This is a genomic window from Janthinobacterium agaricidamnosum NBRC 102515 = DSM 9628 (assembly GCF_000723165.1).
Classification (GTDB): Bacteria; Pseudomonadota; Gammaproteobacteria; order Burkholderiales; family Burkholderiaceae_D; genus Janthinobacterium; species Janthinobacterium agaricidamnosum.
Genome location: NZ_HG322949.1, coordinates 1,621,061 through 1,678,731 on the forward strand (window position 1 = coordinate 1,621,061; position 57,671 = coordinate 1,678,731).

50 protein-coding genes (1 of these 50 cut by a window edge) are annotated in these 57,671 nt (G+C 60.9%); 34 read left to right on the forward strand and 16 right to left on the reverse strand.

Annotated elements, in window-relative coordinates; translation table 11 throughout:
* Positions 1 to 334 precede the first annotated feature (334 nt).
* From GJA_RS06865 to GJA_RS06900, 8 genes are all read left to right on the forward strand, one after another.
* Positions 335 to 1,645, forward strand: coding sequence for an ABC transporter substrate-binding protein (locus tag GJA_RS06865; RefSeq protein WP_038490276.1), 1,311 nt, complete (start codon positions 335 to 337; stop codon positions 1,643 to 1,645).
* Positions 1,646 to 1,801: 156 nt separating this feature from the next.
* Complete coding sequence (locus tag GJA_RS06870) at positions 1,802 to 2,662, forward strand: carbohydrate ABC transporter permease (protein ID WP_038490280.1); 861 nt, start codon at positions 1,802 to 1,804, stop codon at positions 2,660 to 2,662.
* Between the two features lie 10 nt (positions 2,663 to 2,672).
* Positions 2,673 to 3,491: a carbohydrate ABC transporter permease gene (locus GJA_RS06875; protein WP_038490284.1), complete on the forward strand. Its 819-nt coding sequence runs from the start codon at positions 2,673 to 2,675 to the stop codon at positions 3,489 to 3,491.
* Between the two features lie 27 nt (positions 3,492 to 3,518).
* Entirely contained in the window at positions 3,519 to 4,565 is a 1,047-nt protein-coding gene (locus GJA_RS06880) for an ABC transporter ATP-binding protein (protein WP_038490288.1), read from the forward strand.
* A 3-nt stretch (positions 4,566 to 4,568) separates the two neighbouring features.
* Complete coding sequence (locus GJA_RS06885; protein WP_038490291.1) at positions 4,569 to 6,053, forward strand: mannitol dehydrogenase family protein; 1,485 nt, start codon at positions 4,569 to 4,571, stop codon at positions 6,051 to 6,053.
* Positions 6,054 to 6,079: 26 nt separating this feature from the next.
* Complete coding sequence (xylB, locus tag GJA_RS06890; RefSeq protein ID WP_038490294.1) at positions 6,080 to 7,546, forward strand: xylulokinase; 1,467 nt, start codon at positions 6,080 to 6,082, stop codon at positions 7,544 to 7,546.
* Positions 7,547 to 7,635: 89 nt separating this feature from the next.
* A complete protein-coding gene (locus GJA_RS06895) occupies positions 7,636 to 8,553 on the forward strand; it encodes a helix-turn-helix domain-containing protein (protein ID WP_038490297.1) in 918 nt (305 codons plus the stop codon).
* An 87-nt stretch (positions 8,554 to 8,640) separates the two neighbouring features.
* Positions 8,641 to 9,594, forward strand: coding sequence for a helix-turn-helix domain-containing protein (locus GJA_RS06900; protein ID WP_051781371.1), 954 nt, complete (start codon positions 8,641 to 8,643; stop codon positions 9,592 to 9,594).
* A 94-nt stretch (positions 9,595 to 9,688) separates the two neighbouring features.
* Here the strand turns inward: GJA_RS06900 and GJA_RS06905 are convergent, their stop codons facing one another.
* Together GJA_RS06905 and GJA_RS06910 are read right to left on the reverse strand one after the other, a co-directional pair.
* Entirely contained in the window at positions 9,689 to 11,773 is a 2,085-nt protein-coding gene (locus GJA_RS06905; protein WP_038490300.1) for a S9 family peptidase, read from the reverse strand.
* A gap of 397 nt (positions 11,774 to 12,170) precedes the next feature.
* A complete protein-coding gene (locus tag GJA_RS06910) occupies positions 12,171 to 13,874 on the reverse strand; it encodes a methyl-accepting chemotaxis protein (RefSeq protein WP_038490303.1) in 1,704 nt (567 codons plus the stop codon).
* Positions 13,875 to 14,122: 248 nt separating this feature from the next.
* Between GJA_RS06910 and GJA_RS06915 the strand changes: the two genes are divergently transcribed.
* From GJA_RS06915 to GJA_RS06925, 3 genes are read left to right on the forward strand one after another with little or no spacing between them, the layout of a single operon-like run.
* The gene (locus GJA_RS06915; RefSeq protein WP_038490307.1) at positions 14,123 to 14,845 is read left to right on the forward strand and encodes a gluconate 2-dehydrogenase subunit 3 family protein; all 723 of its coding nucleotides are present in this window, start codon (positions 14,123 to 14,125) and stop codon (positions 14,843 to 14,845) included.
* Between the two features lie 3 nt (positions 14,846 to 14,848).
* Positions 14,849 to 16,624 carry a GMC family oxidoreductase gene (locus GJA_RS06920; protein WP_038490311.1) on the forward strand — a complete coding sequence of 592 codons (1,776 nt, stop codon included), beginning with the start codon at positions 14,849 to 14,851 and terminating at the stop codon, positions 16,622 to 16,624.
* Positions 16,625 to 16,634: 10 nt separating this feature from the next.
* Positions 16,635 to 18,008 carry a cytochrome c gene (locus GJA_RS06925; RefSeq protein ID WP_038490314.1) on the forward strand — a complete coding sequence of 458 codons (1,374 nt, stop codon included), beginning with the start codon at positions 16,635 to 16,637 and terminating at the stop codon, positions 18,006 to 18,008.
* 95 nt (positions 18,009 to 18,103) lie between these two features.
* Here GJA_RS06925 and GJA_RS06930 read toward each other — a convergent pair whose 3' ends face one another.
* Positions 18,104 to 18,886, reverse strand: coding sequence for a 3-hydroxybutyrate dehydrogenase (locus GJA_RS06930; RefSeq protein ID WP_038490317.1), 783 nt, complete (start codon positions 18,884 to 18,886; stop codon positions 18,104 to 18,106).
* A 1-nt stretch (position 18,887) separates the two neighbouring features.
* Positions 18,888 to 19,643 (reverse strand): acetoacetate decarboxylase, encoded by a 756-nt coding sequence (locus GJA_RS06935; RefSeq protein WP_038490320.1) that lies wholly within the window; start codon positions 19,641 to 19,643, stop codon positions 18,888 to 18,890.
* Positions 19,644 to 20,118: 475 nt separating this feature from the next.
* Here GJA_RS06935 and GJA_RS06940 point away from each other — a divergent pair, with 475 nt between their 5' ends.
* Positions 20,119 to 22,380 carry a TonB-dependent receptor domain-containing protein gene (locus tag GJA_RS06940; RefSeq protein ID WP_167541087.1) on the forward strand — a complete coding sequence of 754 codons (2,262 nt, stop codon included), beginning with the start codon at positions 20,119 to 20,121 and terminating at the stop codon, positions 22,378 to 22,380.
* Between the two features lie 5 nt (positions 22,381 to 22,385).
* Here GJA_RS06940 and GJA_RS06945 read toward each other — a convergent pair whose 3' ends face one another.
* A complete protein-coding gene (locus tag GJA_RS06945) occupies positions 22,386 to 23,744 on the reverse strand; it encodes a diguanylate cyclase domain-containing protein (protein WP_038490323.1) in 1,359 nt (452 codons plus the stop codon).
* Positions 23,745 to 24,395: 651 nt separating this feature from the next.
* On the opposite strand from GJA_RS06945, the gene GJA_RS06950 reads away from it, so the two are divergent.
* Positions 24,396 to 24,896 (forward strand): (2Fe-2S)-binding protein, encoded by a 501-nt coding sequence (locus GJA_RS06950; protein ID WP_038490326.1) that lies wholly within the window; start codon positions 24,396 to 24,398, stop codon positions 24,894 to 24,896.
* Complete coding sequence (locus GJA_RS06955) at positions 24,886 to 27,090, forward strand: xanthine dehydrogenase family protein molybdopterin-binding subunit (RefSeq protein WP_051780395.1); 2,205 nt, start codon at positions 24,886 to 24,888, stop codon at positions 27,088 to 27,090. The genes GJA_RS06950 and GJA_RS06955 overlap by 11 nt, the downstream gene beginning before the upstream one ends.
* Before the next feature lie 99 nt (positions 27,091 to 27,189).
* On the opposite strand, the gene GJA_RS06960 is transcribed toward GJA_RS06955, so the two are convergent.
* From GJA_RS06960 to pdxR, 3 genes are all read right to left on the reverse strand, one after another.
* On the reverse strand, positions 27,190 to 27,510 hold the full coding sequence (locus tag GJA_RS06960; RefSeq protein WP_038490329.1) for a DMT family transporter: 321 nt from the start codon (positions 27,508 to 27,510) through the stop codon (positions 27,190 to 27,192).
* Between the two features lie 13 nt (positions 27,511 to 27,523).
* Entirely contained in the window at positions 27,524 to 27,985 is a 462-nt protein-coding gene (locus tag GJA_RS06965; protein WP_038490331.1) for a carboxymuconolactone decarboxylase family protein, read from the reverse strand.
* 126 nt (positions 27,986 to 28,111) lie between these two features.
* A complete protein-coding gene (pdxR, locus tag GJA_RS06970; protein WP_038490334.1) occupies positions 28,112 to 29,530 on the reverse strand; it encodes a MocR-like pyridoxine biosynthesis transcription factor PdxR in 1,419 nt (472 codons plus the stop codon).
* Between the two features lie 215 nt (positions 29,531 to 29,745).
* On the opposite strand from pdxR, the gene GJA_RS06975 reads away from it, so the two are divergent.
* Positions 29,746 to 30,366 carry an FMN-dependent NADH-azoreductase gene (locus GJA_RS06975; protein ID WP_038490337.1) on the forward strand — a complete coding sequence of 207 codons (621 nt, stop codon included), beginning with the start codon at positions 29,746 to 29,748 and terminating at the stop codon, positions 30,364 to 30,366.
* Positions 30,367 to 30,556: 190 nt separating this feature from the next.
* On the opposite strand, the gene GJA_RS27160 is transcribed toward GJA_RS06975, so the two are convergent.
* The 4 genes from GJA_RS27160 to GJA_RS06990 form a co-directional block, all read right to left on the reverse strand.
* A complete protein-coding gene (locus tag GJA_RS27160) occupies positions 30,557 to 30,958 on the reverse strand; it encodes a hypothetical protein (RefSeq protein ID WP_144241440.1) in 402 nt (133 codons plus the stop codon).
* Between the two features lie 321 nt (positions 30,959 to 31,279).
* The gene (locus tag GJA_RS06980) at positions 31,280 to 32,473 is read right to left on the reverse strand and encodes an aminotransferase-like domain-containing protein (protein ID WP_038490340.1); all 1,194 of its coding nucleotides are present in this window, start codon (positions 32,471 to 32,473) and stop codon (positions 31,280 to 31,282) included.
* A 122-nt stretch (positions 32,474 to 32,595) separates the two neighbouring features.
* Positions 32,596 to 33,057, reverse strand: coding sequence for a RidA family protein (locus tag GJA_RS06985; RefSeq protein ID WP_038490343.1), 462 nt, complete (start codon positions 33,055 to 33,057; stop codon positions 32,596 to 32,598).
* 103 nt (positions 33,058 to 33,160) lie between these two features.
* A complete protein-coding gene (locus tag GJA_RS06990) occupies positions 33,161 to 34,081 on the reverse strand; it encodes a DMT family transporter (RefSeq protein WP_038490346.1) in 921 nt (306 codons plus the stop codon).
* Positions 34,082 to 34,184: 103 nt separating this feature from the next.
* Here GJA_RS06990 and GJA_RS06995 point away from each other — a divergent pair, with 103 nt between their 5' ends.
* From GJA_RS06995 to GJA_RS07005, 3 genes are all read left to right on the forward strand, one after another.
* Complete coding sequence (locus tag GJA_RS06995) at positions 34,185 to 35,591, forward strand: aminotransferase-like domain-containing protein (protein WP_051780397.1); 1,407 nt, start codon at positions 34,185 to 34,187, stop codon at positions 35,589 to 35,591.
* Between the two features lie 118 nt (positions 35,592 to 35,709).
* Positions 35,710 to 37,626: a molecular chaperone HtpG gene (gene htpG, locus GJA_RS07000; protein ID WP_038490349.1), complete on the forward strand. Its 1,917-nt coding sequence runs from the start codon at positions 35,710 to 35,712 to the stop codon at positions 37,624 to 37,626.
* Positions 37,627 to 37,881: 255 nt separating this feature from the next.
* Positions 37,882 to 38,901 (forward strand): hypothetical protein, encoded by a 1,020-nt coding sequence (locus GJA_RS07005; protein ID WP_038490352.1) that lies wholly within the window; start codon positions 37,882 to 37,884, stop codon positions 38,899 to 38,901.
* Between the two features lie 46 nt (positions 38,902 to 38,947).
* Here the strand turns inward: GJA_RS07005 and GJA_RS07010 are convergent, their stop codons facing one another.
* The 3 genes from GJA_RS07010 to kynU form a co-directional block, all read right to left on the reverse strand.
* Positions 38,948 to 39,631 (reverse strand): MgtC/SapB family protein, encoded by a 684-nt coding sequence (locus GJA_RS07010; RefSeq protein ID WP_038490355.1) that lies wholly within the window; start codon positions 39,629 to 39,631, stop codon positions 38,948 to 38,950.
* A 71-nt stretch (positions 39,632 to 39,702) separates the two neighbouring features.
* Complete coding sequence (kynA, locus tag GJA_RS07015) at positions 39,703 to 40,542, reverse strand: tryptophan 2,3-dioxygenase (RefSeq protein ID WP_038490358.1); 840 nt, start codon at positions 40,540 to 40,542, stop codon at positions 39,703 to 39,705.
* A 52-nt stretch (positions 40,543 to 40,594) separates the two neighbouring features.
* Positions 40,595 to 41,845: a kynureninase gene (gene kynU, locus GJA_RS07020; protein ID WP_038490361.1), complete on the reverse strand. Its 1,251-nt coding sequence runs from the start codon at positions 41,843 to 41,845 to the stop codon at positions 40,595 to 40,597.
* Positions 41,846 to 42,456: 611 nt separating this feature from the next.
* On the opposite strand from kynU, the gene flhD reads away from it, so the two are divergent.
* The 16 genes from flhD (at position 42,457) to GJA_RS07100 (ending at position 57,097) form a co-directional block, all read left to right on the forward strand.
* The gene (flhD, locus tag GJA_RS07025; protein ID WP_038498967.1) at positions 42,457 to 42,774 is read left to right on the forward strand and encodes a flagellar transcriptional regulator FlhD; all 318 of its coding nucleotides are present in this window, start codon (positions 42,457 to 42,459) and stop codon (positions 42,772 to 42,774) included.
* Positions 42,775 to 42,820: 46 nt separating this feature from the next.
* Entirely contained in the window at positions 42,821 to 43,381 is a 561-nt protein-coding gene (gene flhC, locus GJA_RS07030) for a flagellar transcriptional regulator FlhC (protein ID WP_038490364.1), read from the forward strand.
* Between the two features lie 34 nt (positions 43,382 to 43,415).
* The gene (locus GJA_RS07035) at positions 43,416 to 44,210 is read left to right on the forward strand and encodes a class I SAM-dependent methyltransferase (RefSeq protein ID WP_242404471.1); all 795 of its coding nucleotides are present in this window, start codon (positions 43,416 to 43,418) and stop codon (positions 44,208 to 44,210) included.
* A 184-nt stretch (positions 44,211 to 44,394) separates the two neighbouring features.
* Positions 44,395 to 45,255, forward strand: coding sequence for a flagellar motor stator protein MotA (gene motA, locus GJA_RS07040; RefSeq protein ID WP_038490370.1), 861 nt, complete (start codon positions 44,395 to 44,397; stop codon positions 45,253 to 45,255).
* Positions 45,256 to 45,317: 62 nt separating this feature from the next.
* The gene (motB, locus tag GJA_RS07045) at positions 45,318 to 46,277 is read left to right on the forward strand and encodes a flagellar motor protein MotB (protein WP_038490373.1); all 960 of its coding nucleotides are present in this window, start codon (positions 45,318 to 45,320) and stop codon (positions 46,275 to 46,277) included.
* Positions 46,278 to 46,322: 45 nt separating this feature from the next.
* The gene (locus GJA_RS07050) at positions 46,323 to 46,871 is read left to right on the forward strand and encodes a hypothetical protein (protein ID WP_038490376.1); all 549 of its coding nucleotides are present in this window, start codon (positions 46,323 to 46,325) and stop codon (positions 46,869 to 46,871) included.
* Between the two features lie 70 nt (positions 46,872 to 46,941).
* Positions 46,942 to 47,307 carry a response regulator gene (locus GJA_RS07055; protein ID WP_038490380.1) on the forward strand — a complete coding sequence of 122 codons (366 nt, stop codon included), beginning with the start codon at positions 46,942 to 46,944 and terminating at the stop codon, positions 47,305 to 47,307.
* A gap of 53 nt (positions 47,308 to 47,360) precedes the next feature.
* A complete protein-coding gene (cheA, locus tag GJA_RS07060; RefSeq protein ID WP_038490383.1) occupies positions 47,361 to 49,532 on the forward strand; it encodes a chemotaxis protein CheA in 2,172 nt (723 codons plus the stop codon).
* Between the two features lie 17 nt (positions 49,533 to 49,549).
* A complete protein-coding gene (locus tag GJA_RS07065) occupies positions 49,550 to 50,053 on the forward strand; it encodes a chemotaxis protein CheW (protein WP_038490386.1) in 504 nt (167 codons plus the stop codon).
* Between the two features lie 118 nt (positions 50,054 to 50,171).
* Positions 50,172 to 51,920, forward strand: coding sequence for a methyl-accepting chemotaxis protein (locus GJA_RS07070; protein ID WP_038490388.1), 1,749 nt, complete (start codon positions 50,172 to 50,174; stop codon positions 51,918 to 51,920).
* Between the two features lie 70 nt (positions 51,921 to 51,990).
* Positions 51,991 to 52,872, forward strand: coding sequence for a CheR family methyltransferase (locus GJA_RS07075; protein WP_038490390.1), 882 nt, complete (start codon positions 51,991 to 51,993; stop codon positions 52,870 to 52,872).
* The gene (cheD, locus tag GJA_RS07080) at positions 52,872 to 53,480 is read left to right on the forward strand and encodes a chemoreceptor glutamine deamidase CheD (protein ID WP_038490393.1); all 609 of its coding nucleotides are present in this window, start codon (positions 52,872 to 52,874) and stop codon (positions 53,478 to 53,480) included. The genes GJA_RS07075 and cheD overlap by 1 nt, the downstream gene beginning before the upstream one ends.
* A gap of 55 nt (positions 53,481 to 53,535) precedes the next feature.
* Entirely contained in the window at positions 53,536 to 54,612 is a 1,077-nt protein-coding gene (locus GJA_RS07085; RefSeq protein ID WP_038490395.1) for a protein-glutamate methylesterase/protein-glutamine glutaminase, read from the forward strand.
* Between the two features lie 168 nt (positions 54,613 to 54,780).
* Complete coding sequence (cheY, locus tag GJA_RS07090) at positions 54,781 to 55,179, forward strand: chemotaxis response regulator CheY (protein WP_026132837.1); 399 nt, start codon at positions 54,781 to 54,783, stop codon at positions 55,177 to 55,179.
* Positions 55,180 to 55,181: 2 nt separating this feature from the next.
* Entirely contained in the window at positions 55,182 to 55,838 is a 657-nt protein-coding gene (gene cheZ / locus GJA_RS07095; protein WP_038490402.1) for a protein phosphatase CheZ, read from the forward strand.
* Between the two features lie 50 nt (positions 55,839 to 55,888).
* Entirely contained in the window at positions 55,889 to 57,097 is a 1,209-nt protein-coding gene (locus GJA_RS07100) for an EAL and HDOD domain-containing protein (RefSeq protein ID WP_038490405.1), read from the forward strand.
* On the opposite strand, the gene GJA_RS07105 is transcribed toward GJA_RS07100, so the two are convergent.
* Positions 57,098 to 57,671, reverse strand: the 3' portion of a protein-coding gene (locus GJA_RS07105; protein WP_038490409.1) for a hypothetical protein. Its footprint extends 8 nt past the window's final position; 574 of the gene's 582 nt are visible here — the last part of the coding sequence; the start codon falls outside the window, past its right edge; it ends in the stop codon at positions 57,098 to 57,100. It lies immediately after the preceding gene.

The window sequence follows — 57,671 nt, forward strand, 5'->3', positions numbered from 1 at the left end:
GCGCCAAAGCGATTGCTGCCGGTAAAGCCTTTAATACCTTGTGGTGCATGTGTGTCTCCTGAATATATCGGTATATGCCATGCAATACGGGTGCATGAAGTTGTCAATTTTATCAGTGTTGTCACTATCTTTTCGATACTGATGAGGCAAGTATCAATACTTTCTTGAAAAGTGTTGTATTTGGGATATATCGATACTCTGAAGCGGCAGGATTGTGCAAAAGAGTATCGATTCTAGGTTTTGCAGTATCAGAAAGTATCGAAGTCCGGTGATACATTCTGTCCGTGGCGCGAGTAGCTGGCCGCAACAAACATAAAAAACTGGAGACGACAATATGAAATTCACCGTAGCTGGCGCATTGAGCGCCGGTATTCTCTGCGTCAGCAATGTGGCGTTCGCGGCCACCGACCTGGTGATCGCCACCGTCAACAACGGTCACATGATCGAGATGCAAAAGCTTAGCAAGTTCTTTGAGCAAGCCAATCCGGATATCAAATTGAAGTGGGTCACGCTGGAAGAGGGTATCTTGCGCCAGCGCATGACCACCGACATCGCCACCAAGGGCGGCCAGTTCGACGTGATGACCATCGGCCTGTATGAAACCCCGATCTGGGGCAAGAAAAACTGGCTGATCCCGGTCAAGCCGGACGCCAAGTACGATATCGACGACTTGCTGCCGTCGATCCGCGAAGGCTTGTCCGGCGACGGCAAGCTGTACGCGTCGCCGTTCTACGGCGAAAGCTCGATGATCATGTACCGCAGCGACCTGCTCAAAAAAGCCGGCATGACCATCGAAGACCGCCCGACCTGGGACCATTTGCGCGACGTCGCGGCAAAAATCCACGATCCGGCCAATGGCGTGTACGGCATTTGCCTGCGCGGCAAACCGGGCTGGGGCGACAATATGGCGCTGATCACCACCATCGCCAATTCCTACGGCGGCCAGTTGTTCGACATGAAATGGAAACCGCAATTCACCAGCAAGCCGTGGAAAGACGCGGTCAATATGTATGTCGACCTGATGAAGAAATACGGCCCGCCGGGCGCCGCCGCCAACAGCTTCAATGAAAACCTGGCGCTGTTCAACCAGGGCAAGTGCGGCATCTGGATCGACGCCACCATCGCCGCGTCCTTCGTCACCGATCCGAAACAAAGCAAAGTGGCCGACAAGGTCGCGTTCGCCCAGTCGCCGGTCGGCAGCACCGAACGCGGCGCCAACTGGCTGTGGATCTGGTCGCTGGCGATTCCGTCCAGCTCCAAGCATCCGACCGAAGCGCAACGCTTCATCAACTGGGCCACCTCGCGCGATTACGTGAACCTGGTGGCCAGGGAATCGGGCTGGGCCAACGTGCCGACCGGCACCCGCAAGTCGACCTACGCCAACCCTGAATTCCAGAAAGTAGCGAAATTCGCCGCCGCCGAAGGCAAGGCGCTGTCGACCACCCGCAACGTGCAAAGCACCTTGCTGCCGTCGCCCTATGTCGGCGTGCAATTCGCATCGATTCCTGAATTCCAGGTGATCGGCGTGGCGGTCGGCCAGCAAATGGCCGCTACGCTGCTGGGCAAGGTCACGGTCGACCAGGCGCTGGACATTTCCCAGCAAGCCGCCGAACGTGAAATGCGCAAGGGCGGCTATTACAAGTAATTATTCCCAGTAATAAGTAATGCCAGGGCACCGCGGCGCCGGCCATACGGCGGCGCTGGCGGTTTCCGATTGCAAACCAGGCGCTGCCGTTTTGATACCCAAGCTTGCGCCTCGCAAGGTTGGGGCCGGCACGCCTATCCGCTTCAAGAGAACCCTATGAAACGATTGATACCTCGGACTTTATTGACGCCGGCGGTGCTTGCCGTGTCCGTCATTTCGATAGTCCCGCTGCTGATTACCCTGTATTACTCCTTCGTGCGCTACAACATGCTGTCGCCGGGAGAGCACGAATTCAACGGCCTGGCCAATTTCCATTTCTTCTTTAGCGACGGCGCCTTCCTGCCGGCGCTGCAAAATACGTTCACGCTGATGTTTTCTGTGATGGCGATCACGGTATTGTTCGGCGCCGCGCTGGGCTTGCTGATCAATGAAGCCTTCCCCGGCCGCGCCATCGTGCGCGTGCTGCTGATTTCGCCCTTCCTGGTGATGCCGGCGGTGAACGCGCTGATGTGGAAGAACATGCTGCTCAATCCGATCTACGGCCTGTTTGCCCAGATCAGCATTTTTTTCGGCTTGCCGCCGGTCGACTGGCTGTCGGTCCACCCGCTGGTGTCGATCATCATGATGGTGTCGTGGCAATGGCTGCCGTTCGCCTGCCTGATCTTCATGACGGCGCTGCAATCGATGGACAAGGAGCAGCTGGAAGCTGCCCGCATGGATGGCGCCAATTATCTGCAGCAATTGCGTTATCTGTACATCCCGCACCTGGGCCGCGCGATGTCGGTGGTGCTGATGATCGAAATGATTTTCCTGCTGTCGATCTTTGCCGAGATTTTCACGACCACCGGCGGCGGTCCGGGTTTCGACACCACCACCATCACCTTCATGATTTACCAGCAAGCCTTGCTGTCCTACGACATCGGTGCGGCCTCGTCCGGCGCCTTGTTCGCGGTGCTGCTGGCCAATATCGCAGCCTTCTTCCTGATGCGCGTCATCGGCAAGAACCTGTCGAAATAAGGAGAACCGGATGAATAATAAATATGTCTTGTACGGACGCACCATCGGCGCGTGGTGTTTTGCGCTGCTGCTGTTCTTTCCGATCTTTTGGCTGGGCTTGATGGCCTTCAAGACCGAAGGACAGGCGATCTCGACGCCGCCGCTGCTGTTCTTCACCCCGACGCTGCACAGCTTCGCCGAGGTGATGGCGCGCGATAACTATTTCGCCTATGCGATGAACTCGCTGATCACCAGCATATTGTCGACCGCGCTCGGCCTGGCGATCGCGATTCCGGCCGCGTATTCGATGGCGTTCTTCCCGACCCGCGGCACCATCGGCTTGCTGAAGTTCATGCTCAGCTCGCGTTACATGCCGGGCGTCGGCGCGCTGATGCCGATTTACATCTGCTACCAGTATTTCGGCCTGCTCGATACCCGCCTCGGCCTGACCATCATGTTCATGCTGATGAACTTGCCGATCATGATCTGGCTGCTGTACACCAATATGAAGGAATTGCCGCGCGAAATACTCGAAGCGGCGCGGATGGACGGCGCGTCGGTGATCGATGAATTCCGCCACATCGTATTGCCGTTGTCGGTCGGCGGCATCGCCTCGACCGCGCTGGTGTGCATGGTGTGGTCGTGGAATGAATCGTTCTGGTCGCTGAACCTGGGCGCGTCCAGCGCCGGCACGCTGGCCTGGCTGATCGCCTCGTATTCCAGCCCGGAAGGCTTGTTCTGGGCCAAGTTGTCGGCGGCATCGCTGATGGCGATCGCCCCGATCATGGCGCTGGGCTGGTTTTGCCAAAAGCAGCTCGTGCAGGGCATGACCTTCGGCGCCGTTAAGTAACTATTACAAGATACAGAGAGACACATCATGGCTTACCTTCAATTAAGCAATATCGAGAAATTCTTTGGCGAGCACCGCGCCATCAAGGGCATCGACCTGGACATTCAGCAGGGTGAATTTGTCGTCTTCGTCGGCCCGTCCGGCTGCGGCAAGTCGACGCTGCTGCGTCTGATCGCCGGCCTGGAGCCGATCGACAACGGCAAGCTGTCGCTCGACGGCCGCGACATCACCGATTTGCCGTCGTCCAGGCGCGACCTGGCGATGGTGTTCCAGTCCTACGCCTTGTACCCGCACATGACGGTATTCCAGAACATGTCGTTCGCGCTGAAACTGGCCGGCGTCGATCCGGCCATCATCCGCGAAAAAGTCAACAAGGCCGCCGCCATCCTCGACCTCGGCAAATACCTGGAACGCACGCCGAAGGAATTGTCGGGCGGCCAGCGCCAGCGGGTGGCGATCGGCCGCGCTATCGTGCGCGACCCGAAAGTGTTCCTGTTCGATGAACCGCTGTCCAACCTGGACGCCGCGCTGCGGGTGCAAACCCGCATCGAAATCGCCAAGCTGCACCGCGAACTGGGCGCGACCACGATCTACGTGACGCATGACCAGGTCGAGGCGATGACGCTGGCCGACCGGGTGGTGGTATTGCGCGACGGCCAGATCGAACAGCATGGCTCGCCGTTGGAGTTATATGACCGGCCGGCGAATCGCTTTGTGGCCCAGTTCATCGGCACGCCGAGCATGAACGTGGTGCCGGCCGATGGCGTGCCGCAATTGCTGGCGCAAGCCGGCAGCGCCGCCCAGGCCGACGGTTTTGTCGGCATTCGCCCGGAACATGTGCATCTCGGCGCCGCCCAGCCGGGCAGCGTGCCGGTGACCATCGACCTGGTCGAATCGCTGGGCGTCGAAACCCTGATCTATGCGCGCTTGCCGAACAATGTGCAAGTCGTGTCGCGCGGCAGCGAACGCAGCAGTTTGCAGCCGGGCCAAACCACCCATCTGACCTTCGACCAAGGTTTTGTCCACCATTTTGACCGCGCCGGGAAAACCTATGCCAGCGCGAAGGGAGTGTAAGCCATGACTGAATCCACTAAATTATCGCGCGCCGCATTGGCTAACTTGCCTTCCGGCATACCTGGGCCGGCGTACGAGCGTAGCAAGGTAAGCCCGAGCATTGTGCATATCGGCGTCGGCGGTTTTTACCGCGCCCATCAAGCCGTGTATCTGGATGACCTGCTGCAATTGCCCAACAATGAACAGTGGGGTTATTGCGGGGTCGGCTTGCTGCAGCACGATGAAAAAATGCGCGATGCGATGCTGTCGCAAGATTGTTTGTACACCGTCATCGAACGCAGCGCGGCCGGCGACCGGCCGCGCGTGATCGGCTCGGTGCTGGAATTCCTGTTTGCGCCGGATGATCCGGAAGCCGTCATCGAAAAAATGGCCGACCCGGCCACCCGCATCGTATCGCTGACGATTACCGAAGGCGGTTATTACGTGAACCAGGGCAATGGCGAATTCGATGCCTTGCACCCGGACATCGTGCATGACCTGGCCCATCCGCACACGCCGGTATGTTCGTTCGGCTACCTGGCCGAAGCGTTGCAACGGCGCCGGACGCGCGGTTTGCTGCCCTTCACCGTGATGTCTTGCGATAACCTGCAAAACAATGGCGACGTGACGCGCCACATGCTGCTGGCGTTTACCGCGCTGCGCGATCCGGCATTGAGCGCATGGCTGGCCGAACATTGCGCCTTCCCGAACAGCATGGTCGACCGCATCACGCCGGCCACCACCGATGAACACCGCCACTTGATCAAGGACCAGTTCGGCCTGGCCGATGCGTGGCCGGTGGTTACCGAGCCCTTCAAGCAGTGGGTTATCGAAGACGCCTTCCCGGGCGGCCGTCCGGCATGGGAATTGGTCGGCGCGCAAATGACGCATGACGTCTTGCCGTACGAGAAAATGAAGCTGCGCCTGCTCAACGCCAGCCACCAGGCGCTGTGCTACATCGGCATGCTGCTCGGTTACGAATTCGCCCATCAGGCGATGGACGATGCGGACATCCGCAAGCTGGTGCGCAATATGATGGATATCGAAGTCACGCCGCTGCTCGATACGGTCGAGGGCATCGACCTGGAGCAATATAAAAATACCCTGATCGAGCGCTTCTCGAATCCGGCGGTGCGCGACCAATTGACGCGCATCGGCACCGAAGGTTCGGCGCGGATACCGAAATTCGTGTTGCCGTCGGTGCGCGAAGCCTTGCAATCCGGCGGCCCGATTTCCTTGCTCAGTTTTACTGTCGCTTGCTGGTTCCGCTATCTTGGCGGCAAGGATGACCAGGGCCGGTCATTGACCATCATCGATCCGTATGCCGACAAATTGCGCGACCATGCGACGCGCGGCGGCCACGACGCCAGCGTCTTGCTGTCGCTGCGCGAACTGTTCGGCGAACTGGCCGATGCACCGTCTTTTGTAACGCAGGTATCATTGTCGCTGGCCAGCTTGTACCAGCGCGGTGCGCGGGCGGCGCTGCAATACGCGCTGAAAAGCTACTAAACAGAGCAACGAGAGAGACGCACATCATGTATCTGGGTATCGACCTTGGCACGTCGGAAGTCAAAGTATTGCTGATCGACAAAGAGCAAAACATCGTCGGCAGCGCCCATGCGCCGCTGACCATCAGCCGCCCGCAAGAGCAATGGTCGGAGCAGGATCCGGCCAGTTGGTGGCTGGCGACGAAAAACGCGGTGGGCCAGCTGGCAGAGCGGCATCCGGCCGAGCTGGCGCTGCTGCGCGGCATCGGCTTGTCCGGCCAGATGCATGGTGCGGTGTTGCTCGATGCCGATGGGCAAGTGTTGCGGCCGGCGATTTTATGGAACGATGTGCGTTCCGGCCCCCAATGCGCCGAGCTGGAACGGCGCGTGCCGGAAGCGCGGGCCATCACCGGCAACCTGATCATGCCGGGTTTTACCGCGCCGAAACTGTTGTGGGTGGCGCAGCACGAACCCGGGATATTCGCGCGCACGGCCAAGGTCTTGCTGCCGAAGGATTATCTGCGCTACCTGTTGACCGGCGAAACCATTTCCGATATGTCGGATGCGGCCGGCACCATGTGGCTGGACGTGGCCAGGCGCGACTGGTCGGATACCATGCTGACCGCGTGCGGGCTGGAACGCAGCCACATGCCGCGGCTGGTCGAAGGTTCGGCGCCGGGCGGCTGGCTGAAACCGGAGTGGCAACGCGCGTGGGGCATCGCTCAGCCGGTGCTGCTGGCCGGCGGCGCCGGCGACAATGCCGCCAGCGCGATCGGCATGGGTGTCATCCACGAAGGCGAGGGCTTTATTTCGCTCGGCACGTCCGGCGTGTTCTTTGCCGCCAATGCCGCTTACCGGCCGAATCCGCAACAGGGCTTGCATACTTTCTGCCACGCGCTGCCGGGCCAATGGCACCAGATGGGCGTAATGCTGTCGGCCGCCAGCTGTTTGCGCTGGGCCGTCGAACTGACCCATGCCGGCGCTGAGGCGCAATTGCTGGCGGAAATCGAACAAGCCGGTCGCGCCGCCTGCCTAGTCGCGCCGCTGTTCTTGCCGTATCTGTCGGGCGAGCGCACGCCGCACAATAACCCGGACGCCAGCGGCGCCTGGTTCGGCTTGCGCCACGACACCAGCCGGGCCTTGCTGGGCTACTCGGTGTTGGAAGGCGTGGCGTTCGGCTTGCGCGACAGTTACCTGGCCTTGCAGGCGGCCGGCAGCGCCGTGCCGGTGGCGGCGCTGGTCGGCGGCGGCAGCAAGAGCCGGTATTGGGCCTTATTGCTGGCCAGCGTGCTGAATACGCCGTTGAGCCTGCATAGCAGCGGCAACCTCGGCGCGGCACTGGGCGCGGCGCGCTTGGGCTTGCTGGCGGTCGATCCGGAGGCCGATGTCGCCGCCGTGTGCGCCGCGCCGCCGGTGCTGGAAATGATCGAACCGCAAGCGGACTGGCATGCGGCGCTATTGCCGCGCTTCGAGCGTTATCAGGCGCTGTACCGGCAATTAAAACCGTTGTTCTGATTGCGCCGCTCAACTAGCGCCGTTCAACCAGCGCTGTTCAACCAGCGCTGTTCAACTAGGTATACTGGCTGGAAGATGGAGACAAAATCATGCCGCGAAAAAGGGAATATCCCACGCTGCAAGTAGAACATGAGCGCCAGCGCGATGCGACGCCGGGGTTCGAGCCCAAGGGCAGTTACGGATTTATCCGCTACCTGGAGCACGGTTTCCCGAACTCGCTGGTGCGCTGGCATTATCACGACGAATACGAATTGCACCTGATCCTGGAAACTAGCGGCAAGGTCTTCGTCGGCGATTACATCGGCCAGTTTTCGCCGGGCCACCTGGTCTTGACCGGGCCGCGCGTGCCGCATAACTGGGTCTCGATGGATACCCCGGAGCAGGGCGTGCCGCTGCGCGACATGGTGATCCAGTTCGCCCATCCGCCGCTGGAAACGCTGGCGTGTCAAATCCCCGAAGTGAAGGGGATTTTCCCCTTATTGCAGCGCGCCATGCACGGCATCGAATTTTTCGGCGTCAGCGAGCGCGCCATGCAGCGTTTTACGCGTATCCGCGACAGCAGCGGCTTGCCGCGCTTTATCGAATTCCTGACTTTGCTGGCTGAACTGGCGCACACCACCGATTATCAATTGCTGTCGACCATACCGATGCAGTCGAGCGACGACGATATTGCGCTGGCGCGCATCAGTTCCGCGATCAATTTTATCGTGCAAAATTACAGCAGCCAGTTTTCGCTGAAGGAATTGGCGCAGCAGTTGGAGATGCCGGAACGCACTTTTTCACGCTTTTTCCGCAGCGCTACCGGCAACAGCTTTACCGATTTCGTCAACCGCCTGCGCATCAACCGGGCCTGTCAATTACTGATGGAAACCGAACGCTACGTGACCAATATCTGCTATGAAGCGGGATTTAACAATGTCGCCAATTTCAACCGGCGTTTTCTGGAATTGAAAGGGATGACGCCGAAGGAATTCCGTCACCAGGCGTCGGGACGGTTTGGCGGATAGGGCGCATCAGTAAAAGCTGGCTTTTTGGGGTGAACAGGAACACAGTAGCAGCGCGTCGATATCGGAAGGCAGGATTTGATCATGGAAATGGTTGGCGGATTTAACTACCAGGCACGCATGCGCGAACCGGAGCACAACGCCTTCGGCAAGCCGCCGGAGCTGGAGCGCGAAAGTTATGACGGCATCATCAATTACCTGGAGCACGGGTATCCCAGCTCGCGGGTGCGCTGGCATTGCCACGACGAATATGAATTGCACCTGATCGTCGCCACCAGCGGCAAGCTGTTTGTCGGCGATTATATCGGCGAATTTTCGCCGGGCCACCTGGTATTGACCGGGCCGCGGCTGCCGCATAACTGGATTTCCAGCAGCGTGCCCGACGGCGGCGTGCCGCTGCGCGACATGATCGTGCAATTTGCCCACGAACCGTTGGCGCAGGCGGCCAAATGCATACCGGAGCTGCGCGAATTACTGCCGCTGCTGGAGCGGTCGACCTATGGCGTGGAATTTTTCGATTGCGGCGCCGAGGCGGAACAGCATTTGCTGCGCATCCGGGCGATGCACGGCGCCGAGCGGTTCGCCGAATTCGTGCAATTCATGAGCAAGCTGGCGCGTACCGCCAATTACCGTTTATTGTCGAGCGCTACCATGCGTTCCTTCGACGACGATGCGACGCTGGCCAAGGTCAATGCGGTCTTGACGTACATTACGGAAAATTATCGGGAACAAATCTCGGCGGAAATGCTGGCGGAACAACTGGGCATGTCGCTGAGCAAATTCTCGCGCTTCTTCCGCAAAGCCACCGGCAATAGTTTTACCGACTTCGTCAGCCGCCTGCGCATCAACAAAGCGTGCCAGTTGCTGATGAACACCGACCAATACGTGACCAATGTCTGCTACGACGTCGGCTTCCACAACGTGGCCAACTTCAATCGCCGCTTCCTGCAAGTAAAAGGCGTGACGCCGAAGGAATTCCGGCGCCAGGCCGACGGCCGTTTTGGCGGGCCGGCCGCCGAGTCGGGGAGTCCATCCGCCGTTTGACCTACTTCGTTCTGGTCAGCCAGCCATGAAAAAAGCCTGCCGCACAGTGTGTGCGGCAGGCTTTCCTGTTTTAGCTCAGTTTGCTATTCCAACGTTACTTCTTCAAGTAGGTGTCCAGCCAGTTCAGTACGGTGTGGTGCCACAGTACCGAGTTGGCTGGTTTCAAGACCCAGTGGTTTTCATCCGGGAAGAACATCAGTTTGCTCGGGATGTTGCGGCGTTGCAGCGCGGTGAAGGTGCCCAGGCCTTGCGCGGTCGGGATGCGGAAATCCAGGTCGCCTTGCACCACCAGCATCGGGGTTTTCCAGTTCTTGACGAAATTCACCGGATTGAATTTCTCATGGTTTTCCGGCACGTCGTAATAGGCGCCGCCATTTTCCCAGTCGGTGAACCATTGCTCTTCGGTCGCGTACGCCATGCCGCGGGTGTCGAATACGCCGTCATGGTTGACCAGGCATTTGAAGCCGTCCGACCAGTTGCCGGCGATCCAGTTCATCATGTAGCCGCCATACGATGCGCCCAGCGCGCAGCTGTTGTCGCGGTCCAGCCACGGGAATTTCGCTGTCGCTGCCGCCAGGCCTTTTTTCAAGTCTTCCAGCGGCTTGCCGCCCCAGTCGCCGCTGATCGAATCGGTAAAGCCCTGGCCATAGCCGGTCGACCCGTGGAAGTCGATGAACACCGTCGCGTAACCGGCGCCGGCATAGACTTGCGGATTCCAGCGGTAGCTCCAGCTATTGCCGAAGCTGCCTTGCGGGCCGCCATGCACCAGGAAGGCGACCGGGTATTTCTCGCCAGCCTTGGCGTTCCATGGTTTCATGACGTAGCCGTGCACGGTTTCGCCATTGGCGCCAGGGAAGGAGAATTGCTCGTACTCGCCGAAACGCACATCGGCCAGCGCTGCCGCGTTTTGATTGGTCAGTTGCACCAGCGCTTCGCTGTCCGGCTTGCCGTCCAGTTTGCGCTTGAACAATTGCGCGCCTGACGCCAGATTGGCCTGGGTCAGCACCACGGTATTGCCTTGCGCCGTGAAGTCGCCCACCGCGCCTTTGCCGGTCAGCGGCGTGACCTTGCCATTGGCGACATCGATGGAAAATAAACGATGCTGGCCGACGTCGTCGGCGCTGACCAGCACGGCCTTGCCGTCCGGCTGCCATTCGAGGTCGGCGATCGAGTGGTCCCAATGGTCTGCCACGGTGCGTTTCTTGCCGCTGGCGACGTCCATCAAGACCAGGTGGAAACGGTCGGCTTCAAAGCCGGGCTTGGTCATCGCGGCGTAGGCCAGCGTGCGGCCATCCGGTGAATAGACTGCCTTGGCGTCCCAGGCCGGATTGTCTTCGGTCAGGTTACGCGGCGCGGCGCCGCCGGCGGCCGGCACTTGATAGACATCGAAATTGGTCGACCACGACTCAGTGCGGCCAGCCACGCGGGCCGAGAAGACGATGGTTTGGCCATCCGGGCTGAAGTGGTATTCCTTGCCGTCGCCATACGGTTTCGACGGCACGTCGCCATCCAGCGTACCGCTCAGGCTGACCGGTGCGCCTTGCACGCGGCCGCTGGTATCGATCGGCGCCGAGTACAGCACCGAGCGGCGGCCGTCGGACCAGGTATCCCAGTGGCGCACGAACAGGTGATCGTAGATGCGGCCGCTGGATTTGTCCCTGGCGCTGTCGTCCAGGCGTTTTTTGGTGCAGGCCAGGTCGGCGCAATCGCGGAACACGGCGACGCTGAACGCCAGGCGGTCGCCTTTGGGCGACAAGCGGAAATTGTCCACGTCCAGCGGCAGGTCGGTGACCTTGGCGGCTTCGCCGCCGGCCAGCGGCAATTGCCACACTTGCGACGAGCCGGAACGGCCCGACAGGAAGTAAATCGCATCGCCGGATGGCGACCATGCCGGATCGCTGCTGCTGGCTTCGCCGCGCGTCAACTGGCGCGGCACTGGCTTGGCGGCGCGCAAGTCGATCATCCACAGTTGCGTGTTGCCACGGTTTTTATCCAGGTTGGTGCTGCGCACGGTGTACACCACGCGGGTGGCGTCCGGCGACAGGACCGGGCTGCCGACCCGTTCCATGTTAACCATGTCTTCAACGGTAAAACCACGCGGCGCGGCAAACGCGGCCTGGGGCGCCAAGGTGACCAGACCGGCGCTGAGCGCGCCCAAGAGCAGCAGACGTACAGTCATTCGATTCTCTCCAATGTTGTCTATTATTTATAAGAAATGCCGGCTGTGGCGCCGGCAAACGTTCATCATACCAAGGATGGCTGGCCTGCGAGACTTTAAGAGCCTATCCCAGTAGTGAGCGTCTTGTTCTGGCCGCGCATCAGGAGCGCGGACCAGGCGTGAGGAGGACGCGTGGCGGGCCACGCGACGACGATCAACGCAGTCCCCGTTCCTGAGGAGCGCCAGAACAGGGCGTATTCATCTACTGGGATAGGCTCTTAGTGCGACTTACGCAAGAAAGTTGTCTAAAGATGCATGGTGCGGGCTGGAGTGAGGTGCCGCGCAAAGAGGGGGAGGGAGGGGCGGGCAGCAAGGTGACGGGAGACGGCCGCAAGCCAGTTCCCGTCACCGTTTAAGATTAAAACACTTCCCATTCGCTTTCATTGACCTTGGCCGCTTTCGGCGCGGCCTTGGGCGCGGCGATGCTGGCCCGTGGCGCTGGTTTGGCCATGGTCCTGGCAGCCTTGGCCGCCGGCTGGCTTGCGACACGCGGCTGCTGCAAGCCGCGCAGCGCGGTATCGTCGAGCTTGAAGACGCTGACCAGTTCGGCCAGGCGGTTCGCCTGCTCTTGCAGCGAACCGGCCGCCGCCGCCGCTTCCTCGACCAGCGCCGCATTTTGCTGGGTCACCTGGTCCATTTGCGTGATCGCGTGATTCACTTCGCCGATGCCGGTGCTTTGCTCCTGCGTCGCGGAGCTGATTTCAGTGACGATATCGGTCACGCGCTGCACGCTGGCGACCACTTGCTGCATGGTCTTGCCGGCTTGTTCCACCAGGCGGGTGCCGGAATTGACTTTCTCGACCGAATCGCCGATCAGCGTCTTGATTTCCTTGGCCGCCGCGGCGCTGCGTTGCGCCAGGCTGCGCACTTCGGTGGCCACCACCGCGAAGCCGCGGCCCTGTTCGCCGGCGCGCGCCGCTTCCACCGCCGCATTCAGCGCCAGGATATTGGTCTGGAAGGCGATGCCGTCGATCACGCTGATGATGTCGACGATGCGGTCCGACGACTGGTGGATCGCGCCCATGGTGTCGATCACTTGCCGCACCACCGCGCCGCCGTCGGCCGCCACGCTCGACGCCGAGCTGGCCAGCTGGCTGGCCTGGCGCGCATTGTCGGCGGTCTGGTGCACGGTGGATGCCAGTTGTTCGACGGCGGAGGCGGTTTCTTCCAGCGAGCCGGCTTGTTCTTCGGTGCGCGACGACAAGTCCAGGTTGCCGGCCGCAATTTCCGACGACGCCGTGGCGATCAGGTCGGCGCCGTTGCGCACTTCGCGCACGGTGTTCAGCAAGCTCTGGTTCATTTCTTTCAGCGCATGTTGCAATTCGCCGATTTCATCCTTGCTGCCGACCTGGATCGACTGGCTCAGGTCGCCGGCCGCGACCGCCTTGGCGTTGCCGACCGCATCATGCAGCGGACGGGTGATGCTGCGCGCGATCAGCCACGCGGCGGCGATGCCGAACAGGATCGCCGCCAGTCCCAGGCCCAGCAGCAGCGTGCGGCCGGTGCGGAAATTATTGTCGATGGCGCCGGAGCCCCGATTGATCACGTCTTGCTCGTATTTGACCAGCGCCCGCACTTTTTCGGCGTAGGCCGCCATCGCCGGCGCCATCTTCGCGTTGTACAGTTCGCTCGCCGCGGCTTCGTCGCCGTCTTCCTTCAATTTGAACACGTCGCTGCGCACCGCGTTGTAGATCTTGCGCTGGGCCAGCATCGCGTCCAGCACCTTGCGGTCGTCATCGTCGACGGCGCTGTCTTCGAGTTGCTTCTGGATGTCGCTGGCGCGTTTGGAAAACGACGTGATCTGCTGCTTGAAATACGCTTGCGCCGCCGGTTCGCCGCTCTTGACGATGGCGTCGGCGCGCACGCCGCTGTTTTCAATGATGCCGATCCATTCGGTGGCCAGGCGTTCGCGCACCAGGTCGCGGTTGACCATGATGCGGGTGGAACTGCCGATGTCTTGCAGGCGCACGGTGCCGACCACGATCATCAGCGCCATCAGCGCCAGCACCAGGCCAAATCCCATGCTGAGCCGGGTTCCTATTCGAATGTTTCGCAGATTCATTTTTTACTCGTCAGATATCAATGTGGGAAAAGGAATGCGCGTTGGACCTGCCGCGCAATTTGGCAATATTGTATATCAATGTTTCCACGTGGAAAAATTACCATAAAGTATATTGCTTATGGGAAATGATTTAGTTACGATAAAAAGACACGGCGCCCGGCATCGGCGGGCCGTACAGTTCTGCCTGTCCCCAGGGGCCGTACACGCGGCCCCGCCGGCATCCCACGCCACCATCCCAGGAGAGTTTCATGTCCGAAGATCAGCAATCCCCGTCCCGCCGCAATCTGCTGAAAAGTCTTGTCTTCATCCCGATCGGCGTGGCCGGCGCCACTGGCGCGGTCAGGAGCCTGCAAGCGTCGAACGGCGCGGTGCAGCCGGAAGGCAAGCCGAATCCGTACACGCCGGCATTTTTTACTGGCGCCGAATGGCGCTTCATCCACGCCGCGTGCGACCGCTTGATACCGCACGACGAACACGGCCCCGGCGCGCTGGAACTGGGCGTGCCGGAGTTTCTCGACCGTCACATGCAAACCCCGTACGCCAGCGGCGACATCTGGTATATGCAAGGCCCGTACCTGGAGGCGGCGCCGGAATTCGGCTACCAGGGCCGCTTGCCGCTACGCGATATCTTGCGTGTTGGTATCAAGGTCTTCGACCAGCATTGCGCCGCGCAATTCGGCGGCAAGGTGTTTGCCGACTTGAGCAGCGGCCAGCAAGACGGCCTGTTGAAAGCGGCCGAAGGCGGCAAGCTGAAACTGGAACACCTGTCGGAGAAACTGTTCTTCAGCAATTTGCTGGCCGAAGTACGCAACGGCTATTTCGCCGATCCCAAGCACGGCGGCAACAAGGACATGGGTTCCTGGAAAATGATCGGCTACCCCGGCATGCGCGCCGACTACATCGACTGGGTCGGCGTGCGCGATCAGCCGTACCCGATCGGCCCGGTCGACTTGGCAGGAAAGCGAGGATAAGCGATGGCAATCGTGAAGAATAAAGTCGACGCGGTGATCGTCGGCATGGGCTGGACCGGGGCCATCATGGCCAAGGAATTGACGGACGCCGGTTTGCAGGTGGTGGTGCTGGAGCGGGGACCGGACCGCGATACCCAGCCGGATTTTTCGTATCCGCGCGTGGTCGACGAGCTGGAAGGCTCGATCCACCGCAAATACCTGCAAAGCCTGTTGAAGGAAACCGTGACCGTGCGCCACAGCCTCAGCGGCACGGCGGTGCCGTATCGGCAGATGGGGTCGTTCAAGCCGGGCACCGGCGTCGGCGGCGCCGGCAGCCACTGGTCCGGTTGCCACTTCCGCGCCTTGCCGGAAGATTTACGCTTGCGCAGCAATACCGAACAGCGCTACGGCAAGAAATTCATTCCGGCTGGCATGACCATCCAGGATTTTCCAGTCAGCTATGAAGAGCTGGAACCGCATTTCGACCATTTCGAATACGTCTGCGGCACGTCCGGCAAGGCCGGCGTCATCGATGGCAAGGTGGTCGACGGCGGCAACCCGTTCGAAGGTTCGCGCTCGCGCGAGTTCGCCTTGCCGCCGAACCCGAACTACCTCGGCGCGGAATTGTTTTACAAGGCGGCCCGCGAAAAAGGCTATCACCCATATCCGATCCCGGCGTCGAACGCGTCGCGGCCATACACCAACCCGTATGGCTGCCAGATGGGGCCGTGCAACTTTTGCGGATTTTGCAGCGATTACGGTTGCCTGAATTACTCGAAGGCGAGCCCGAATGCCTGCATCTTGCCAGTCTTGCGTCAACGCAAGGCGTTTGAATTGCGCACGCTGGCCCAGGTCTTGAAAGTCAATTTGACTGGCGACAAGAAAAAAGCCACCGGCGTGACTTACCTCGACGCCCAGGGCCGCGAAACCGAACAGCCGGCCGACCTGGTGCTGCTGTGCGCGTTCTCGCTGTTCAATGTGCATTTGATGCTGCTGTCCGGCATCGGCGTACCGTACGATCCGGTCAGCAATACCGGCACCATCGGCCGCAATTATTCGTACCAGAACTTGAACCGCGTCTCGATGTTCTTCGACGACAGCGTGCAAGCGAACGGTTTCATCGGCATCGGCGGCGGCGGCACCGTGATGGACGATTTGAACGGCAACCAGCTCGACAATGCCAAGGCCGGCTTCGTCGGCGGCGGCGTGATCTGGGCCCGCCAGCCGGGCGCCGGACCGGTGCGCGGCATCGCCACCGCGCCGGGCGTGCCGAACTGGGGCAGCGCGTGGAAGAAAGGCATCAAGGAATCGTTCCGCCATTCCTTCTATTATGAAGTGCAGGGTTCCTGCATGGCGTACCAGGACGCCTGCCTGAGCCTGGACCCGACCTACCGCGACGCGTTCGGCCGGCCGTTGCTGCGCATGACCTTCGACTGGCACGACAATGAAATCAAGGCTTCCCAATTCCTGGTCGAAAAAGCCAGCGACATGTGCAAGGTGCTGGGGCCGAAAGCGATGAAGGGCGACGCCAAGAAAGACGGCGAGCATTACAACGTGACGCAATACCAGAGTACCCACACTTGCGGCGGCGCCATCATGGGCAGCGACCCGAAAACCTCGGCGCTGAACCGCTACCTGCAATCGTGGGACGTGTCGAACGTGTTTGCGCCGGGCGCCAACGCCTTTCCGCAAAACAATGGCTACAATCCGACCGGCATGGTCGGCGCGCTGACCTACTGGACCGCCAAGGCCATCCGCGAGAGGTACTTGAAAAATCCCGGCCCGCTGGTCCACGCTTGAGGAGACGGGCATGACACGACGTTTTTATAAAACAGGCTTGCTCGTCTGCGCCGGCGCGATCGCACTGGCGTTCGCCGGTGCGCTGACGTATGCCTTGATCCCGACCGATACGCCGGACATCGGCCCCGGCCAGTTTGCCGGCCTGGGCGACCGCCGCGCACTGATCGACAGCGGACGCTACATCGCCACCGCCGCCGATTGCATCGCCTGCCACAGCGCGCCTGGCGGCAAGCCGTTCGCCGGCGGCCTGGCGCTGGCCTCGCCGATCGGCACGATCTACAGCTCGAATATCACGCCCGACAAGCGCAGCGGCATTGGCAACTACAGCCAGAGCGATTTCGACCGCGCTGTGCGCCACGGCATCACGCCGGCCGGCGGTACGCTGTACCCGGCGATGCCGTATCCGTCGTACGCGAAAATGAGCGACCAGGACTTGCGCGCGCTGTATCTCTACTTCATGGAAGGCGTTGAGTCGGTGCAGTCGGTCAATCGCGCCAACGACATCCGCTGGCCCTTGGCTATCCGCTGGCCGCTGGCGATCTGGCGCAAGACCTTTGCGCCGAGCAGCGCGGTGCAGCCACTCAATTTGTCGAAATACCAGAGCGAGGCCATCGCCCGCGGCGCCTACCTGGTGCAAAGCCTGGGCCATTGCGGCAGTTGCCACACGCCGCGCGCCGGCACCTTGCAAGAGCTGGCGCTGGACGACTCCGACCCGCGCTACCTGTCCGGCGGAGCGCTGATCGACGGCTGGCTCGCGGTCAACCTGCGCGGCGACGACGCGGCCGGACTGGGGCGCTGGTCGGCCGGCGACATCGCCGACACGCTGCGCGGCGCGCGCAACGCCAAATACGCGGTGCTCGGCAGCCCGATGGCCGACGTGGTGCTGCACAGCACGCAACAGCTGGACCAGGCGGACTTGCAGGCGATGGCGGCCTACCTGAAAACCCTGCCGGCCGGCAAAACGAGCGCGTCCAGCTTCGCCGCCAGCGACGCCACCGCGATCGCGCTCAAGGCCGGTCGCGAAGATGGCCGCGGCGCGCAACTCTACCTCGACAATTGCGCGGCCTGCCACCGCAGCGACGGCAAGTCCAACGCTGCGATCTTCCCGGCGCTGGCCGGCAATCCGTCGGTACTGGCCGGCAACCCGGCATCGCTGATCCGGGTGGTGCTGCAAGGCTCCAGCTTGCCATCGACGGCCAGCAAACCGTCGAACCTCGGCATGCCGGGCTTCGCCTGGCGCCTGTCGGATGACGAAGCGGCGCAACTGGTAACGTTTGTGCGGCAAAGCTGGGGCAACCAGGCGCCGGCGGCGTCCGCCGGGGAGGTGGCGAGTGTCAGAAAAACCTTGAAGGTGCGGCAGGTGGACAAGCGCGACGTAGATTGAGTGCGTATTGAAAACGGAGACCGGGGACAGACCACGATTATGCGGCAATAAATTGCCTCGTAATCGTGGTCTGCCCCCGGTTTTTTAACGCGGAGTTACTGCATGAACCACCCGTGACTCACCACGATCGATTGTCCGCTCAGCGCCTTCGACGGGAACGCCGCCAGGAAGATCGCGGTTTGCGCGACGTCCTGGGTGGTGGTGAATTCGCCGTCGATGGTGTCTTTCAGCATCACTTTCTTGATCACGTCTTCTTCGCTGATCTTCAGTTGCGCGGCCTGCTCAGGGATCTGTTTGTCGACCAGCGGCGTGCGCACGAAGCCCGGGCAAATCACGTTGGCGCGGATGTTGTCCTTGGCGCCTTCCTTGGCCACCACTTTGGCCAGGCCCAGCAAGCCGTGTTTCGCGGCGACATAAGCGCTCTTGAATGGCGAACCTTCGTGCGAGTGCACCGAACCCATGTAGATGATGGCGCCGCCTTTGCCGCCCTTGATCATTGCGCGCATGCAGGCGCGGGTGGTCAGGAAGGCGCCGTCGAGGTGGATCGCCAGCATTTTTTTCCACTGGTCGAATGCATAGTCGACCACCGGACTGATGATCTGGATGCCGGCGTTGCTGATCAATACGTCGATGCCGCCGAATTCGGCCACTGCATCGGCCACGCCCTTGTCGACCTGTTCTTCGCTGGTCACGTCCATCGCCACCGCGAACGCCTGGCCGCCGGCCGCCTTGATTTCATTGGCGGTTTTGGTGGCCGCGTCCAGCGCCAGGTCGGCGATGACGACTTTGGCGCCTTGCTTGGCGTATTCCAGCGCGATTTCCTTGCCGATGCCGCTGGCCGAACCGGTGATGAGGGCGACTTTGTCCTTGAGTTGCATATTATTTCCTTGAGTTTGACGGGTTGAGATAATCATACGCGACAGTTCCGAGCGGCAAAGTTAAATCTGCCAGGATATGCGTCGCCGAGATAATTTCCAGCACCGGCAACGCCGCCACCGGCGCCAGTGCGTGCGGATTCAGGTCGAGCGCGCCGGGTCCGGTCCACGCGCCCTTGACGGTGATATCGGTCAGGCTATATTGCACCAGTTCGCAGATGCGCGGGGTGCCATCCACATGGGGGATGATCTTGAGTAAAAAAGCCGGCGTTTCCAGCGCTTTCCTGGCGGCCGCCAGATCCATGGCGCGGTGTTTGTAGCCCATGGTGCCGGTGGCGACGCGGAAGTCGCTGTAATCGAGCGTGCCGCTCAGCGTGTCCTTGTGGATGCGCAATTCCGGGTCGCCCAGTTTTTTCGGGAAACCCCATAATTCGCGTCCGCCGGCGATCGGCGGATGGTCGTTCAGATACATGCCGAGCACGTAGCCGCCCGCCACGCCGTTGAGCGTGACCGGGATCACCTGGCCGGATTCGCAATAGTGGCCGAAGCCGGTCGAATCGGGCATGTTGATGAACTCGAAGCGCACCACCGGTTCGACGAATTCCAGCGGCGCCGGGATCAGCGCGCGCAAGGCGTCCGGATCGGTGCGGTAGCTGATGATCAGGTATTCGCGGTCGACGAAGCGGTAGGGGCCGGGCGGAAAAGCGGGACTGTTGATGGGCATGGCAAAAGCATTGCGGAGGACGTCGTCTTCGGTCATAGCGTAAAAGCTCCCGGTTAGCGATTCAGTGATGCCGCGATGAAGAGCGTGCTGACGCTTCGCCGCGTACCGGGGCAGTATAGCTAGAAATCGGTCCCGGCATCCGTCCTGCTGAGCTTTTGCTGCAATGCAAGGCGACGCCAGGCATCCACATGCCGGGCAAGGCCGGGCTTAATGTTAACTATGGTTACCCATGGCGCTTGCAATGTGGTGATTGAAATTTTATTGCGAATAATTCTCATTCAATATATGATGTCATTCGTTCCACAGAGCAACAACGTGGATGCGGCAGCACTATAAATCAGCAGCCCGGCGCATGCGTGCGCGGGCAGGCAGGCACCCTCCTTCCGACACCAGCATGGTATCCCCAGCCGTTGAGGGAGGTGCATGGAACCCACTTCCCCGACGAAGCGGCTCCGGTGGCGGAATGTCCGTTGCAGGGCGCGCTTCCGACTCTTGTTTGGTAAGGACTGAAATGAAGATGAAGCAGCGCGGCGCCTGTGTGGTGCGGCCGATGGTGTTGGCGTTGGCGATGGCTTTTTGCGGCCATGCGGTGGCGGCCGATGAAGAAACAACACCGGAAGTGGTGTTGCCGGCCATCAGCGTGTTCGGCGATACCATCAGCGCCGCCAATGTCGGCCGCTCCTACCTGAAAAGCGAAGACGTCGAGCGCCAGCAAGCGAATAACGTCGCGGCCTTGCTCGACAACTTGCCCGGAGTCGACCTGGCCGGCACGTCGCGGCCGAGCGGCCAGACTTTGAATATCTGGGGTTTTAATAAGGTGCAGGACGTCAAGGTGATTCTCGACGGCGTGCCGAAGGGGTTTGAAAAATACCGCCAGGGATCGATTTTTGTCGAGCCGGAATTGATCAAGCAGATCGAGGTCAACAAGGGGCCGCACACTTCGCTGTACGGCAATGGCGGCTTCGGCGGCGTGGTGACGATCGACACCAAGGACGCCAGGGACATGCTGAAGGGCGAGGCCAACGTTGGCGCCTTCGTCAAATATGCGCACCAAAGCAATAACGCCGAAAACGATGCGACGGTCGCCGTGTATGGCCGCACCGAAGACGGCCGCTACGACGCGATGGCCTATGTCACGCAGCGCAAGTCGGGCGACCTGGAAAAGCCGGACGGCAAGCCGTTCCGCTTTTCGGCGGTCGATACGCCATCGAGCCTGATCAAGCTGAATGTCCGGCTGACCGATGAACAATTGCTGACGCTGTCGGCGATGCGCGGCCGCAGCACCGGCTGGGGACCGTTCGCGGCGCTGGGCGAAGACGTGCCGGTGCCGACCGACGCCGAAATCAAGAAATACGGCTGGGATGAGGCGTGGCAACGCAAGGCGGTGTACCGCGACCAGCAAGACGATACCTATGCCGTCAAATGGCATTACGCGCCGCGCGACAATCCGCTGGTCAACCTGACCGCCACCTATGGCCGCTCCTATACCGAGCAGCACGACAAGCGCCCGGACAGCGCGTCGCAAGCGTCGTTCCTCGGTTCGCTGGGCAATGAAAGCTGGGCCTCGTACAACGACCAGCTGGCCGAAGTGCGCAATGAAAGCCTGTTTTCGACCGGTGCGCTGGCGCATGTGCTCAGCATCGGCGCGCAATGGCACAAGAACGTGCGCGATACGCTGATGTATTATCCGTCGCCGTCGGCCTTGAAAGATCCGACTTATAACTTCGGTTATTTCCAGCCGTATTACATGCCGGCCGGCCAGCAAAAGACCGAGGGCCTGTATCTGCAGGATGCGATGACCTACGGTTCCGTGACGATGACGGCGGCGCTGCGCTACGACCGCGTGACGACGCAAGGCGTACCGAACGTCGCGTCGCGCTACAACAGCCCGCTGCCGGCCGCCGGCCACGATTTCCGCGCGGTCACGCACAGCGACTGGTCGCCGCGGGTCGGCCTGTTCTGGAAAGCCACCAGCAGCCTGGCGCTGTTCGCCGATGCGAGCCGCACCTGGCGCGCGCCGACCATCGATGAAATGTTTTCCAATGAATTTTACGTGACGCCGGCGCTCAGTTCGTCGACCCCGGGCACCAGCCGCGACTTGAAAGTCGAGCGCATCACGGCCGTGCGGCTCGGTGCGATGGCCAGCCGCAAGGGCTTGTTCAGCGAGCGCGACGACGCGCAAGTGCGGCTGACCTTTTACCAGAACCGCGACAGCGACAATATCGGCCCGCGCCTGGGCGTGCTGGTGTACGGCTACGTGCCGGGCAGCGGCATGAAGCTGCCGCCGGGCTTGTCGGACTACCGCAACCTGAGCGGTTTCCGCACCGCCGGCATGGAGCTGGAATCGTTTTATAACACGCCGGATATGTACGCCAGCGCATCGCTGTCGATGCAGACCGGCCGCCGCAACGGCACCCAGCGCGATCCATGGGGCGACGACGAACCGGTGGCGACGATAGCGCCGAACAAGCTGATCACCAGCCTGGGCTGGAAGTTGCCGGTGCCGGGAACGACGCTTGGATGGCAGGGCAAATTCGTCTCCAAACAAGACAAGCTGTTACCGTTGGGCAGTTTCTACCGCTTGCCGCCGTCGCAGGGTTATGGCTTGCACACGCTGTTTGCTTCCTGGCATGGCAGCCAGGGCGTCTGGCGCGATACCGATCTGCGGCTGACGGTCGACAACATCTTCAACCGCGACTACAAGCCGTATCTGAGCGAAGGCGTGACGGGCGTGGGGCGCAACTACAAGCTGAGCTTGTCGCGTTCGTTTTAAATTTTTCAACGCATCACAATCGCCTTGACGGTTTCCCACGCGGCGCTGCCCGAGTGGGTCGCGCGCACCTGGTTGCGGCCGCCTTCCTTGGCGGCGTACATGGCGCGGTCGGCGGCGACGAACAGGGCTTCCTTGTCATCGAGCTGGTGCGGCTGGATGGTGGCCACGCCGATGCTGACGGTGATCCAGCCGGACGTCGCCGAGCGCGGATGCGGCAATTGCAGCGCTTCGATATCGACCCGTATCGCTTCGGCCAGGCTCAAGGCCACCGTGGCGTCGGTATCGGCGAACAGCAACACAAATTCCTCGCCGCCATAGCGCGCCGCCAAGTCGCCCGGGCGGCTGGCGTGCGACGCGATGGTTTGCGCCACTTGCTGCAAACACAGGTCGCCGGCCGGATGGCCCAGCGTGTCGTTGTAGAGCTTGAAATGATCGACGTCGAGCACCACCAGCGACAGCGGCGCGCCGCTGCGCACCGAACGCTGCCACTCGCTGTCGAGGAAGCTGTCGAAATGGCGCCGGTTGGCGATCTTGGTCAGCGGGTCGAGGTAGGCGGCGCGCTGCAACGCGTCTTCCGACTGCTTGTGATGGGTGATATCGTGCAGCAAGCCGATGTACAGCGGCTCGCGCAAATACATCGGCGTCAGCGTCAGGTCCATGCTCAGCGTGGCGCCGTTCTGGTGGCGGATCGCCACTTCGCGGGTGCCGTGGTTGTGCGCGGTTTCCGGATTGGCCGCATACATCGCGAAATAATCCAGATATTCCTGCGTCACCAGCGGGCTCAGCAAATCGCCGATGGAACGGCCGGCCAATTCGTTTTCGCGGTAGCCCAGGTAGTGGTCGCAAGCCGGATTGGTGAACTGGATGCGGCCGTCGGCCTCGATGATCAGCAAGCCTTCGGCCATGTTGTTGACGATGGTGCGCAGGCGCTCGGCCTGCTCTTGCTGGGTTTCGCTGTTGCTGCGGATTTGCAGCTGGCTGCGCACGCGCGCGCAGACCTCGGCCAAACGCAGCGGCTTGCTGATGTAATCGACGGCGCCGATATCGAAACCGGCCACCACGTCGTCGGTATCGGTCTTGGCGCTCATGAACATCACCGGAATGCGCTGCGTCAGCGGATTTTGCTTGAGGCGGCGGCACGTTTCAAAACCATCGACGCCGGGCATCATCACATCGAGCAAGATCAGGTCCGGGTGCGCGCGCGCGGCAATTTCCAGCGCGCGCTCGCCGCAGGTGGCGACAAAGGTCTGGTAACCCTGTGCACTCATCATTTCACGCAGCAGCGCCAGGTTGGCCGGCGCGTCATCGACAATCAAGATCGCGGCCTTGCGCCGCTGTGACAACTCCACACTGCTTGAACTCATTGCCTTGCCTTTTCCGATGTGCTGCACAGGCCCGCGTTTGCTACCGCTGCTGCCAATTGATGCGGCCTGGCAGGTGGTATTAATGCGTGTTGGCAAATGCTGGCCTGATCAAAAGTGACTCTTCGTCCAAATCATACCGCTTTGTTAATTTTATTTGTTAAAAATCCTACGTGACTTTTTTTGAAATAGGCAGATGATGTAGAGTTTTTAGCAACAAATATCCCAAACTGACGGGCTGTACATCACTGTTGGTTAATTTTCATGGCTGCGATGTGGTCGTCATCACGCGCTTGCCTGCTAAGAGCCTATCCCAGTAGATGAATACGCCCTCTTCTGGCGCCCCTCAGTAGCGGGGACTGCGTTGCTCGTCGTCGCGTGGCTCGCCACGCTTGCTCCTCACGCCTGGTCCGCGCTGCTGATGCGCTGCCAGCAGAAGACGCTCACTACTGGGATAGGCTCTAAGGCCATGCTGTTTTTACAGCCTGGGATCGCAAATTGGCACGGCCTGCTCCCGGATTGGCCCGAAACGAGGCCGATACGACCTTTTTATTTTGCCGCTCTCTGGCAACATCACCGGTTGCGCTTGCATGCATGGCCGCGCCGGGTTGCGCCTGGGTTCAGGCGGACGGCATGCGGCTGCATGCTACGAGAATGACCACGAGGAGAAAAAGTGTGAAGATCAATGGAGAAATAAAGACGCTTGACGTCGATGGCGACACGCCGGTGTTATGGGCGATACGCGACGTGCTCGGCATGACCGGCACTAAATTTGGTTGCGGCAAGGGGTTGTGCGGCGCGTGCACCGTGCATATCGACGGCGTCGCCACCCGCTCGTGCATCACCAGCGTGGAATCGGTGGCCAGGTCCGAAGTCCGCACCATCGAATCGCTGGCCGATACGCGGATCGGCCGGGCCTTGCAGGCGGCCTGGCTGGAACTCGACGTGGTGCAATGCGGTTATTGCCAGTCGGGCCAGTTGATGTCGGCTGCCGCCTTGCTGGCGAAAAACAAGGCCCCCAGCGACGCCGATATCGACGATGCGATGAGCGGCAACATTTGCCGCTGCGGCACCTATGTGCGCATCCGCGCCGGCATCAAGACCGCGGCCCGGATGCTGTCCACCGGAAAACTGGAGGTGGGCCATGCTGTTTGACCGCCTGAACATGCATCAGCAGGATGATGCAGTTCCCAATGTTTCGCGCCGTAATTTCCTGGGCGCCAGCCTGGCCGCCGGCGGCGGTTTGCTGATCAGCGTGGGGCTGGGTGCCGTGCCCGGGGCGGTATTCGGGGCTGGCAAGGCCGATGGCGCAGCGGCATTCGAGCCGAACGCCTTCGTGCACATCGGCACCGACGGCAAGGTCACGCTGACCATGCCGTACATCGAAATGGGGCAGGGTACCTACACGGCGATTCCGATGCTCATTTCCGAAGAGCTGGAAATCGGCTTGCAGCATGTACGCCTGGAACATGCGCCGCCCAACGACAAGCTGTACGCCAACGGCATCCTCGGCTTCCAGGTGACCGGCGGTTCGACCACCATCCGCGGCGCGTTCGGACCGATGCGCCGCGCCGGCGCGGTCGCGCGCCTGATGCTGGTCGCGGCCGCCGCGCGACGCTGGCAGGTCGACGCATCGTCTTGCCGCGCCGAACGCGGCGAAGTGATCCACCAGGCCAGCGGACGCCGCCTGGCCTATGGCGCGCTGGCGACCGACGCGGCGGGTCTGGCCATGCCGCAGGCCGACCAGGTCGCGCTGAAACCCGGCGCCGACTTCAAGCTGATCGGCACGCCGGCAAAACGGCTCGATTCGCCGGCCAAGGTCAATGGCACGGCCTTGTACGGCATCGACGCCAGGGTGGCCGGCATGAAAATCGCCACGCTGGCCCAGTCGCCGGTGTTCGGCGGCAAGCTGCGCAGCGTCGACGACAGCAAGGCCAGGGCGGTGCGCGGCGTGCGCCAGATCGTCAAGCTCGATGATTGCGTGGCGGTGGTCGCCGACCACATGGGCGCCGCCAAGAAGGGCCTGGAGGCATTGCTCATCGAATGGGACGATGGCCCGAACGGCAAACTGAACACCGCCGATATCGTGGCCGACATGCGGCGCGCTTCGGCGCAGCCGGGCGCGGTGGTGCGCAGCGAAGGCGACAATGCCAAGGCGATGCAGCAAGCGGCAACACGTCTGGACGCGGTGTACGAATTGCCGTTCCTGATCCACGGCGCGATGGAGCCGCTGAACTGTACCGTGCACGTGCGCAAGGATCGTTGCGAAGTGTGGGTAGGCACCCAGGTGATCACCCGCGCGCAGGCCGCCGCGGCGGCCGTGACCGGCTTGCCGGTCGAAAAAGTGACGGTGCATAACCATTACCTTGGCGGCGGTTTCGGACGCCGGCTGGAAGTCGACAGCATCACCCGCGCGGTGCAAATCGCGCAGCACGTCGATAGCCCGGTCAAGATCGTCTGGAGCCGCGAAGAAGACATCCAGCACGATATGTACCGGCCGTATTTCTATGACCGGGTCAGCGCCGGACTCGATGAGCAAGGCTTGCCGGTCGCGTGGTCGCATCGCCTGACCGGTTCGTCGATCCTGAAGCGCTGGTATCCGCCGCTGTACAACAAGGGTTTTGATCCGGAAACCATCGATGGCGCCGCGCATCCGCCGTATGCCTTGCCGAATATCCTGGTTGATTACGTCAACCACGAACCGGCAGTGCCGACCGCGTTCTGGCGCGGCGTCGGGCCGGCGCACAACGTGTTTGTGGTTGAAAGTTTTATCGACGAACTGGCCGCCGCCGCCGGGCAGGATCCGGTGGCTTACCGCAGCGCTTTGCTGAAAGAAAACCCGCGCGCGCTGGCGGTGCTGCAACTGGCGGCCGGCAAGGCTGGCTGGGGCAAGCCGATGCCCAAGGGAGCAGGGCGCGGCGTGTCGCTGCAATTCGCGTTTGGCACTTATCTGGCGCTGGTGGCCGAGGTGGCGGTCGCACCGGACGGCACGGTCAGCGTCAAGCGGGTGGTGGCGGCGGTCGATGCCGGCGTGATCGTCAATCCGGACACGGTGCAGGCGCAAATGCACAGTGCGATCATCTTCGGCATCTCGGCTGCGCTGTATGGCCAGGCGACGCTCAAGGATGGCCGCATCGAGCAATCGAACTTCCATGACATGCGGGTGGTGCGCATGTCGGAAACGCCGCTGCTGGAGATCCATATCGTGTCCAGCAAGGAAGCGCCGGGCGGCATGGGCGAACCGGGCACGGCAGCTTTGCCGCCGGCGCTGGCCAATGCAATTTTTGCGGCGACCGGCAAGCGCTTGAGGAAGTTGCCGATCGATGCGGACTTGCTGAAGTCCGCTTGAGTGAAGTGAATAGATCAGCTGGATAGATCAGCTGAATAAGCCAGGCTGGCGGCGCAGCACCACCAAGCTTCAGGGTGGTGTCGCCGCCAGCCGGCTGGCTCAGTTTCCCGAGACCAGTTTGAGTCCGGTCACGCCGGCCAGTATCAGCACGATGCAGAAGATCCGCAGCGGCGCGGCGGAGTCGCCCAGCAGTACGATGCCGATGATCGCCGTGCCGGCCGCGCCGATGCCGGTCCAGACCGCGTAGCCGGTTCCGACTGGCAATGTGCGCAGCGAGAATGACAGCAGAATCACACTCGACAGGCCGGTGGCGACCGTCAGCAGCGACGGTAGCAGGCGCGTAAAACCTTCGGACGACTTCATGCCGAAGGCAAAGGCAATTTCAAGAATGCCGGCGATACCAAGCAGCAGCCAAGCCATGGCGGCAGCGTGTTTACGCGTGGGCCGCGGCAGCGGCGGCAGGCGGGACGCGGAACGATACGCCCAGGCGGTTAAACGCGTTCATCAAGCCGATTGCATAGGTCAGGTCGGCAACTTCCTTGTCGCTGAATTCGGTAGCCACGGCGTCATAGGCGGTATCGGGCACGCCGGTGTCGGCGACGCGCGTGACCACTTCGGCCCAGGCCAGCGCGCTGCGTTCACGGGCGCTGAAGACGGCGCCGGCGTCGTGCCACACTGGCACCAGCACCAGCTTGTCGACCGCCAGCCCGTTATTGAGCAGGTCGCGGGAATGCATGTCGATGCAAAAGGCGCAGCCATTGATTTGCGACACCCGCAGATACACCAGGTCGACCAGTTGTTTTGGCAGGCCGCTCTTATGGATGCTGGCATGCACCGCGCCGAACGCCTTGTAGATGTCCGGAGAAACCTTGGTGTAGTCGATACGATTGCTCATGATAAGTTCCTTGTTGATGTGTTGTTGAAGGACTCCATGGTGCTGCATCTTGGCCTATTCGAGAAGAGCCATAATATGAGTTGTGGACTAGGGCATGATGGTCTTGACGGCGGCCGCCGCCCCATCTTACATCAGCGTCAGTATTCGTCGTCCCAGGGTTTCTGCGGTGTGGCGCGAGTCGATATTGGTAAAGTTGAGCAGCAGCGCGGACGCCTCGTCGTTCTTCCTGGACCAATCCGTCAGCGCCTCGCCGGCCAAACCCTGCTGGCGCATCCGCGTGACCAGTTGACGATCCGGTTGCCGGTCTTGCAAACGCAGGATCAGGTGCATGCCGCCAACTTGTCCATCGATGCGCACATGCTTGCCCAGCACGCTTTCCAGGCCCGCCGTCGCCGCATCGCGCCGCTCGGCATACAGCCTGCGCATGCGCTGGATATGGCGCGCGAAGTGGCCTTCCGTGATGAACGCCGTCACGATCGCTTGCGTCAACTGCGGACTGCCTCCGGCAAAGGCTTGATTGATTTGCTCAAAGCGCTCGACCTGGGATGCCGGCACCAGCAGGTAAGCCAGCCGGATGCCGGGAAACAGCACCTTGCTGAACGTGCCGGCATACAGCACGCGGCCATCGCGGTCCAGGCTCTTTAATGCGGGCAGCGGCCGGCTGACATAGCGGTACTCGCCGTCGTAGTCGTCCTCGATCACCCAGGCGTCGTTGCGCGCCGCCCAATCCAGCAGCTCCAGCCGGCGCGGCAGCGACAAGGTCACGCACAGCGGACTCTGGTGGGCCGGCGTGACCACCGCCGCGCGCGCCCGTGGCGCCGCCCTGATGCCGTCTGCCACGCACAAACCGTCGCCATCGACCGGCACCGGGACGGTGCCGATCTGCAGGCGTTCCAGCAAATCCCGGGTCGGCGGATAGCCCGGGTCTTCGGTCCACACGCGATCGCCAGCTTTCAGTAATGCATGCGCGATCAGCTCCATGCTATGGCGGTAGCCGGACGTGACGAAGATCTGCGAGGCCGAGCAATGAATCCCGCGCGACATGTGCAGATAGGCGGCGATCGCGGTCCGCAGTTCCGGCAAGCCGGAGACCGGCGGGTGGGCCATGTCCGCCGGCTGCGTTGCGCGCACGCAGCGCGCTCCGAGGCGCGCCCATATCTTGCGCGGAAACTCATCCAGCGCGGGCAAGCCCATCTGGAATGGCAGCACCGAATCCGGGCGAAAATTGTTGCCCGTGTCGCCATGCGGACGCGGCAAGGCGCTGGCGAGCGGCCCTCGCGGCTTCAGCCCCGGTGTCACGATGGTGCCGGCCTGGCCCCGCGCCAGGAGATAGCCCTCGGCGCCGAGCAGCGCATAGGCGGCTTCGATGGTGCCCCGGGCCAAGCCCAACTCCTTGGTCAGCGCCCGCGCCGACGGTATCCGGTCGCCCGGCTTTAATACCCCGCTGGCAATCGCGGCCCGGAACCGGTCGTAGATCTGGCGGTAAAAAGGTTCGGCCGCGGCTGGATCCAACGGCGAAATAGGGTTGCTCCGCGCCTTGTTCATGGCATAGTCAATTTTGTGGTTGATCGATCAATCGATTGTACCATTCGGCTACCTGCCGGATGCTGGTCCGATGATGCGCATGGATCAGTTCTAATGCTAATTCATGGATCATTTGAATAGTCCATCTGGTTTGTAGAATGACGGCTGTCTTGCGCTCAATGCCTGAGCTGGGCGTCAATCGCCTACACTACAATCACACCTGGAATGGATCAAGCATGAACATCCTGCATATCAGTTGCAGCCCTCGCGGGCAAGCCGCCGAGAGTTACCGGCTCTCGCAAAAAATCATCGGTTTTCTGCTGCAAAAGCAGCCATCGGCGACCGTCGTCAACCGGATGCTGGGCGAGGACGGCATCGCCCATGTCGACGCCAATTACGCGCTGGTCCAGCAATCGGCCGGCGCCGATATCGCGCCGGATGGCGCCATCGCCCGCTCCGAAGAGTTGATCCAGGAGCTGGAAAGCGCGGATGTGGTGGTGATCGGCACGCCGATGCACAACCTGTCGGTGCCGTCGGCGCTGAAGGCATGGATCGACCATGTGGTGCGGGCGCGCCGGACCTTCCACCTGACGCCGCAAGGAAAAGCGGGCGCGCTGCGCGACCGGCCGGTGCTGGTCGGCGTGTCATCGGGTGGCATCTATTCCGGCGAGCGCGCGCGCCAGCCGGATTTCCTGACGCCGTACCTGAAAATCGTGCTGGCCACCATCGGCCTGCATGACCTGACCTTCTTTTCGGTGCAGGGAACCGGTTTCGGGCCGGATGCGGTGGCCGAGGCCAGGAGCAGGACGGAGCAGGCATTGCAAGACTACTTTGCGGCGTTTTATATTCCTGCTTAGTTTGAGTCGCCGCCGTGCTTAGAGCCTATCCCAGTAGATGAATACGCCCTCTTCTGGCGCCCCTCAGTAGCGGGGACTGCGTTGCTCGTCGTCGCGTGGCTCGCCACGCTTGCTCCTCACGCCTGGTCCGCGCTGCTGATGCGCTGCCAGCAGAAGACGCTCACTACTGGGATAGGCTCTTATTACTTTGCTATAAGAGCCATGTCGTATTAGGACGAGTTCCGGCCACGCCAACCAAGCCCATGTGCGCTAACAATGGCAATAAATAATTGATGATCATGATATTGCTACCGTTGGCATGTCGTGTGCTAACACACAAGGCACTGGCTGCATTGATATCCTTGTTCGAGCCAATTTCACATGGGCGGATAGCGGTATGTAAATTTTGCGCTAAATAAAAGAATGCCTCGGCGAAGGCGGCTCGATTGATGCGAATTAAGGATCCACCTTGTGTGGTGATTGAAACGGCATCATTTTCGACCGATGTAATATTGAAGGAAGATCCTTTGGCATCATCGGGCGTGCTTAACGTGATACCGGCTTGTAAACTACCCCAGTGCTGCGCTAAAGTCGTATGGATTAATTGTTGCAAGTAAATCTCCTGATGTCACTGAACGTTTCAACGGCGCTAAGTAGGCTAAGTAGGTCGTGGAAAATGATTGTGAAGTTATGAAGAACAGAAGCGGATGCGCCGCAAGGCGCCCGTTGCGACGCAGTGCGAGCACTGCTGGCAGCGGGGACTGCGTTGATCGTCGTCGCGTGGCCCGCCACGCTTGCTCCTCACGCCTGGTCCGCGCTGCTGATGCGCTGCCAGCAGACGACGCTCACTACTGGGATAGGCTCTTAGCCTTTCGGCACGCGCCTGTCTTATTATGCACGTTATCGCGCACGTTATCCGTAACCTGCCCAACCATCAAATCTGCGCCGCAATCAGCCGGCCCAGGATCGCGATTCCCTGGCGTATCCGTTCCGGCGGCACTGTCACGAACGACAAACGCAGCGTATTGCTTTCCGGCGCGTTCGCATAAAACGGCGCGCCCGGCACGAACGCGACTTTGTTGACGATCGCTTGGTCCAGCAATTTCATTGCGTCGATATGTTTCGGCAGCGTTACCCAGATGAACATGCCGCCTTCGGGCCTGGTCCAGGTGACGCCTGGCGGAAAGTGTTCGGACAGCGCCGCCAGCATGGTCTGGCACTGCTCGCCGTACAGGGTGCGGATGTTCGGGATGTGGCGGTCGAGGAAGCCATCCTTGATGACTTCATGCACCACCATTTGCGTCAGTTGCGAGGTGTGCAGGTCGGCCGCCTGTTTCGCCAGTTCTAGGCGGCGCGCCAGCGGCGGCGGGGCCACCACGTAACCGAGGCGGATGCCTGGCGTCAGTACTTTGGAGAACGACCCCATGTAGATCACGCCGTCCGGATTCATGGTCAGCATTTTCGGCGACGGTTCGCCTTTGTAGTTGAGCGCGCCGTACGGGTCGTCTTCGATCAGCGGTAAACCGTGGCGGGCGCAGGTTTCCACCAGTTCCACGCGGCGCTCGACCGACAGGCTGCGGCCGGTCGGGTTCTGGAAATTCGGCAGCGCATACAGCAGGCGCGCGCCGTCGGCCACCTTCGTTACCGAACCTGGCAGCAGGCCCTGCTCGTCGGTTTCGACCGAGACGAATTGCGGACGGTACACCGAAAACGCTTGCAGCGCGCCGAGGTAGCTTGGGGTTTCGACCAGCACCCGGCTGCCTTCGTCGATCAGCACCTTGCCCAGCAAGTCGAGCGCCTGCTGCGAACCGGACGTCATCAAGACTTGCTGCGGCACGATGCTGGCGCCGTTGACGGACAGTGCATCGGCGATCCACTGGCGCAGCGGCAAATAACCGTCGGTCGGGCCGTATTGCAGTGCGGTCTTGCCGGTGGTGCTTAATACCTGGTCGAATGCCGCTTTCATCGCGTCGACCGGGAAGGTGGCTGGCGATGGCAAGCCGCCGGCGAAGGAAATGATTTCTGGCTGTTGGGTAATCTTCAGGATTTCACGGATGAAAGAGCTTTTCAACTGCTCGGCACGTTCGGAAAAATGCCACTGTATCGGATTTGGATTGTCAATTTTCATACGAGTCTCGCTAAAGAAAGTGCCGTGCGGAGCCCGGCCAGGTCATCAGCACGCTTGTGGCGGCTATTTACAATAGAACGGCGCCGGATAAGCGCCGTCCGTCGCTACGTTTGATCTGCTTGTTACGCCAGTTCGGCGATCAATTCAATTTCCACGCAGGCGCCCAGTGGGATTTGCGCCACGCCGAAAGCCGAACGGGCATGTTTGCCGGTCTCGCCGAACACCTGGCCCAGCAATTCCGACGCGCCGTTGGTGACCAGGTGCTGTTCGGTGAAGTCGGGTGTCGAATTGACCAGGCTCATCACTTTGACGATGCGTTTGACTTTGTTCAAGTCGCCGCCGCACGCTTCTTGCAGCGTGCCCATCAAGTCGATGGCGATGGCGCGCGCGGCGGCCTTGCCTTCTTCGGTGGAAATATTCTTGCCCAATTGGCCGGCCCACACGGCGCCGTCGGCTTTTTTCGCGAGATGGCCGGAAAGAAATACCAGATTACCGGTTTGCACGTACATGACGTAGGCGGCCGCCGGTTTGGCGGGCGCGGCCAGGGTGATGCCGAGGGTGTTCAGTTGTTCGTAAAATGACATGGCTGTTCCAATCTATTGTGTATTAATAATGTAATGTTACCAATGCTGCCAATGACATTGTACGACTTGCCAACAGTCATGCCCACTGATGTATTGAAATCGCTCAGCGTCGTATGCGCATCGTGCGTCCGATTGCCACCACCACGATCACCGCCAGCGCAAACAGCATGTTCTCCGATTCCAGCGCTTCACCGAGCAATACGGCGGCGCCGATCAGCGACAGGAAGGGCTGCACCAGCTGCACCTGGCCGACCCGGGCCACGCCGCCCAGCGCCATGCCGCGGTACCAGAAAAAGAAGCCGATGAACATCGAAAACACCGAAAGGTAGGCAAACCCCAGCCAGGATGCGGGGCCGGCGGCGGCGAACATCGCGCCCAGCGGCCAGCAATGCCAGATCATGTACGGCAGCAGGAACGGCGCCGACAGCACCAGCGCCCAGCTGATCACTTGCTGGCCGCCCATGCTTTGCGACAGCCGGCCGCCTTCGGCATAACCGATACCGGCCAGTATCACGGCGGCGAACATGGCCAGGTCGGCCAGGTGGAAGCTGCCGCCGCTCTGGCGCAGCGCAAAGGCGACCACCAGCGCCGAACCCAGCAGCGCCATGATCCAAAAGCCGATCGACGGTTTTTCATTGCCGCGCAACGCCGAAAACAGCGCGGTCGCCAGCGGCAGGATGCCGGTCAGCACCGCGCCGTGCGATGCGGGCAGGCTGCGCATGGCGATCGACGTCAGCCACGGAAAGCCGATCACGCAGCCGCCCGCGACCAGGGCCAGCGGCAACAGCGCCGATCTGGGCGGCAGCGGCGTGCGCTTCCACAGCAGCCAGAGGCCCGCCAGCGCCGCTCCCATCAGCGCCCGGCCCAGGGCGACGAAGGTCGGGTCGAGGTCGCGCACCGCGACGCGCGTAAAGGGCAGTGTCAGGCTGAAGATGGCCACGGCGATCAAGCCCAGCAGCATGCCGGCGGTTTCGTCGGACCAGCGCGAGGTGGATAGGGGCGGCGAAGGGAGGATGGTGCTCATTGATGCTCCATGGTGTTTGCAAATGTCATGGATCTATCCTAGACTATAAAACCAGTACAGTAACAATACACTTTTTCATATAATTTCGCACTGTGATGGTGATATGACCGATACATTGACCCTGTTGTCGCGCGATTCCGGCGAAACCTTGATCGAGCAAATCACCCGCTCGCTGATCGCCCGCATCGATGACAAGCTGCTGCGCGGAGGCACGCGGATGCCGTCGATCCGCCAATTCGCGGCGCAGCACCGGGTATCCTGCTTCACGGTAGTGGCCAGCTACGATAAATTGGTGGCGCGCGGTTACCTGGAATCGCGGCGCGGCGCCGGCTTCTTTGTGCGCGAGCGTTCGTCGCTGAATCCGCCGCCGTCCGGCGTGCATGCGGCCGGGCAGCCGGCGCTGGATGTGGTGTGGCTGGTGCGTAATATGTTCCGCCAGACGCCGTCCGACAATATGCCCGGCAACGGCATGCTGCCGCCTGAATTTCTCGATGGCGGACTGGTGGCCAATGCGTTGCGCGACGTCAGCCGCCACAATCCGGCGCTATTGCTCAATTACGGTGCGCCGCAGGGTTTCTTGCCGCTGCGCCAGCAATTGCAATTGAAACTGGCCGAGCTGGAAATCGCCGCCGCGCCCGAACAATTCGTCACCACCGTCGGCGTGACGCAGGCGCTGGACCTGGTGGCGCGCGAATTCACCCAGCCGGGCGACACGATTTTTGTTGATGATCCGGCCTGGTTTCTGATGTTCGGCTCGTTCGCCGCGCTGGGCCTGACGGTGATCGGCATTCCGCGCCTGGCCGACGGCCCGGACATCGCGCTGCTGGCGCAGATGGCGGCGCTGCACCGGCCCAAGCTGTTCGTCATCAATTCGGTGGTGCATAATCCGACCTCGACGTCGGTGTCGGCGGCCAAGGCGTTCCAGGTGCTGCGCCTGTCCGAGCAATATGGTTTCATCATCGTCGAAGACGATATCTATTGCGACCTGCACCCGGACAATGCGCGGCTGGCCGCGCTGGACCAGTTGCAGCGGGTGATTTACCTGGGCGGCTTTTCGAAGACGCTGTCGGCCAATCTGCGGGTCGGCTTCATTGCCAGCTCGCCCGAGCGGGCCCAGCGCCTGACCGACCGCAAGGTGCTGGCCACGCTGGCCAGCAGCGATATCGGCGAGCGGGTGGCGTATAAAGTATTGTCCGAAGGCCAGTTCCGCAAGCATGTCGAGCGGGTTCGCGGCCGGCTCGACAAAGTCCGCGAGCCGACTGTGCGGCAGATCGAACAAGCCGGCCTGAAGTTGCTGGGCGCGGCGCCGCAAGCGGGCATGTTCGTCTGGGTCGATACCGGTCGCGACACCAATGTGCTGACGGAAAAGGCGTTGGCCCGGGGCCTGCTGCTGGCGCCGGGCAGCCTGTTTTCGCCGCGCCAGTTGCCGTCGACGTGTATGCGGATTAATATCGCGACCGTGCAGGACGGGGCATTGTGGCGATTTTTGCAAGACGAATTGGAGCAGTAGCGTGAAATCTTGCCAAGATGCCTTGAAATTGCCGCGGCCACCCCCAACTCCCTGACATCCGTTCAATTCAGTACGATTCAGGACGATTCATTCAATTCATAAGACTATAGAGGTAAAAATGGCTGTCTCCGAAAAGCAAACCCTGGGTTTTCAAGCCGAAGTAAAGCAATTGCTGCAACTGATGATACATTCCTTGTACTCCAACAAGGAAATTTTCTTGCGCGAATTGATTTCGAACGCTTCCGATGCGTCCGACAAGCTGCGCTTTGAAGCGATCAATAACGATGCGCTGTACGGCAACGATCATGAATTGAAAATCAAGGTCAGCTTCGACAAGGAAGCGCGCACCATCACGATTTCGGATAACGGCATCGGCATGAGCCGCGACGAGGCGATTTCGCACCTCGGCACCATCGCCAAATCGGGCACCAAGGAATTCTTCGGCAAATTGTCCGGCGACCAGCAGCAGGACGCGGCCCTGATCGGCCAGTTCGGCGTCGGCTTTTACTCCGGTTTCATCGTGGCCGACAAGATCACCGTCGAAACCCGCCGCGCCGGCTTGCAGGCGTCGGACGCGGTGCGCTGGGAATCGGGCGGCGAAGGCGATTACAGCATCGAAGCGATCGATAAAGTATCGCGCGGCACCGACATCATCCTGCACCTGCGCGAAGGCGAGGACGAGTTGCTGTCGAGCTGGAAGATCAAGTCGATCATCCGCAAATATTCGGACCATATCTCGCTGCCGATCGTGATGCAGAAAGAAGAGTGGGACGAAGAGAAAAAAGAAACCATCGTCAAGGACGAGTTCGAAACGATCAACCAGGCCAGCGCCTTGTGGGCCCGCAGCAAGTCCGACATCACGCCGGAACAGTATGAAGAATTCTACAAGCACGTATCGCACGACTTCCAGGCGCCGCTGACCCACACCCATAACCGCGTCGAAGGCCGCAGCGAGTACACCCAATTGCTGTACATCCCGGCCAAGGCGCCGTTCGACATGTGGGACCGCAACAAGCGCGGCGGCATCAAGCTGTACGTCAAGCGCGTGTTCATCATGGACGACGCCGAGCAATTGCTGCCGGCTTACCTGCGTTTCGTCAAAGGCGTCATCGATTCGAGCGACTTGCCGCTGAACGTATCGCGTGAAATCCTGCAAGAGTCGCGCGACGTCAAGGTGATCCGCGAAGGGTCGACCAAGCGCGTGCTGGGCATGCTGGAAGAATTGGCGAATGCCGACGAGCAAGAGAAAAAAGACAAATACGCGACCTTCTGGACCGAATTCGGCCAGGTGCTGAAAGAAGGCATCGGCGAAGACACGGCGAACAAGGAACGTCTGTCCAAGCTGCTGCGTTTTGCGTCGACCCACGGCGACAGCGATGCCCAAACCACCTCGTTCGCCGATTATGTGGCGCGCATGAAAGAAGGCCAGGACAAGATTTATTATGTCACCGCCGACAATTACCGCGCCGCCAAGAACAGCCCGCACCTGGAAATCTTCAGCAAGAAAGGCGTGGAAGTGCTGTTGCTGACCGACCGCGTCGATGAATGGATGCTGTCGTTTATTCAGGACTTCGACGGCAAGGAACTGGTATCGGTGGCCAAGGGCGGCCTGGACCTGGGCAAGCTGGAAGACGAAGCCGAGAAAAAAGAGCACGAGGAAACCGAAACCTTGTACGCCGAGCTGGTCGGCAAGATGAAGACCGCGCTGGCCGACAAGGCCAAGGACGTGCGCGTGACGTTCCGCCTGACCGATTCGCCAGCCTGCCTGGTGGCCGATGAAAATGAATTGTCGGGCAACTTGCTGCGCATGTTGAAGGCGGCCGGTCAAAGCGCGCCTGAATCGAAGCCGATTCTGGAAATTAACCCGAACCACCCGCTGGTGACGCGCCTGAAATACGAAGACGCGGAAAACGGTTCCAAGTTTGCCGATTGGTCGCACATCCTGTTCGACCAGGCCTTGCTGGCCGAAGGCGGTGCGCTGACCGATCCGGCGACGTTCGTCAAACGCTTGAACGAATTGCTGCTGTCCAAGTAAGCGATTGCCGATGTTAAACCGGCGCTTTCCCGTAATGTGGGAAGCGCCGGTTTTTTTATGGGCGCGCAAAAAAATGGGGTTGAATTTCAGGCAAAGTTGATAGGGAAACTATAGTTAGACTGACATCGCTTCAATACAAGCAAGGGCTTGCGCGCTGTAGCCGGATCGCGTGATAAAATCGCACGCCATCAAGGGATGAACGCCGGATTTACGCTTCTGGTTTTAAGGAAGATAACTGGTTATAGAGGAATAGTAATGAATTCAGCAGTCAAATCCTGCATTGTCGCGCTGGCCTTGCTCATGCCCATGTCGGCCATGGCGCTGGTGCAGGAGAATGATGAGGCGGCCGCTGCGTCGGGCGAGCTCCTGCGGCGCCCACAGCCGGCGCGCTTGAGCGACGACGTGAAATTGCGCAGCGCGCTGGCCGGCTTTCTCGGTTATGGCCGCGGCAGTTATACCGAGGACGACGGTTTGCTGTTGGCCCAGGTGCTGGAAGCGCTGCGCTCGCGGCGCGACGTGACCCGCACCACCTTGCCGGACGGGCGCATGCTGCTGGCCTCGACCAACGAGCGCGCCCACGGCCGCGAACGGGCCGCCTTGCTGTTTGATAAAACCGGCATGCTGGCGGCGGTCGGGCTGGTGAATGGCCATTGCCACAACGATAAAAATGCTGCGCTGGTATGCAATAGCGATCCCAAGTCGGTGCTGACGATTTTCCATGAGGCGGGCGCCAGGACGGAAGAGACCGAACCGCTGGTCAGCTGGAGCCGCCAGTTGCCGCCGATGCTGGCGCTGATCGCCCGCGATCCGGAAACCAGCGCCGACGGCCAGCAAATCGCCGCCGTCGAATACGTGCAGACCCATCCGAATTTGCCGGGCTGGAGCAAGGAGCAATTGCCGCCGGCGTTCCCGTCGATCATGCTGCCGTTGCTGCTGGAACGGTCGGCGCTGGAATTGTCGGCTGGCGGCGGCAAGTATGTGTATCCGCGCATGTTCGCCGGCAAGCCGCAATTGAATGACCGCGACCGCGCCGAAGGCCGGCCGCCGCGCGACATCGAAGTAACGCTGCGCAGCTATGCCGCATTCCAGTCCGTGGTCGATACCTATCGCCAGCGGGTCAAGGGCGAAAAAGTGCAAATGCAGGGCAAGGACACCTTGCTGACCGGCGATGCCGGCAAGTGCAGCTACCGCATCCGCATCAAGGATGCCGGCGATGACGGCGTGGTCATCATCGTTGCCGGCTGGCACCGTAAATTACGCAGCCGGGTCTCCTGATCTCCTGATCTCCTGATCGCTTGTTTGCCGGCCGCGGCCGGGCCGCTCATGGTCCGGCCGGATCGGTATCCTTGACTTCCACCACGCCGGGAATCGCTTCGAGGCGTTTGCAGATCGCCGTGAACTGCACCGGCGACACGCGCGACAGCGCCACCGTCACTTCATCCATCTCCGATCCGGCTTTTTGCTGCAGGATGAAACGCGTCACGCGGGTCGAGCCGGCGCCCAGCGCTTCATGCAATACCGACAGCGGCAAGCTGTCGCGCGCGGCGCGGATGGTCAGTTCATGGCGCTGGCGGTTGCCGATGAAGCGCTTTTCAAGCGGCTTGATGCCGGCCAGGATGATCAGGATGATGATGGTCGCCGCCACCGCCGGGGTGTACAGGCCGCCGCCGACCGCCAGGCCGATGCCGGCCACCGACCAGACGCTGGCCGCGGTGGTCAGGCCGCGCACGATTTCGCCGCGCGCCATGATCGCGCCGGCGCCGAGGAAGCCGACCCCGGACACCACCTGCGCCGCCATGCGCGACGGATCGAGCGTCACGTTGGCCGCCAGCACATCCTTGAAACCATAGGCCGACACGATCATGATCAGCGTCGAGCCGACGCATACCAGCATGTGGGTGCGCAAGCCGGCGGCCCACGACAGGCGCTCGCGCTCATAACCGATCAGGCTGCCGAGCAAGGCGGAAAATGCCAGCCGTCCCACCAGTTCCCATTGTGTTTCCATCGGCTGTCCTTTGTCTATTCATTGATGGGAAAGAATATTACAGCAATGGAGAGAATGGCGGCGGCAGGTGTTTACAGGGCGGTGCGCAGCGAAAACAGTTCCGGGAACAGCACCACGTCGAGCATCTTGCGCAAATAGCTGACGCCGGCCGTGCCGCCGGTGCCGGTCTTGAAGCCGATGATGCGCTCCACCGTCGTCACATGGCGGAAGCGCCAGAAGCGGAATGCGGTTTCCAGGTCGACCAGTTTTTCCGCCAGTTCATACAAGGCCCAGTAGCGGCCCGGATCCTTATACACTTCCAGCCAGGCCGCCTTGACCGATTCATCGGCCGTGGTGGGCAAGGTCCAGTCGGGGTTCAGGCGCTGCGGCGCGATCGCCAGGCCGTTGCGGGCCAGCAGCCTGATCGATTCGTCGTACACCGATGGCGCGCGCAGCGCCGCATCCAGCTTGGCGTACGGCTCCGGCGCGGTGCTGTGGACGTTCAGCAGCGCCGCATTCTTGTTGCCGAGGATGAATTCGATTTCGCGGTACTGGTAAGACTGGAAACCGGACGACGCGCCCAGGTAAGGGCGGATCGCGGTGTATTCCGGCGGCGTCATGGTGGCCAGCACGTCCCAGGCGTGCACCAGCTGGTCCATGATGCGCGCCACCCGGGCCAGCATCTTGAACGCTGGCGGCAAGTCGCCGCTTTGCAGGTGGCTGCGCACGCCGTGCATTTCATGCAGCATCAGCTTCATCCACAATTCGCTGGTCTGGTGCTGCACGATGAACAGCATTTCATTGTGGTTCGGCGACAGCGGGTGCTGCGCGGTCAGGATTTTATCCAGCGCCAGATAGTCGCCGTAACTCATCGACTTGCTGAAATCCATCTGCGCGCCATGCCACTCGGCGCCTTCTTTTTTGTCGGTCATATTGGTTCTTTTAATGGGATGCAATGTGCGGGATGATGTGGTTGGCCAGGGCTCAGGTCACCGCGTCGCGCCTGGCGTCGATGTCGTAGGCTTGCTGGTCGAGGATCTGTTTCAGGATATCGACCGCGTCCCACACGTCGGCAAAGCTGGTGTACAGCGGCGTGAAGCCGAAGCGCATGATGGCCGGTTCGCGGTAATCGCCGATGACGCCGCGCGCGATCAGCGCCTGCATCACCGCATAGCCGTGCGGATGGGTAAAGCTGACATGGCTGCCGCGCCGCGCATGCGGACGCGGCGTCACCAGCGCCAGCGGATGGCCGGCGCAGCGGCTTTCGACCAGCTCGATGAACAGGTCGGTCAATACCAGCGACTTGGCGCGGATCGCCTGCATGCTGGTCTGCTCGAAAATCTCCAGCCCCGATTCGACCAGCGCCAATGACACGATGGGCTGGGTGCCGCACAGCGCGCGGGCGATGCCGTCGGCCGGCGCAAAGTCGGGTTGCATCGCAAACGGCGCGGCATGGCCCCACCAGCCGGACAAGGGCTGGCGGAATGCGCCCTGGTGGCGCTGCGGCACCCAGATGAAGGCGGGCGCGCCGGGGCCGCCGTTCAAGTATTTATAGGTGCAGCCGACGGCCAGGTCGGCGCCGTCGCGGTGCAGGTCGAGCGGCACGGCGCCGGCCGAATGCGCCAAATCCCAGACGATCAGCGCGCCCTGGTCGTGCGCATGCCGGCTCAGCGCCGCCATGTCGTGCTGGTGGCCGGTGCGGTAATTGACGTGGGTCAGCAAGGCGACGGCGGTGTGCCCGTCGATCGCGCCGGCCAATTCGTCGACCGTGTCGACCAGCCTGACCTGATAGCCGCGCGCCAGCCAGCTGCTCAAGCCTTGCGCCATGTAGATATCGGTCGGAAAGTTGCTGCGTTCGGTGACGATCACGCGCCGCTCGTGGCGGGCCGGGTCTTGCGCCTGCATCCGCAGCGCGGCGGCCAGCGCCTTGAACAGGTTGACCGAGGTGGTGTCGGTGACCACGACTTCCTCTGCATGCGCGCCGAGCAGCGGCGCCAGCCGGTTGCCCAGCCGTTTCGGCAGGTCGAACCAGCCGGCGCTATTCCAGCTGCGTATCAAATCCTTGCCCCATTCGTGGGCGATGACGGCCTGGGCGCGGGCCAGCGCGGTTTTCGGCCGTGCGCCCAGCGAGTTGCCGTCGAGGTAAATCACGCCTTGCGGCAAGTCGAACAAGTCGCGCAGCGGCGCCAGCGGGTCTAGTGTGTCGCGCTTCAAACAATCGTTACGGCTGATCATGGCGGGAAAACTTTCATCAAGGAGTCGGTCTTGTCTGGATGGCATGGAAATACTTGAAGCTTCATCTAATGCTGTCCGGAACAGAAGTGTAGCAATATTCAGTGCTGGAGTAGCATCTAAATGATGTTTATTTGACATTCAAGACGATTCCAAACCGGCCTGTTCCCGGGCTGGAGCGATTTTTTCATCTTTTTTTAAAATATTTTCAAAAACCCCTAAAGTTCTGTTCAAGGCCGCCGTTAATGACTACAAGAAAGCCGTTTAAAGAAATTTAAATATTTTTCGAAAAAACCCTAAAGTTCTCCAAAGCGCTGCCGTTACCGGTAGTAGAAGAGAACTTGAGGTAGCTCAAAGTTGCAGGAAAACATCGTTTTTCACTTCGGGCAGGACTTTATTTGTTAAGACTTTTAGTCAATTCATGCCGCGCGACACAGCGCGCGCTCCTATGACCGGGTAGTGTTTGTCAGACAAACACCTACGGTCCGCTTTCCTATTCCCCGACAAAAAATACAGTGGCTGGCCTCTACTGTTAAAACTGTTGCTCGTTCAGAATGTATCTCACTGGCAATACACAAAACGCCAGCTGATTTCAACGGATTGAGGAGATGGAAATGACTGCTAACGACATGATGGCTGAAATTCGCGACGCCAACCTGAGCTACCTGATGCTGGCCCAGCAAATGATCCGTGCCGACAAGGTGACCGCAATCTTCCGTCTGGGCATTGCCGCAGAAATCGCCGAATTGATCGAAGGGATGAGCAACGCTCAAATCCTGAAACTGGCAGGCGGCAACATGATGCTGGCCCGCTTCCGCTTCGACGACAGCGCCATCCTGTCGATGCTGACCAACTATAATAAAGACCGTTCGTTGGCCCAATCGCACGCTGCCATCCTGATGGCCGGCCAAGGTGTAGAAGAGATTGCTTAATTATCAGTCTTGTTGTGTGGTTTGATCATCGTCAGGAGCAGCAAAAATGGCCAAGAAAAGTGTGGTGTCCGAAGCGCAGGAAATCCAGCTGGCGATCGAATTGATACAATTGGGCGCCCGCCTGCAATTGCTGGAAACCGAAGTGTCGCTGTCGCGCGAACGCCTGCTGAACTTGTACAAGGAGTTGAAGGGGGTATCGCCGCCGAAAGGCATGCTGCCTTTTTCGACCGACTGGTTCATCACCTGGCAACCGAATATCCATTCCTCGCTGTTTATTAATATCCACCGTTTCCTGGTTGAGCATGCTGGCGCCAGCGGGATCGAAGCCGTCATGAAAGCCTACAAGCTGTACCTGGAACAAATGCCGCCGGAACCGGGCGAAGAGCCGCTGCTGTCGCTGACCCGCGCCTGGACGCTGGTGCGCTTTTTCAGCAGCAAGATGCTGGCCATGGCGCCATGCAATAAATGCGGCGGCAAATTTGTCGTCAACAGTTTTGACCTGACCGCCGATTATGTCTGCGGCCTGTGCCACATGCCTTCGCGTGCCGGCAAGACCAAGAAAGCCAAGGAAGAGGCCGCATCCGGCCCGCTGACGCTGGCCGCGTGATCCCGATGTCCCTCTTGTTGCAGCGGGGCCGCGCGTGAGTGCGGCCCCGTTGTCGCGTCTGCGCCCGCTGTTGCGCCAGCTTGTGCGCGCGCCGGCCTTGCGCGCCGTGCTGTTGCAGGCGCTGGCATTTCCGCTGACCTTGCTGATAGTCTACTTGCTGGCGCGTTCCGCTATGCCGCTGGTGCTGGCCGCCGTCGCCTTGTTGCATGGCGTGATTGCCGCGGCGCTGAGCCGGCTGGCCCGGCTGGCGCCGTGGTGGCTGCTGATCCAGCTGCTGTTTCCGCTGGCGCTACTGAGCGCTCACTCCCTCAACCTGCCGCCGCTGCTGTTCTTGCTGGCTTTTTTACTGTTGCTGGGATGGTATTGGTCGACCTTCCGCACCCAGGTGCCGTTTTATCCGTCCGGTCGAGCAGTGTGGGACGCCGTGCTGGGCTTGTTACCCGAACAACCGCCGGTGCGCCTGATCGATATCGGCAGCGGCCTCGGCGGCCTGGTGCTGCATTTGGCGCGGCGCCGTCCGGATGGCGATTTTATCGGCATCGAGCTGGCCCCGTTACCTTGGCTGCTGAGCCGGCTGCGCGCCGTGTTTTCGGGAAGTCGCGCCCATTTTGTGCGCGGAGATTACGATTCTCTTGATTTTTCTCAATACGATATTGTGTTTGCTTACCTGTCGCCAGCCGCGATGCTGGCGCTTTGGTTGAAGGCGCGCAGCGAGATGCGTCCGGGCGCCATGTTGATCAGTTATGAATTTATCATCCCCGGGCACAGCCCCGACCGTATCCTGCCTGAAATAGCGGGCGGTCGCTCCTTATATGTATGGTTCTTTTGAGCATTTGTTGCGTTATTTACTTGCTCAGGGGCCATTCTCACGTTATTGTAGTTCCACACGGTATTTATTGAAACATATGTTGTTTCAGTATACATTCTGCCCCTTTGTGCTTGCAGCGCCTGAGCATGGATATATCGAGAATCCCGGGCCATGATGCCCGGCCTTATTTTGGGAGGCAGTGCTCTTGTTAGTCATCATTGGATACATTGTCGTCTGCGCCTCCGTATTCGGCGGCTTTGCGCTGGCCGGAGGTCATCTGGCCGCGCTGTTCCAGCCGCTGGAATTGCTGATGATCGGCGGCGCCGGCCTCGGCGCTTTCCTGGTCGGCAATAACTCCAAGGCAATCAAGGCCACCCTGAAAGCGATCCCGACGCTGTTCAAGGGTTCGCGTTATACCAAAGATTTGTACATGGAATTGATGGCCTTGCTGTTCGACGTGCTCAGCAAGGTGCGCAAGGAAGGTTTGATGTCGATCGAAAGCGATATCGACAGCCCGTCCGAAAGTCCGCTGTTCAGCAAGTATCCGGCGGTGCTGGAAGACCATCACATCGTCGAATTCATGACCGATTACTTGCGCCTGATGGTATCTGGCAACATGGATGCGTTCCAGATCGAAAACCTGATGGACAATGAAATCGAAACCCATCATCACGAAGGCGCCGTGCCCGGCCATTGCATCGCCAAGATCGGCGACGGCTTGCCGGCTTTCGGTATCGTGGCGGCGGTGATGGGGGTGGTGCACACCATGGAATCGGTCGGCATTCCGCCGTCCGAGCTGGGCATGCTGATCGCCCACGCGCTGGTCGGCACCTTCCTCGGTATCTTGCTGGCGTATGGTTTTGTCGGTCCGCTGGCCAGCTTGCTGGAACAGAAACTGGAAGAATCGACCAAGATGTTCCAGTGCGTCAAGGTCACCTTGCTGGCCAGCCTGAATGGCTATGCGCCGGCGCTGGCGGTCGAATTCGGCCGCAAAGTGTTGTATTCGACCGAGCGCCCGACCTTCAATGAGCTGGAAGACCATATCAAGAAATCTAAAACGAAATAAGCAACAGTAGAAAAGCGCTGGCGGAATCATGAGTACATTGCAGCACCAGGAAGGGGGATGGTATGGCCGATGACGGCATGCGCCCGATTATCGTCAAGCGCATCAAGAAAGTCTCGGGCGGCCATCACGGCGGCGCGTGGAAGATCGCCTATGCCGACTTCGTGACGGCGATGATGGCGTTCTTCTTGCTGATGTGGCTGCTTGGTTCGACCACCAAGGGCGACTTGAACGGCATTTCCGAATTCTTCAAGACGCCGCTGAAAGTGGCGATGTCCGGCGGTTCCGGCAGCGGCGACAGTTCGTCGGTGATCCAGGGCGGCGGCGGCGACTTGACGCGCAAGGATGGCCAGGTGCGCAAGGGCGACGAAACCATGCAGAAGCAAAACTTCGACTTGAAGTCGGCCAAGGCCGCCCTCGAACGCGAAGAAGGCTTGCGCCTGCAGGCGCTGAAATCGAAGATCGAAGCGACCATCGAAGCCAATCCGGCCTTGCGCAAGTATAAGAACCAGCTCTTGCTCGATATCACCAGCGAAGGCTTGCGGATCCAGATCGTCGATGAGCAAAACCGGCCGATGTTTGCCCTGGCCAAGGCTGAATTGCAGCCGTACACCAAGGAAATCCTGCACGCCATCGGTTATGTATTGAATGAAGTGCCGAACCGTATCGGCCTGTCCGGCCATACCGATTCGACGCCGTACATGAGCGACGCCGGCTACAGCAACTGGGAATTGTCGGCCGACCGGGCCAACGCGTCGCGCCGCGAACTGATTATCGGCGGCATGGAAGAAGGCAAGATTTTGCGCGTGGTCGGCCTGGCGTCGGCGGCGCACCTGGACCGGGCCGATCCGTTCAACCCGATCAACCGCCGCATCAGCATCATCGTCATGAACAAGCGCACCGAAGAAAACGTGCTGCGCGATGGCGCCTCGCTCGATGTGCCAGGCAATGACGCGGCCGCGGCCGCTGCCGTGGCCGGCGCCGCCGCCGCTCCCGCCGCCGCGGCGCCAGCGGCGAAGAAATAAGCGCGTATGGTCAGCCGCGCGTAGTGATTTAACAATGAGACCTTTATGACGAGAAAAAAAATACTTGGCTCACATGTGAAGCGCTTGTTGTCCGGCGTGTCCGACCACGGCCGCAAACATTTGACGGAAGTGGAAACCGACCTGGTGCAAACCGGCATCCTGCTGGAAGAGGCGATCGAAAAGCTGTCCTTCAACTTCATGGCGATCCACGCCGCCGTCAGCGCGCAGCAGGAAACCATCCAGCTGTTGCTGGAAGGCGGTAAACCGGCGCCGGAAGAGCGCGAAAAACTGCTGGCGATGCAGGGCGAAGTGGGCAGTTACGTGAATGCCGCGATCACCAGCATGCAATTCCAGGACATGACCAGCCAGTTGATCGACCGCACCCTGAAACGGGTCACCGGCTTGCGCGAATTCCTCGGCACGCTGGGCGCGCACGGCGCGGAAATGCAAGCGGAAAGCAATAACGAGGAAATTGTCGCCTTGCTGGGCAGGGTCAGCATGGCGCTGGCGATACAAAGCCTGGAATTGCGCAGCGTGCTGCGCAAGGCCGTCAGCCAGCAGCATCTGGAAAGCGGCGACATCGAGCTGTTCTAGCGCGGTGCCGCAGACGAATATCAATCAGACAAATGGGCAGCGTGCCCGGATTTACATAGTGGGAGCAAAGATGGCCAAAACGATACTTGCAGTGGATGATTCAAGCTCATTGCGCCAGATGGTGGCGTTCAGCCTGAAAGCCGCCGGTTATCTGGTGGTGGAAGCGGTCGACGGACACGATGGGCTGGAAAAGGCGAAACTGCAAACCGTGGACCTGGTATTGACCGACCAAAACATGCCGCGCATGGATGGCCTGGAATTGATCAAATCGCTGCGCGAATTGCCGACGTACCAAAAAGTGCCGATCCTGATGCTGACCACCGAATCGTCCGACGAAATGAAGGCCAAGGGCCGCGCGGCCGGCGCCAACGGCTGGCTGGTCAAACCGTTCGACCCGCAGCGCCTGATCGAGGTGGTCAAAAAGGTGATCGGCTGATGATGCCTGCGCCGGAGTGCAACGATGCAATCTGAATTTGACGGAGTCACTACATGACCATCGATATAAGCCAGTTTTTCCAGGTCTTTTTCGATGAGGCCGAAGAACTGCTGGCTGAAAAAGAACGGCTGCTGCTGGCCGTCGACATCGCGGCGCCCGACGCCGAAGACTTGAATGCGATTTTCCGTACCGCCCATTCGATCAAGGGCGGTGCGTCGACGTTCGGCCTGTCCGACATGAGTGAAGTGACGCATATCCTGGAGTCGCTGCTGGACCGCATCCGCCAGGGCCAGATGGCCCTGACGGCGGAGCACGTCGACGCCTTTTTGGCAGCCAAGGATATCCTCAAGATGCAACTGGACGGCCACCGCCTCGGCAGCCCGGTTGACCAGGACGCGGTGGCGAACGTGCGCATGATGCTGCAATCGCTGTCGCAGGATTTGCCGGTGGCCGCGCTGACGCCGGTCGCGCCGTCGTTCCACAAGGCCGAGGAAACCACCGTCAGCCATGAGGGCGGCCGGCGCTACCGCCTGGAATTGCCCGCCATGGAGCAGCGCGAAGTGACGGCGCTGGCGGCCGAAATCGGCTTGCTGGGCAAGGTCGACCTGGCGCCGTTGCCGGGCGGACGCAGCGCGCTGCTGGTGACCACCCATGAAAGCCTGGACGATATCATCGCCATTTGCTCGTTCGTGCTGAACCCGGACGACATGCTGGTCACGCAGGAAGCCGCGCAGGCGCTGACGCCGGAACAAGCCAGGACTGCGCGGGAAAACGCCCAGGGTTACGGTTTTTTCGAACCGCTGCAAGACGCCGATGCGCAGTGCGGTTATGGATTTTTCCAGCCGCTGGAAGAGATCCGCGCGGCGGCCTCGGCTGCGTCCGATCCGGGTTACGGCTTTTTTCAGCCGCTGGAAGAGATCCGGGCGGCCGCCGCCAGCGCCGCGCCGCCAGTGACGGCCGTGGCGCAGGCAGCGCCAGGCCCGCTCGACCACGAGCACGACAAAAAGCCGGAAAAGAAGGGCGACAAGGCGGGCGCCGAATCGTCGTCGATCCGCGTATCGATCGAAAAAGTCGACCAGCTGATCAACCTGATCGGCGAACTGGTGATTACCCAGGCGATGATCGAGCAGCGCGCCGACTCGCTCGATCCGATGCTGCATGAACGCCTGCTCAACAGCGTCAGCCAGCTGACCCGCAACACCCGCGATTTGCAGGAAGCGGTGATGTCGATCCGCATGATGCCGATGGACTTTGTGTTTTCGCGCTTCCCGCGCATGGTGCGCGACCTGGCCACCAAGCTGGGCAAGAAGATCGATTTCATCACCAACGGCGCGGCCACCGAACTGGACAAGGGCTTGATCGAACGCATCGTCGATCCGCTGACGCATTTGGTGCGCAACAGTATCGACCACGGCATCGAAATGCCGGCCGCGCGGGTCGCCGCCGGCAAGAGCGAGTCGGGCCGCCTGTTTTTATCGGCCAGCCACCAGGGCGGCAATATCATCATCGAAGTATCGGATGACGGCGGCGGCTTGAACCGCGAACGCATCCTGGCCAAGGCGCAGCAGCAAGGCATGGCGGTGTCCGACACGATGAGCGACGCCGAAGTCTGGCAATTGATTTTCGCGCCGGGCTTTTCGACCGCCGAAGCGGTCACCGACGTGTCCGGCCGCGGCGTCGGCATGGATGTCGTCAAGCGCAATATCGGCGCCATGGGCGGCGTGGTCGAGATCCGTTCGGCCAAGGGCTTCGGCACCACCATTTCGATTTCGCTGCCGCTGACGCTGGCGATCCTGGACGGCATGTCGATCCGGGTCGGCGACGAAGTGTATATATTACCGCTCGGCTTCGTCATCGAATCGCTGCAGCCGGCGCCGCAAGACATCAAGGAAATTAGCGGCAAGGGCCTGGTGGTCAAGGTGCGCGGCGAATACCTGCCGCTGATCCCGCTGTACCAGATGTTCGAGATCACCCCGCGTTTCACCAATCCGTCCGAGGGCATTTGCGTGATCCTCGAAACGGAAGGCCGCAAGGCCGCGCTGTTCGTCGACGACCTGGTCGGCCAGCAGCAGGTGGTGGTCAAGAATCTCGAATCGAATTACCGCAAGGTGGTCGGCATTTCCGGCGCCACCATACTCGGCGATGGCGGCGTGTCGCTGATACTCGACGTCGCCGCGCTGATCCGTTCTTCCCGTCAGCTGGCTGACGAATCCATTTTCTCGTAATCAGATAGGAACCTATCATGTCAGATCAACAAACCTCCGGCCAAAAACTGAGCGATGGCAAAGACATCGCCGGCCATGAATTCCTGGCTTTCACCCTCGGCTCCGAAGAGTACGGCATCGACATCCTGAAGGTGCAGGAAATCCGCGGCTACGAAGCGGTGACCCGCATCGCCAATGCGCCTGAATTCATCAAGGGCGTGATCAACCTGCGCGGCATCATCATCCCGGTGGTCGACATGCGCATCAAGTTCAAGCTCGGCACGCCGGTCTACGACCAGTTCACCGTGGTGATCATCCTGAACATCGGCGGACGCATCGTCGGCATGGTGGTCGACAGCGTGTCCGACGTGACCACGCTGACGCCGGACCAGGTCAAGCCGGCGCCGGAAATGGGCACCGCGTTCTCGACCGACTACATGATCGGCCTGGGCACCATCGATGAACGCATGCTGATCCTGGTCGATATCGACAAGCTGATGTCGAGCAGCGAAATGGGCTTGATCGACAAGCTGGCCGCGTAAGCGCCATTACCGTACAGCGCCGAAGGCCCGTCAGAGGCCAGGCCGGCACGCAGTTTTCGGCGCTCGCCCGCCCGCGGGCGGGCGCCGGGACGATGAATGCAATATCCATGGAGATGTTATGAATTTGCGCGACTTTAAGATAGGTACCCGTCTGGGCATCGGTTTTGGCATCATCTTGACGATTTTGGTCGCCATGGTGTTGTCCGCTAATTTTTTGAATCACAGTAACAAGGCAAGACTGTTGACCGGCATCGAGCTGGCCAACGCCAAGAATTTGCAGGCATGGAACATGAAAAGCGCGATGCTGGAAACCGGCATCGCGATGCGTAATATCGGCTTGCAAGCCGATGTCAGCCTGATGCAGGACGAAGAGAAAAAGGTCCAGCAGCAGCGCAAGCTGTATGACGCCGCGCGCGACAAGCTGCAAGGCCTGGGGCTCGACGACAACGAGAAAGAAGCGCTGGCCGAGATCGCGGCGATCGATGCCGAAGTCGACAGTGCCTTCAAGGAGGCGATCGGCCAGGTACTGGCTTTCAATAGCGAAGGCGCGGCCAAGATCATCGCGGCGCGGATCGACCCGCTGAACCAGAAGACCTTGAGCGCACTGAATAAATTGCTGGACTTGCAAAAGGTTGCGGCGCAAAGTTTCATGGATGGCTCGGTGACGGCCGATACGCGTTTGATGCTGATCCTGTTCGTGCTGGGCGGCGTGGCGGTGGCGATCGGCGTGGTGTGCGCGCTGGTGACCACGCGCAGCATCACGGTGCCGCTGTCCGGCGCGCTGGAAGTGGCGCAGAAAGTGGCGGCCGGCGAATTGACGTCGCGCGTGGCGGTGGTCGGCAAGGATGAAACCAGCGCCTTGCTGCAAGCGCTGAAAGAGATGAACGAGAGCCTGGTGAAAACCGTCAGCGACGTGCGCAGCGGCACCGAGACGATCACCGTGGCGTCGCGCGAAATCGCCAGCGGCAATGCCGACCTGTCGTCGCGCACCGAGACGCAAGCCAGTTCGCTGGAAGAAACCGCCAGCTCGATGGAAGAGTTGACGTCGACGGTGAAACAGAATGCCGACAATGCGCGCCAGGCCAATCAGTTGGCGGTGTCGGCGTCGTCGGTGGCGGAAAAAGGCGGCAGCGTGGTGGCGCAAGTGGTCGATACGATGGGGTCGATCAAGGAAAGTTCACGCAAGATCGTCGATATTATCGGTGTGATTGACGGCATCGCTTTCCAGACCAATATCCTGGCGCTGAATGCGGCGGTGGAGGCGGCCCGGGCCGGCGAGCAGGGCCGCGGGTTTGCGGTGGTGGCGGCCGAAGTGCGCAACCTGGCGCAGCGCTCGGCCGGCGCGGCCAAGGAAATCAAGGGCTTGATCGGCGATTCGGTCGACAAGGTCGACGCCGGCAGCCGGCTGGTCGACGAGGCGGGCCAGACCATGGGTTTGATCGTGACGTCGATCCGCCAGGTGGCCGACATCATGGGCGAGATTACCGCCGCCACACAGGAACAGAGCAACGGCATCGAGGAAGTCAACCAGGCCATCACGCAGATGGATGAAATGACGCAGCAAAACGCGGCATTGGTGGAACAGGCCGCCGCCGCGGCGGAAAGCATGCAGCAGCAGTCGCAAAAACTGGCCGAGGCGGTCAGTATCTTCAAGCTCGACGGCGATAGCGCCGCCGGCTACGGCCAGGCCCAGGCGCGTATCGACGCGCAAGCGCTTGCGCCTCAGCCGGCGCAGGTTGCGGTGGCGCGGGCCGGCAAGCCGCGCGCCGCGCTGGCCAGGCCGGCGGTCCCGGTGGCCGCCGCCGTACATACGCCGGCATCGAAAAAACCGGTGCCCAGCGGCGCCGACGAGTGGGAAGAGTTTTAAGCGGCGTTGGCCGATTGCGGCGGGCGCGGCGCGACAGAGATTATTGTGGTAGTCAGATAAGAGGTTAAGAATGTCGCAAAATAAAACGGATACCGTTAAAGAGTTTGATTTCACGAGCAAGGATTTCGAACGGGTCCGCGCCATGATTTACAAGCGCGCCGGGATCGCGCTGGCCGACAGCAAACATGAAATGGTGTACAGCCGGCTGGCGCGGCGCCTGCGCGCGACCGGGATTGCTTCGTTCGTCAATTACCTGGACGGCCTGGAAGCGGGCCGCCTGGGGGAAGAATGGGAAGCGTTCACCAATGCGCTGACCACCAACCTGACCTCGTTTTTCCGCGAGGCGCATCATTTTCCGCTGCTGGCCGAGCATGTCAAGAAACTGAGCGGCCCGATCACCATCTGGTGCTCGGCCAGTTCGACCGGCGAAGAACCGTATTCGATCGCCATGACGGTGTGCGAGGCGTTCAATACGCTGACGCCGCCGGTGACCATCATCGCCACCGACATCGACACCAACGTGCTGGCCACCGCCGCCAATGGCGTCTACGCGCTGGACCGGCTCGACAAGATGCCGGCCGACCGCGTGCGGCGCTTTTTCCTGCGCGGCAGGGGCGAGCGCGAAGGCATGGTGCGGGTGCGCCCGGAACTGCGTCAGATGATCACCTTCAAGCCGCTCAATCTGCTGGCCGACAGTTGGCCGGTATCGGGCCAGTTCGACGTGATTTTCTGTCGCAACGTGATGATTTATTTCGATAAGGCAACACAGCGTAAAATACTGGCCCGCTTTGTGCCGCTGATGAAGCCGGATGCGCTGCTGTTTGCCGGCCATTCGGAAAACTTTCTCTATGTATCGGAATCATTGAAGTTGCGCGGCAAGACGGTGTACGAGCTGGATCAGCAGCGCGGCGCCGCTCACAAGGCACCGTTACAGCGAGGTGAGAATAGATGATGAGCCTGGAACCCAAAGAGCAGTTCGCCACCAACGTTTATTACGACCGCACATTCAACTGCGATGCGGCCAAGATCTTGCCCGGTGAATATTACTTCACCAACAAGGACATGCTGATCGTCACCGTGCTCGGCTCGTGCGTGTCGGCCTGCATCCGCGACAAGGTCAGCGGCCTGGGCGGCATGAACCATTTCATGCTGCCCGATGGCGCCAGCGACAGCAACAGCCCGGTGTCGGCGTCGATGCGCTACGGCACCTACGCGATGGAAGTGCTGATCAACGATCTGTTGAAGGCCGGCGCGCGCCGCGAAAACCTGGAAGCGAAGGTGTTCGGCGGCGGCGCGGTGCTGCGCGGCTTTACCGCGATCAACGTCGGTGAACGCAACGCGGCCTTCGTCATCAATTACCTGAAGGCGGAAAAGATGCGGGTGGTGGCGGAAGACTTGAACGATATCCACCCGCGCAAGGTCTATTTCTTTCCGCGCAGCGGCAAGGTGCTGGTCAAGAAATTGATGCAAACCCATAACGACACGCTGGTAAAACGCGAGCTCGACTACGCCAGCCGACTCAAGGTGCAACCGGTCGGCGGCGAGATCGAACTGTTTTGACCGCACCTCGCAAAACCGTCGCGAGCTGCCATTAACGAACTGAAAGTGGAAGAGCATGAAGATCAAGGTACTGATCGTGGATGATTCGGCGCTGATCCGCAGCGTCATGAGCGAGATCGTCAACAGCCAGCCGGACATGGAAGTGGTGGCCACCGCGCCGGACCCGCTGGTGGCGCGCGAATTGATCAAGCAGCATAACCCGGACGTGCTGACGCTGGACGTCGAGATGCCGAAGATGGACGGCCTCGACTTCCTCGAAAAGCTGATGCGCTTGCGGCCGATGCCGGTATTGATGGTGTCGTCGCTGACCGAGCGCGGTTCCGAAATCACCATGCGCGCGCTGGAACTGGGCGCGGTCGACTTCGTCACCAAGCCGAAGATTTCGATCCAGAGCGGCATGCGCGAATACACCGACATGATCGCCGAGAAAATCCGCGCCGCGTCGAAGGCGCGCATCCGCGCGCGCAGCCTGCCGGCCGCCGGCGCCGGCGGCGACCATGCCGCGCCGTTGCCGGCGCTGCGCAATCCGCTGACGTCGAGCGAAAAGCTGATCATCGTCGGCGCGTCGACCGGCGGCACCGAGGCGATCCGCGAATTCCTGATGCAGATGCCGTCCGATTGTCCGGGCATCCTGATCACCCAGCACATGCCGGAAGGTTTTACGCGCTCGTTCGCGCGCCGTCTCGATTCGCTGTGCAAGATTTCGGTGCAGGAAGCGGCCGGCGGCGAACGGGTGTTGCCGGGCCACGCCTATATCGCGCCCGGCCACTCGCACCTGACGCTGACGCGCAGCGGCGCCAACTACATGACCAGGATCGACCAGGGCGAACCGGTCAACCGGCACCGGCCGTCGGTCGACGTGCTGTTCCGTTCGGCCGCCCAGTACGCTGGCAAGAATGCGGTCGGCGTGATCCTGACCGGCATGGGCAAGGACGGCGCGGCCGGCATGCTGGAGATGAAGAACGCGGGGGCGTATAATTTTGCCCAGGACGAAGCCAGTTGCGTGGTGTTTGGCATGCCGCGCGAAGCGATCGCCGTCGGCGCCACGCATGAGGTCGGCGCACTGACCGCGCTGCCCGGCATGGTGCTGGGCTACCTCGCGGCGCACGGGATGCGCGCTTTGCGCGTCTAAGGGCGTCTCCAGGCGCCATTAACCACGTTTAACGTTACTTTTGGGCGACTTTGTTCGCCTAAAAGCAACTAAAATGCTATCCTACAACTTGCTGCCGTCGTGTCGCCTGAATCGGCGCATGCGTGTCGACATTATTAATAAACCGCTAGAGAAACAACGGAGTAATTCATGGCTGATCCAAAGATGAAATTTTTAGTCGTTGACGATTTTTCGACGATGCGCCGCATCGTCCGGAACTTGTTAAAAGAACTGGGTTACGCCAACGTGGACGAGGCGGAAGACGGCGTCATGGGCTTGGCGAAATTGCGCGCCGAATCCTTCGACTTCGTGGTGTCGGACTGGAACATGCCGAATATGGATGGCCTGACCATGCTGCAGCACATCCGCGCCGACCCGGCGCTGGCCAAGTTGCCGGTGCTGATGGTGACTGCTGAAGCGAAGAAGGAAAACATCATCGCCGCGGCCCAGGCCGGCGCCAGCGGTTATGTGGTGAAACCGTTCACCGCCGCCACGCTGGATGAAAAGCTCAACAAGATTTTCGAAAAACTCGAAAAAGCCGGAGCGTAAGGATGAGCGAGATTGAGACTGGCCGGGCGGTGATGGTCGACGGCGCGGACGCCGGCACGAACGAAGAGTTCTTGCGCCGCATCGGCCAGATGACGCGCGCGCTGCACGACAGCCTGCGCGGCCTCGGTCTCGACAAGCTGATCGAAAAAGCCGCGTCCGAGATTCCCGACGTGCGCGACCGCCTCGATTACGTGGCGCGCATGAGCGAACAGGCCGCGCAGAAAGTGCTCAACGCTACCGATGCGGCCGGTCCGATGCAGGATACCATCAACGCCAACGCCAAAGAGTTGTCGGCCTCGTGGCAAGGCTTGATCGATGGCGGCGCCAGCGAACAGCAATGGCGGACACTGGCGGCGCACACCGTGGCCACGCTGGCGGACACCAGCGTCAACACCAGCGCCACGAAGGCCCATTTGATGGAAATCATGATGGCCCAGGACTTCCAGGACTTGACGGGGCAGGTGATCAAGAAAGTCACGTCGATCGCGCAAAACCTGGAACAGCAGCTGGTGCAAATGCTGGTCGATTTTGCGCCTGCCGAAATGCGCCGCGAGCTCGACAACGGCTTGCTGAACGGCCCGCAAATCAATCCGACCGCGCCCGACGTGGTGTCGGACCAGGGCCAGGTCGACGATTTGCTCGACAGCCTAGGATTTTAAGCCGGACGCGATTCCGCCCGCCGGCCACGCCGGCGCTTCACACCGCCACCATGCACCATACCAACTTCATCGTTCGTGAACCGCTGCTCGATCCCGGACAGCGGGTGCTGGGCTACGAACTGTCGTGGCAGCATCACGACCAGCGTGCGCTCACCGACGACGACCTGGAAGCGCTGATCGGCTTTGTCGCCGAACAATTCAATAACGACGATGGCGACTGGCTGTTGCGCGACAAGCTGCTGTTCCTCGACGCGGTGCCGGCCATGCTGTCGACCGACGCGCTGTTCGCGATGCCGCCGCACTACACCGTGCTGACCATCCGCGGCAAGGATTTGCATCATCCCGATACGCTGGCCGCGGTGCAGGGCTTGCGCGCCGGCGGCGTCGGCATTGCGCTGCGCGACGCCGAACCGGCCTGGCTGAACAAGAACTTGCCGGCCATCGCCTCGTGGGTCGAAGTGCGCTTTTCCGGCGAGGACGTGGCCGCGCAGGCGCGCATGTATGCGGCGCTGAAGCAATCGGCGGTGCGCATGGTCGGCCGCCCGCTGTCGACCTGGGCCGATTTCGACGCCTGCGCCGCGCTGGGCCTGGATGCGTTTGTCGGCAAGCTGCACCTGACCCCGCGTCCCGGCGAACCGGTGACCGGCATGAACCCGGCCCAGACCGTGATCTTGCAACTGATGCAGCTGGTGCGCCAGAACGCCGACGTCAAGCTGCTGGAAGATGTGTTGAAGCGCGATGCCGCGCTATCGTATAAATTACTGCGCTTCATCAATTCGGCCGCCTTCGGCATGGGCCGCGAAGTGCAATCGTTGCGCCAGGCGCTGACCCTGCTCGGTTACGCGCCGCTGTACCGCTGGCTGACCTTGCTGCTGGCGACCGCCAGCAGCAGCGGTTATTCGCCGGTGCTGCTGGAAACGGCGGTGGTGCGCGGCCGCCTGGCGGAATTGCTGGGGCTGGCCGCGCTGGGCAAGGGCGCCGCTGAAAACCTGTTCGTGGCCGGCATGTTTTCATTGCTGGACCGCTTGCTCGGCATGTCCATGCAACAAGTGCTCGATACCGTGCAATTGCCGGAAGACGTGGTGCAAGCGCTGCTGACCCGTGACGGCCTGTACGGCCCCTACCTGGCGCTGGCCGAAGCGTGTGAACTCAATTCCACGCTGGTATCGTCGCTGGCCGCATCGCTGGGACTGAGTCCGCTGCAAGTGAACCAGGCCCATCTGTCCGCGCTGGCGTGGGCGCAGGATGTGGCGGCCTGATTATTGGCTGAGTGAGTCCGGTTGCCGATGATCTTCGTTTTTTTGCGGGGCTGTCGGCTGCGCTGTATTGACCTGTGATTTTTTCTCTACCCAGGAGGTGATGGTTGCGGAATTTTTATATCCGATTGCAATCAGGCCAATGAACACAATCACCAGAACATTGACCAGGAAGGATGCGCCAGCGTCTGCCAACCAACCGAGAACGCCGCGTTTTGCTTCAATTTGTTGGCGCAGAGATTTAAGTTCGGTGGCCACTCCCTGATGCGTCAAATCGAACTTGGTTGATAGAGTGGATTGAGAAATGTCCAGTGCCAGCTCATTAATTTTTGCGCGTATGGCGGTCTCAAGAAAAGACGCCGCCAGCATTTCTGCGCGATCCCGATACCCTTGCAGCGCAACCGGCAGTACATTTTGCGCATAAAAAATCTTTTCTTGTTCGGGGCTGGGGTCGGCCCCTGAGTGATGGGCTTTATGCGCGGTCAACCAGTCGACTTTGGTCTGCTTGTACAGCGAATAAGCCAAAGCCCCAACAACATCGTCGGGGCCTCTGACCAGCTCCGTATAAACGTGCTGA

Bases quoted from the DNA above. Each gene is read 5' to 3' on its own strand.
- GJA_RS06865 (WP_038490276.1), top strand. From the start codon at position 335: ATGAAATTCACCGTAGCTGGCGCATTGAGCGCCGGTATTCTCTGCGTC.
- GJA_RS06870 (WP_038490280.1), top strand. From the start codon at position 1,802: ATGAAACGATTGATACCTCGGACTTTATTGACGCCGGCGGTGCTTGCC.
- GJA_RS06875 (WP_038490284.1), top strand. From the start codon at position 2,673: ATGAATAATAAATATGTCTTGTACGGACGCACCATCGGCGCGTGGTGT.
- GJA_RS06880 (WP_038490288.1), top strand. From the start codon at position 3,519: ATGGCTTACCTTCAATTAAGCAATATCGAGAAATTCTTTGGCGAGCAC.
- GJA_RS06885 (WP_038490291.1), top strand. From the start codon at position 4,569: ATGACTGAATCCACTAAATTATCGCGCGCCGCATTGGCTAACTTGCCT.
- xylB (WP_038490294.1), top strand. From the start codon at position 6,080: ATGTATCTGGGTATCGACCTTGGCACGTCGGAAGTCAAAGTATTGCTG.
- GJA_RS06895 (WP_038490297.1), top strand. From the start codon at position 7,636: ATGCCGCGAAAAAGGGAATATCCCACGCTGCAAGTAGAACATGAGCGC.
- GJA_RS06900 (WP_051781371.1), top strand. From the start codon at position 8,641: ATGGTTGGCGGATTTAACTACCAGGCACGCATGCGCGAACCGGAGCAC.
- GJA_RS06905 (WP_038490300.1), bottom strand. From the start codon at position 11,773: ATGACTGTACGTCTGCTGCTCTTGGGCGCGCTCAGCGCCGGTCTGGTC.
- GJA_RS06910 (WP_038490303.1), bottom strand. From the start codon at position 13,874: ATGAATCTGCGAAACATTCGAATAGGAACCCGGCTCAGCATGGGATTT.
- GJA_RS06915 (WP_038490307.1), top strand. From the start codon at position 14,123: ATGTCCGAAGATCAGCAATCCCCGTCCCGCCGCAATCTGCTGAAAAGT.
- GJA_RS06920 (WP_038490311.1), top strand. From the start codon at position 14,849: ATGGCAATCGTGAAGAATAAAGTCGACGCGGTGATCGTCGGCATGGGC.
- GJA_RS06925 (WP_038490314.1), top strand. From the start codon at position 16,635: ATGACACGACGTTTTTATAAAACAGGCTTGCTCGTCTGCGCCGGCGCG.
- GJA_RS06930 (WP_038490317.1), bottom strand. From the start codon at position 18,886: ATGCAACTCAAGGACAAAGTCGCCCTCATCACCGGTTCGGCCAGCGGC.
- GJA_RS06935 (WP_038490320.1), bottom strand. From the start codon at position 19,643: ATGACCGAAGACGACGTCCTCCGCAATGCTTTTGCCATGCCCATCAAC.
- GJA_RS06940 (WP_167541087.1), top strand. From the start codon at position 20,119: ATGAAGATGAAGCAGCGCGGCGCCTGTGTGGTGCGGCCGATGGTGTTG.
- GJA_RS06945 (WP_038490323.1), bottom strand. From the start codon at position 23,744: ATGAGTTCAAGCAGTGTGGAGTTGTCACAGCGGCGCAAGGCCGCGATC.
- GJA_RS06950 (WP_038490326.1), top strand. From the start codon at position 24,396: ATGACCACGAGGAGAAAAAGTGTGAAGATCAATGGAGAAATAAAGACG.
- GJA_RS06955 (WP_051780395.1), top strand. From the start codon at position 24,886: ATGCTGTTTGACCGCCTGAACATGCATCAGCAGGATGATGCAGTTCCC.
- GJA_RS06960 (WP_038490329.1), bottom strand. From the start codon at position 27,510: ATGGCTTGGCTGCTGCTTGGTATCGCCGGCATTCTTGAAATTGCCTTT.
- GJA_RS06965 (WP_038490331.1), bottom strand. From the start codon at position 27,985: ATGAGCAATCGTATCGACTACACCAAGGTTTCTCCGGACATCTACAAG.
- pdxR (WP_038490334.1), bottom strand. From the start codon at position 29,530: ATGAACAAGGCGCGGAGCAACCCTATTTCGCCGTTGGATCCAGCCGCG.
- GJA_RS06975 (WP_038490337.1), top strand. From the start codon at position 29,746: ATGAACATCCTGCATATCAGTTGCAGCCCTCGCGGGCAAGCCGCCGAG.
- GJA_RS06980 (WP_038490340.1), bottom strand. From the start codon at position 32,473: ATGAAAATTGACAATCCAAATCCGATACAGTGGCATTTTTCCGAACGT.
- GJA_RS06985 (WP_038490343.1), bottom strand. From the start codon at position 33,057: ATGTCATTTTACGAACAACTGAACACCCTCGGCATCACCCTGGCCGCG.
- GJA_RS06990 (WP_038490346.1), bottom strand. From the start codon at position 34,081: ATGAGCACCATCCTCCCTTCGCCGCCCCTATCCACCTCGCGCTGGTCC.
- GJA_RS06995 (WP_051780397.1), top strand. From the start codon at position 34,185: ATGACCGATACATTGACCCTGTTGTCGCGCGATTCCGGCGAAACCTTG.
- htpG (WP_038490349.1), top strand. From the start codon at position 35,710: ATGGCTGTCTCCGAAAAGCAAACCCTGGGTTTTCAAGCCGAAGTAAAG.
- GJA_RS07005 (WP_038490352.1), top strand. From the start codon at position 37,882: ATGAATTCAGCAGTCAAATCCTGCATTGTCGCGCTGGCCTTGCTCATG.
- GJA_RS07010 (WP_038490355.1), bottom strand. From the start codon at position 39,631: ATGGAAACACAATGGGAACTGGTGGGACGGCTGGCATTTTCCGCCTTG.
- kynA (WP_038490358.1), bottom strand. From the start codon at position 40,542: ATGACCGACAAAAAAGAAGGCGCCGAGTGGCATGGCGCGCAGATGGAT.
- kynU (WP_038490361.1), bottom strand. From the start codon at position 41,845: ATGATCAGCCGTAACGATTGTTTGAAGCGCGACACACTAGACCCGCTG.
- flhD (WP_038498967.1), top strand. From the start codon at position 42,457: ATGACTGCTAACGACATGATGGCTGAAATTCGCGACGCCAACCTGAGC.
- flhC (WP_038490364.1), top strand. From the start codon at position 42,821: ATGGCCAAGAAAAGTGTGGTGTCCGAAGCGCAGGAAATCCAGCTGGCG.
- motB (WP_038490373.1), top strand. From the start codon at position 45,318: ATGGCCGATGACGGCATGCGCCCGATTATCGTCAAGCGCATCAAGAAA.
- GJA_RS07050 (WP_038490376.1), top strand. From the start codon at position 46,323: ATGACGAGAAAAAAAATACTTGGCTCACATGTGAAGCGCTTGTTGTCC.
- GJA_RS07055 (WP_038490380.1), top strand. From the start codon at position 46,942: ATGGCCAAAACGATACTTGCAGTGGATGATTCAAGCTCATTGCGCCAG.
- cheA (WP_038490383.1), top strand. From the start codon at position 47,361: ATGACCATCGATATAAGCCAGTTTTTCCAGGTCTTTTTCGATGAGGCC.
- GJA_RS07065 (WP_038490386.1), top strand. From the start codon at position 49,550: ATGTCAGATCAACAAACCTCCGGCCAAAAACTGAGCGATGGCAAAGAC.
- GJA_RS07070 (WP_038490388.1), top strand. From the start codon at position 50,172: ATGAATTTGCGCGACTTTAAGATAGGTACCCGTCTGGGCATCGGTTTT.
- GJA_RS07075 (WP_038490390.1), top strand. From the start codon at position 51,991: ATGTCGCAAAATAAAACGGATACCGTTAAAGAGTTTGATTTCACGAGC.
- cheD (WP_038490393.1), top strand. From the start codon at position 52,872: ATGAGCCTGGAACCCAAAGAGCAGTTCGCCACCAACGTTTATTACGAC.
- GJA_RS07085 (WP_038490395.1), top strand. From the start codon at position 53,536: ATGAAGATCAAGGTACTGATCGTGGATGATTCGGCGCTGATCCGCAGC.
- cheY (WP_026132837.1), top strand. From the start codon at position 54,781: ATGGCTGATCCAAAGATGAAATTTTTAGTCGTTGACGATTTTTCGACG.
- cheZ (WP_038490402.1), top strand. From the start codon at position 55,182: ATGAGCGAGATTGAGACTGGCCGGGCGGTGATGGTCGACGGCGCGGAC.
- GJA_RS07100 (WP_038490405.1), top strand. From the start codon at position 55,889: ATGCACCATACCAACTTCATCGTTCGTGAACCGCTGCTCGATCCCGGA.